General features: G+C 65.3%; 53 protein-coding genes (1 of these 53 running past the window's edge). 34 read left to right on the top strand and 19 right to left on the bottom strand.

Going from position 1 to position 57671, the window contains the following annotated elements:
- Window positions 1-164 precede the first annotated feature (164 nt).
- Window positions 165-1229, bottom strand: a complete 1065-nt coding sequence (locus IEY43_RS13535) for a hypothetical protein (RefSeq protein ID WP_188949108.1) — start codon at window positions 1227-1229, stop codon at window positions 165-167.
- Window positions 1230-1404: 175 nt separating this feature from the next.
- Between IEY43_RS13535 and rimP the strand changes: the two genes are divergently transcribed.
- The 5 genes from rimP to rbfA all read left to right on the top strand — a co-directional run bounded on the left by rimP (window position 1405) and on the right by rbfA (window position 7100).
- Entirely contained in the window at window positions 1405-1971 is a 567-nt protein-coding gene (gene rimP / locus IEY43_RS13540; protein ID WP_188949109.1) for a ribosome maturation factor RimP, read from the top strand.
- Between the two features lie 2 nt (window positions 1972-1973).
- Window positions 1974-2957 (top strand): transcription termination factor NusA, encoded by a 984-nt coding sequence (nusA, locus tag IEY43_RS13545; protein WP_188949110.1) that lies wholly within the window; start codon window positions 1974-1976, stop codon window positions 2955-2957.
- Between the two features lie 138 nt (window positions 2958-3095).
- Entirely contained in the window at window positions 3096-3416 is a 321-nt protein-coding gene (locus IEY43_RS13550) for a YlxR family protein (protein ID WP_188949111.1), read from the top strand.
- A gap of 167 nt (window positions 3417-3583) precedes the next feature.
- Window positions 3584-6559 (top strand): translation initiation factor IF-2, encoded by a 2976-nt coding sequence (gene infB, locus IEY43_RS13555; RefSeq protein WP_188949112.1) that lies wholly within the window; start codon window positions 3584-3586, stop codon window positions 6557-6559.
- Window positions 6560-6659: 100 nt separating this feature from the next.
- Entirely contained in the window at window positions 6660-7100 is a 441-nt protein-coding gene (gene rbfA, locus IEY43_RS13560; RefSeq protein ID WP_188949113.1) for a 30S ribosome-binding factor RbfA, read from the top strand.
- Window positions 7101-7238: 138 nt separating this feature from the next.
- Here rbfA and IEY43_RS13565 read toward each other — a convergent pair whose 3' ends face one another.
- The 7 genes from IEY43_RS13565 to IEY43_RS13590 all read right to left on the bottom strand — a co-directional run bounded on the left by IEY43_RS13565 (window position 7239) and on the right by IEY43_RS13590 (window position 15523).
- Window positions 7239-8795: a molybdopterin-dependent oxidoreductase gene (locus tag IEY43_RS13565; protein ID WP_229777409.1), complete on the bottom strand. Its 1557-nt coding sequence runs from the start codon at window positions 8793-8795 to the stop codon at window positions 7239-7241.
- Between the two features lie 107 nt (window positions 8796-8902).
- Window positions 8903-9697: an anti-sigma factor gene (locus tag IEY43_RS13570; protein ID WP_188949114.1), complete on the bottom strand. Its 795-nt coding sequence runs from the start codon at window positions 9695-9697 to the stop codon at window positions 8903-8905.
- On the bottom strand, window positions 9697-10266 hold the full coding sequence (gene sigK, locus IEY43_RS13575; protein ID WP_188949115.1) for an ECF RNA polymerase sigma factor SigK: 570 nt from the start codon (window positions 10264-10266) through the stop codon (window positions 9697-9699). Before sigK ends, IEY43_RS13570 begins: the two co-directional genes overlap by 1 nt.
- Before the next feature lie 188 nt (window positions 10267-10454).
- Window positions 10455-11138: a fasciclin domain-containing protein gene (locus IEY43_RS13580; protein WP_188949116.1), complete on the bottom strand. Its 684-nt coding sequence runs from the start codon at window positions 11136-11138 to the stop codon at window positions 10455-10457.
- Between the two features lie 209 nt (window positions 11139-11347).
- A complete protein-coding gene (locus IEY43_RS18225) occupies window positions 11348-11473 on the bottom strand; it encodes a putative transporter small subunit (RefSeq protein ID WP_209550390.1) in 126 nt (41 codons plus the stop codon).
- Window positions 11474-13174 (bottom strand): sodium:solute symporter family protein, encoded by a 1701-nt coding sequence (locus IEY43_RS13585; protein WP_229777410.1) that lies wholly within the window; start codon window positions 13172-13174, stop codon window positions 11474-11476.
- 1227 nt (window positions 13175-14401) lie between these two features.
- Window positions 14402-15523 carry a ScyD/ScyE family protein gene (locus IEY43_RS13590; RefSeq protein WP_188949118.1) on the bottom strand — a complete coding sequence of 374 codons (1122 nt, stop codon included), beginning with the start codon at window positions 15521-15523 and terminating at the stop codon, window positions 14402-14404.
- 582 nt (window positions 15524-16105) lie between these two features.
- On the opposite strand from IEY43_RS13590, the gene truB reads away from it, so the two are divergent.
- The 6 genes from truB to rpsO all read left to right on the top strand — a co-directional run bounded on the left by truB (window position 16106) and on the right by rpsO (window position 20094).
- On the top strand, window positions 16106-17029 hold the full coding sequence (truB, locus tag IEY43_RS13595) for a tRNA pseudouridine(55) synthase TruB (protein ID WP_188949119.1): 924 nt from the start codon (window positions 16106-16108) through the stop codon (window positions 17027-17029).
- Between the two features lie 47 nt (window positions 17030-17076).
- Window positions 17077-17430, top strand: a complete 354-nt coding sequence (locus IEY43_RS13600; protein ID WP_229777422.1) for a hypothetical protein — start codon at window positions 17077-17079, stop codon at window positions 17428-17430.
- 10 nt (window positions 17431-17440) lie between these two features.
- Window positions 17441-17908: a hypothetical protein gene (locus tag IEY43_RS13605; protein ID WP_188949120.1), complete on the top strand. Its 468-nt coding sequence runs from the start codon at window positions 17441-17443 to the stop codon at window positions 17906-17908.
- Window positions 17909-17974: 66 nt separating this feature from the next.
- Window positions 17975-18928 carry a bifunctional riboflavin kinase/FAD synthetase gene (locus IEY43_RS13610; RefSeq protein ID WP_188949121.1) on the top strand — a complete coding sequence of 318 codons (954 nt, stop codon included), beginning with the start codon at window positions 17975-17977 and terminating at the stop codon, window positions 18926-18928.
- A gap of 5 nt (window positions 18929-18933) precedes the next feature.
- Complete coding sequence (locus IEY43_RS13615) at window positions 18934-19719, top strand: class I SAM-dependent methyltransferase (protein ID WP_188949122.1); 786 nt, start codon at window positions 18934-18936, stop codon at window positions 19717-19719.
- Between the two features lie 105 nt (window positions 19720-19824).
- Complete coding sequence (rpsO, locus tag IEY43_RS13620; protein ID WP_188949123.1) at window positions 19825-20094, top strand: 30S ribosomal protein S15; 270 nt, start codon at window positions 19825-19827, stop codon at window positions 20092-20094.
- Window positions 20095-20167: 73 nt separating this feature from the next.
- On the opposite strand, the gene IEY43_RS13625 is transcribed toward rpsO, so the two are convergent.
- Window positions 20168-20908 (bottom strand): type 1 glutamine amidotransferase domain-containing protein, encoded by a 741-nt coding sequence (locus IEY43_RS13625; protein ID WP_188949124.1) that lies wholly within the window; start codon window positions 20906-20908, stop codon window positions 20168-20170.
- Window positions 20909-21003: 95 nt separating this feature from the next.
- Here IEY43_RS13625 and IEY43_RS13630 point away from each other — a divergent pair, with 95 nt between their 5' ends.
- The 3 genes from IEY43_RS13630 (at window position 21004) to IEY43_RS13640 (ending at window position 23000) form a co-directional block, all read left to right on the top strand.
- Window positions 21004-21234 (top strand): hypothetical protein, encoded by a 231-nt coding sequence (locus tag IEY43_RS13630; RefSeq protein WP_188949125.1) that lies wholly within the window; start codon window positions 21004-21006, stop codon window positions 21232-21234.
- Between the two features lie 16 nt (window positions 21235-21250).
- Window positions 21251-21796, top strand: coding sequence for a DUF2127 domain-containing protein (locus IEY43_RS13635; RefSeq protein WP_188949126.1), 546 nt, complete (start codon window positions 21251-21253; stop codon window positions 21794-21796).
- Between the two features lie 106 nt (window positions 21797-21902).
- Window positions 21903-23000, top strand: coding sequence for a pyridoxal-phosphate-dependent aminotransferase family protein (locus tag IEY43_RS13640; protein WP_188949127.1), 1098 nt, complete (start codon window positions 21903-21905; stop codon window positions 22998-23000).
- 106 nt (window positions 23001-23106) lie between these two features.
- Here the strand turns inward: IEY43_RS13640 and IEY43_RS13645 are convergent, their stop codons facing one another.
- Window positions 23107-24126 (bottom strand): S66 family peptidase, encoded by a 1020-nt coding sequence (locus tag IEY43_RS13645; RefSeq protein WP_188949128.1) that lies wholly within the window; start codon window positions 24124-24126, stop codon window positions 23107-23109.
- Between the two features lie 282 nt (window positions 24127-24408).
- Here IEY43_RS13645 and IEY43_RS13650 point away from each other — a divergent pair, with 282 nt between their 5' ends.
- From IEY43_RS13650 to IEY43_RS13675, 6 genes are all read left to right on the top strand, one after another.
- On the top strand, window positions 24409-24849 hold the full coding sequence (locus IEY43_RS13650; RefSeq protein WP_188949129.1) for a DUF4282 domain-containing protein: 441 nt from the start codon (window positions 24409-24411) through the stop codon (window positions 24847-24849).
- 214 nt (window positions 24850-25063) lie between these two features.
- Window positions 25064-25807 carry an IclR family transcriptional regulator gene (locus IEY43_RS13655; protein ID WP_209550391.1) on the top strand — a complete coding sequence of 248 codons (744 nt, stop codon included), beginning with the start codon at window positions 25064-25066 and terminating at the stop codon, window positions 25805-25807.
- Between the two features lie 88 nt (window positions 25808-25895).
- Window positions 25896-26876, top strand: a complete 981-nt coding sequence (locus IEY43_RS13660; protein ID WP_188949131.1) for a thiamine pyrophosphate-dependent dehydrogenase E1 component subunit alpha — start codon at window positions 25896-25898, stop codon at window positions 26874-26876.
- Between the two features lie 12 nt (window positions 26877-26888).
- A complete protein-coding gene (locus IEY43_RS13665) occupies window positions 26889-27914 on the top strand; it encodes an alpha-ketoacid dehydrogenase subunit beta (protein WP_188949132.1) in 1026 nt (341 codons plus the stop codon).
- Window positions 27911-28144 (top strand): biotin/lipoyl-containing protein, encoded by a 234-nt coding sequence (locus IEY43_RS13670; protein WP_188949133.1) that lies wholly within the window; start codon window positions 27911-27913, stop codon window positions 28142-28144. The genes IEY43_RS13665 and IEY43_RS13670 overlap by 4 nt, the downstream gene beginning before the upstream one ends.
- Window positions 28145-28260: 116 nt before the next feature.
- A complete protein-coding gene (locus tag IEY43_RS13675) occupies window positions 28261-28755 on the top strand; it encodes a hypothetical protein (RefSeq protein WP_188949134.1) in 495 nt (164 codons plus the stop codon).
- Window positions 28756-28813: 58 nt separating this feature from the next.
- On the opposite strand, the gene IEY43_RS13680 is transcribed toward IEY43_RS13675, so the two are convergent.
- The 7 genes from IEY43_RS13680 to IEY43_RS13710 form a co-directional block, all read right to left on the bottom strand.
- On the bottom strand, window positions 28814-30049 hold the full coding sequence (locus IEY43_RS13680; RefSeq protein WP_188949135.1) for an acyl-CoA dehydrogenase family protein: 1236 nt from the start codon (window positions 30047-30049) through the stop codon (window positions 28814-28816).
- A 492-nt stretch (window positions 30050-30541) separates the two neighbouring features.
- On the bottom strand, window positions 30542-31663 hold the full coding sequence (locus tag IEY43_RS13685) for an IS110 family RNA-guided transposase (protein ID WP_188949136.1): 1122 nt from the start codon (window positions 31661-31663) through the stop codon (window positions 30542-30544).
- A 116-nt stretch (window positions 31664-31779) separates the two neighbouring features.
- Window positions 31780-32754 (bottom strand): AraC-like ligand-binding domain-containing protein, encoded by a 975-nt coding sequence (locus tag IEY43_RS13690; RefSeq protein ID WP_281065292.1) that lies wholly within the window; start codon window positions 32752-32754, stop codon window positions 31780-31782.
- Between the two features lie 184 nt (window positions 32755-32938).
- Window positions 32939-33358 carry a DUF6069 family protein gene (locus IEY43_RS13695; protein ID WP_188949138.1) on the bottom strand — a complete coding sequence of 140 codons (420 nt, stop codon included), beginning with the start codon at window positions 33356-33358 and terminating at the stop codon, window positions 32939-32941.
- Window positions 33359-33588: 230 nt separating this feature from the next.
- The gene (locus IEY43_RS13700) at window positions 33589-34617 is read right to left on the bottom strand and encodes an NAD-dependent epimerase/dehydratase family protein (RefSeq protein ID WP_268240075.1); all 1029 of its coding nucleotides are present in this window, start codon (window positions 34615-34617) and stop codon (window positions 33589-33591) included.
- Window positions 34614-37199 (bottom strand): alpha/beta fold hydrolase, encoded by a 2586-nt coding sequence (locus IEY43_RS13705; RefSeq protein ID WP_245353783.1) that lies wholly within the window; start codon window positions 37197-37199, stop codon window positions 34614-34616. The genes IEY43_RS13700 and IEY43_RS13705 overlap by 4 nt, the downstream gene beginning before the upstream one ends.
- Window positions 37193-38218 (bottom strand): 3-oxoacyl-ACP synthase III, encoded by a 1026-nt coding sequence (locus IEY43_RS13710; RefSeq protein WP_188949140.1) that lies wholly within the window; start codon window positions 38216-38218, stop codon window positions 37193-37195. Before IEY43_RS13710 ends, IEY43_RS13705 begins: the two co-directional genes overlap by 7 nt.
- 353 nt (window positions 38219-38571) lie before the next feature.
- Here IEY43_RS13710 and IEY43_RS13715 point away from each other — a divergent pair, with 353 nt between their 5' ends.
- The 6 genes from IEY43_RS13715 (at window position 38572) to IEY43_RS13740 (ending at window position 47269) form a co-directional block, all read left to right on the top strand.
- Complete coding sequence (locus IEY43_RS13715) at window positions 38572-39948, top strand: plasmid pRiA4b ORF-3 family protein (protein WP_188949141.1); 1377 nt, start codon at window positions 38572-38574, stop codon at window positions 39946-39948.
- A gap of 124 nt (window positions 39949-40072) precedes the next feature.
- On the top strand, window positions 40073-41071 hold the full coding sequence (locus tag IEY43_RS13720; RefSeq protein WP_188949142.1) for an ADP-ribosylglycohydrolase family protein: 999 nt from the start codon (window positions 40073-40075) through the stop codon (window positions 41069-41071).
- A gap of 218 nt (window positions 41072-41289) precedes the next feature.
- Window positions 41290-42576 (top strand): MFS transporter, encoded by a 1287-nt coding sequence (locus tag IEY43_RS13725; RefSeq protein ID WP_229777412.1) that lies wholly within the window; start codon window positions 41290-41292, stop codon window positions 42574-42576.
- A gap of 14 nt (window positions 42577-42590) precedes the next feature.
- On the top strand, window positions 42591-43271 hold the full coding sequence (locus IEY43_RS13730) for a FadR/GntR family transcriptional regulator (protein ID WP_188949143.1): 681 nt from the start codon (window positions 42591-42593) through the stop codon (window positions 43269-43271).
- Between the two features lie 91 nt (window positions 43272-43362).
- A complete protein-coding gene (locus IEY43_RS13735; RefSeq protein WP_188949144.1) occupies window positions 43363-44781 on the top strand; it encodes an exodeoxyribonuclease VII large subunit in 1419 nt (472 codons plus the stop codon).
- Between the two features lie 259 nt (window positions 44782-45040).
- The gene (locus tag IEY43_RS13740) at window positions 45041-47269 is read left to right on the top strand and encodes a polyribonucleotide nucleotidyltransferase (protein ID WP_188949145.1); all 2229 of its coding nucleotides are present in this window, start codon (window positions 45041-45043) and stop codon (window positions 47267-47269) included.
- Between the two features lie 143 nt (window positions 47270-47412).
- Here IEY43_RS13740 and IEY43_RS13745 read toward each other — a convergent pair whose 3' ends face one another.
- A complete protein-coding gene (locus IEY43_RS13745) occupies window positions 47413-48756 on the bottom strand; it encodes an MFS transporter (protein WP_188949146.1) in 1344 nt (447 codons plus the stop codon).
- Between IEY43_RS13745 and IEY43_RS13750 the strand changes: the two genes are divergently transcribed.
- The gene (locus tag IEY43_RS13750; protein WP_229777413.1) at window positions 48755-49336 is read left to right on the top strand and encodes an acyl-CoA thioesterase; all 582 of its coding nucleotides are present in this window, start codon (window positions 48755-48757) and stop codon (window positions 49334-49336) included. The two genes, IEY43_RS13745 and IEY43_RS13750, sit on opposite strands and share 2 nt — an antisense overlap.
- Window positions 49337-49347: 11 nt before the next feature.
- Here IEY43_RS13750 and IEY43_RS13755 read toward each other — a convergent pair whose 3' ends face one another.
- Window positions 49348-50364, bottom strand: coding sequence for an AraC family transcriptional regulator (locus IEY43_RS13755; RefSeq protein WP_188949147.1), 1017 nt, complete (start codon window positions 50362-50364; stop codon window positions 49348-49350).
- Window positions 50365-50505: 141 nt separating this feature from the next.
- Here IEY43_RS13755 and IEY43_RS13760 point away from each other — a divergent pair, with 141 nt between their 5' ends.
- The 7 genes from IEY43_RS13760 to IEY43_RS13790 all read left to right on the top strand — a co-directional run.
- Window positions 50506-51294 carry an SDR family oxidoreductase gene (locus tag IEY43_RS13760; protein ID WP_188949148.1) on the top strand — a complete coding sequence of 263 codons (789 nt, stop codon included), beginning with the start codon at window positions 50506-50508 and terminating at the stop codon, window positions 51292-51294.
- A gap of 52 nt (window positions 51295-51346) precedes the next feature.
- Window positions 51347-52582, top strand: coding sequence for a styrene monooxygenase/indole monooxygenase family protein (locus IEY43_RS13765; RefSeq protein WP_188949149.1), 1236 nt, complete (start codon window positions 51347-51349; stop codon window positions 52580-52582).
- Window positions 52583-52602: 20 nt separating this feature from the next.
- The gene (locus IEY43_RS13770) at window positions 52603-54330 is read left to right on the top strand and encodes a flavin reductase (protein ID WP_188949150.1); all 1728 of its coding nucleotides are present in this window, start codon (window positions 52603-52605) and stop codon (window positions 54328-54330) included.
- A gap of 67 nt (window positions 54331-54397) precedes the next feature.
- Window positions 54398-56005 (top strand): phytoene desaturase family protein, encoded by a 1608-nt coding sequence (locus IEY43_RS13775; RefSeq protein ID WP_188949151.1) that lies wholly within the window; start codon window positions 54398-54400, stop codon window positions 56003-56005.
- 123 nt (window positions 56006-56128) lie between these two features.
- A complete protein-coding gene (locus IEY43_RS13780) occupies window positions 56129-56896 on the top strand; it encodes a cyclase family protein (RefSeq protein ID WP_188949152.1) in 768 nt (255 codons plus the stop codon).
- A gap of 133 nt (window positions 56897-57029) precedes the next feature.
- Window positions 57030-57488, top strand: coding sequence for a flavin reductase family protein (locus IEY43_RS13785; RefSeq protein WP_188949153.1), 459 nt, complete (start codon window positions 57030-57032; stop codon window positions 57486-57488).
- Window positions 57489-57520: 32 nt separating this feature from the next.
- Window positions 57521-57671: the beginning of an LLM class flavin-dependent oxidoreductase gene (locus IEY43_RS13790; protein ID WP_188949154.1), read on the top strand. Its footprint extends 953 nt past the window's final position; 151 of the gene's 1104 nt are visible here — the first part of the coding sequence; its start codon is at window positions 57521-57523; its stop codon lies beyond the right edge, outside the window.

Below are 57671 nucleotides of genomic sequence, written 5' to 3' on the forward strand. Positions count from 1 at the left end.
CTTTAATCGTGGAAGTGTCACCGATGTCCTGATACAGAACTGTCACCGATGTCCCGATAGAAAACAATTTTTGTTTTCTGCTGAGGTGGCAAGAAAATCAGAAATGATTTGAGAATTCGGTACTGCCAGAGCGGCCGTGTGGTGAATGGCCTCGGGCGGGCAGGCTACTTGGCTCCCGAGCGCAGGATGCGCTCGGCCCCGGCCTTGGACTGTTGAGCGCTCAACGCATCGTTGGCAACACCGGCTACCGTCGATTGCTGGTCGCCGGCGATATTCCCCGCCGCCGTGAGGAGCGCATCCGAGTAGTCGGATTGTGCGGAAGCAGCGACTTCCTTCAGTCGGTTCAGCCCGCTCTTCGGGAGTTCGTATGCGGGCAGCCGGAGGTCGGCGCAGTCAGCGGGCAGGGCCGAACGCAAGGTACGCAACTGCGCATTGAGCGCCGCCCGCTCGCTCTCTGCCGCCTGCGCCGCCGTGCTGCTTCCCCTAGCCGCCTTGAGCTGCAGGGTGTAGTCCAAGGCATATCCGCGATCAAGGGCGCGGGCCAGCACGACGGGTTCAACAAGCTCCGGGTCGGAGGGTGAGGAGGGGCCACCTATCAAACTGTGGTCAGCCAGGCAGGCTACTGTTTGCGCAGCCTCCGGTGAGTCGGCGTCGGTGATTGCCTGGGGCAACTTCGCCGCCAGCTCCTTGTCCACCAGCTTCATGGCGTCGCGGGCGTCGAAATTGATTTGAAATGCAATTCGTGCCAAGGTCTCGCCGCGCTGGAGATCGGGTTCGGAGAAATCGGGAATGCTGGAGCTCAGGGCCGCGACCGATGACGCCAAGGCTTCCAGCTTTTCGGGGGAGTAGCTCCCCGGCTGGGCGGCCGGGGGCTGGTCGTCGAAACGCAGTTCCCCTGCCAGAGCCGCACCCTGCGAGAGCGAAGCGCCCAGATCGGCCAGGGCGGCGGCGACCTTCGCGTTTTCTGCCAGCTCGGCCAGTGCTGTGGCCTGGCTCCCCAAGTCCGCCAGCTGAGCACCGTACTGCCACTGTGCCTGCTGGTCGGTCGAAGCTGCGCTGACCGCCTCCGGGAGGCCTCGGTCGACCAACGCGCCGTGGAACACCGTGACCCCGATTCCCCAGGTAGCGGCTCCGGCAATCGATGCGAGCAGCACCGGTGCGATCCAGCCGGGGGCTCGCTTGGCCGGCGGCTGATGCGGTTCTGCGGGGCGAGGGGATGGATCAGTCATAGCGAAATGATCATCCCATGAAGTCGGGCCAGCAGCGAGGCCTTTGGCCCTTGTGCCGCGGCGTGGTGCAAACGTCTGGCGTGAGTTCCTTCACCTGAGACGGTGAACGAGTTCTCAAGCGGGGTTCGGGGAGATAGGCTTAACGGACAACATCGAATAGCGTGGGAGGATATCCATGACCGGTATGCCGGCCGATACCGAACAGGAAGCGCAGCGTCTGAGTGCTGTGTTGAAACCGGAAGTAGAATCCCACGGATTAATTCTGGAAGAAGTCTCTCTTCGCCCGTCGGGCAAACAGATGATTATCCAGATCATCGTCGACGAGGCCGACGGCCGCGAGTCGGTGAATCTCGATGCGCTCGGTGAAGTCACCACCACCATTTCCAACGCCCTGGACAAAGACGTCGTCTATGCCTCGGCCTCCCCCTATGAACTTGAAGTCAGCTCGCCGGGCCTGTCTCGCCCGCTGACCGCGCCGCGCCACTGGGTGCGTGCACTGAACCGCATGGTCAAGCTCACGCTGGCCGACGGCACCAAGCTTCGCGGACGTATCAACGAGGTTTCCGACGACGAGGTCGTTATTGCCGAGCACCGCGAGCCTGCCAAAAAGGGCATGAAGACCAAGATCCTTGATCCGGTCAGCTACTCCTTTGAAAACATCCGCAAGGCCGTCGTTGATCCGGAGCTGAACATCGACGACGAGCTGTTTGACACCATTGACACTGAAGATTGGGAGGGCTAGGCGTGGATATTGATCTCGACGCACTACGCATTCTGGAAAAAGACCGCGACATTCCGATGGAAGTCCTGATCCCGACCATCGAGTCCGCGCTGCTGCTTGCCTACAACAAGACCGAAGGCGCGATGCCCGGCGCCCGTGCCCACATCGAACGCAGCAACGGCCACGTCTCGATCCTCGTTGAGGACCGTGACGCAGCCGGCGTGGTGCTGGGAGAATTCGACGACACCCCGCACGGTTTTGGCCGTATTGCCGCTTCGACTGCACGCCAGGTCATCATGCAGCGCCTGCGTGAAGCAGAGGACGCCCAGGTCGTCGGCGAGTACGCCGCCCGCGTAGGCACCTTGATTTCCGGCGTCATCCAGCAGGGCTACTCCTCGCACATGGTGCAGGTCAACATCGGCGCCGTCGAAGCGCTGCTGCCTCCTGTGGAGCAGGTGCCGGGGGAGAAGTACCAGCACGGCAACCGCCTGCGCGCCTACGTGGTCTCCGCCGAGCGCGGCAACAAGGGCCCGGCCGTGACGCTTTCTCGCTCGCACCCGAACCTGGTTCGCCTGCTGTTCGAAATGGAAGTTCCGGAGATCGCCGACGGCACCGTCGTGGTCGAAGCGCTGGCCCGCGAAGCCGGCCACCGCACCAAGATCGCCGTGCGTGCCACCAAGCCTGGCGTCAACGCCAAGGGCGCTTGCATCGGTGAAATGGGCACTCGCGTGCGCGCCGTGATGAATGAGCTGAGCGACGAGAAGATCGACATCGTCGACTACAACGAGGACCCGGCCAAGTTCATCGCCGCCGCCCTCTCGCCGTCGAAGGTCGTCTCCGTGGAGATCCTGGATGAAGCCGAACGCCGCGCCCGCGTAGTGGTTCCGGATTCCCAGCTCTCGCTGGCCATCGGCAAGGAAGGGCAGAACGCCCGCCTGGCCGCCAAGCTCACCGGCTGGCGCATCGATATCCTGGCTGCTTCGGGCGGCAAGGAGCCCCAGCTCTAGAACAGTCGGGACATGGTTCACGGTCTGCAGCAGTTGCGCCGGGGTGCGTGTGATACCAAACTCACGCGCACACCGGGGCGCAAACGCGCTAGACTGGTAGTTGGTTCATTTCAACAGGAAGGTGGCGACGGCGCTCGCATGAAGCTGCATCAGCAACGCACGTGCATTGGCTGTCGGACCTCAACCTCCAGAAATGATCTGATTCGTTGGGTTCTCACCGAGCAGGCACCGCTTCCCGCGGTGCTTCTTGATGTGGGCGCTTCCGCCTCGGGGCGGGGCGCCTGGACCCACGGGATTGAAAAGTGTGTGCGGCAGGCAGTTCAGCGTCGGGCGTTCTCCAGGGCTTTCAAGTCCGCGGTCAACGCCGATACGGTGCTCGAGCAATTCACCGCATACGAAGATCGACCGGTCTCAGGCCGGCCATCTGGCAAACATGATGAAAGCGGGTCAGAAATCTGATGGCAACCCGATGAGTCCGCAATGTTGAGCGCACACCGATGAACAATCAGTTCTGCGTGATCCACCGTGCGGCGGAAGAATTTCACGAATTACACAGCTGATCTGCCAGAACACCTAAGTCCCAACGGACTCGGGGTTTATGCAGATCACATCAAAACAGGAGAGATGTGGCTAAACCCCGCGTTCACGAGCTCGCTAAAGAGCTCGGAATTACTTCGAAAGAAGCACTAACCAAACTGCAGGACATGGGCGAGTTCGTTCGCTCTGCGTCCTCAACCGTTGAGCCTCCGGTCGCCCGCAAGCTGCGCGACGCATTCCCGGGTGCCAACGGCGGCGGCGCAGCCAAGCCTGCTGCCGCTCGTCCGGCAGCAACCCCGGGCGCAGGCCGCCCGGCTGCTCCGAAGCCAGCTGGCACCAAGCCGGCTGCCGCCCCGAGCCCGCGCCCGGCAGCAAATCCTGCCGCCGCCGCGCCGAAGGCCGCTCCGGCTGCCCCCGCGGCACCGGCAGCCCCAGCCGCACCAGCGGCTCCGGCGACTCCGAAGGCCCAGGCCACCCCGGGAGCACCTGTTCCAGGTGCACCGAAGCCAGGCGCACGTCCGGCTCCGAAGCCGGGTACCCCGCGTCCTGGCAACAACCCGTTCAGCTCCCAGCAGGGAATGCGCGCCGGTGACTCCACCGAACGCCGCGGCGGAGGCCGCGACGGATCGCGTGCTCCTCGTCCGGGTGCTCCACGCCCAGGCGGCCCACGCCCGGGCAACAACCCATTCAGCTCGCAGCAGGGCATGCGGACCGAAGGCGGTTCCGCTGGTCCGCGTCCACCACGCGACGGCCAGCGCGGCCCGCGCCCAGGCGGCGCCGGTGCAGCTCAGGGCGGCCCGCGCCCACCACGCGACGGCCAGCGCGGCCCGCGCCCAGCCGGTGCAGGCGGTCCACGTCCAGCCGGTGCAGGCGGCCCGCGTCCAGCCGGCCAGGGCGGTCCACGTCCAGCCGGTGCAGGCGGCCCGCGTCCAGCAGGCGCAGGTGCACCGCGTCCGGGCGGCACCACTGCCACCCCGCGCATGATGCCTAACCGCACCGATCGTCCGGCTCCTGCCGGCGGCGGTCGTCCGGGTGCAGGCGCCGGCGGCCGTGGTCGTCCAGGCGGCGGCACCGGTGGCGGCGGCGGTACCGGTGGCGGTTTCCGCCCAGGTGCACCACGCGGCCGTGGCGGCGTGGGCGGTGCCTTCGGCAAGGGAGGCGCCGGTCGCGGCAAGCAGCGCAAGTCGAAGCGTGCCAAGCGCCAGGAATTGGAGCAGATGAGCGCTCCGTCGTTGGGCGGCGTGAATGTTCCGCGCGGCACCGGCGACACCGAGATCCGTCTGCGCCGCGGCGCATCGATCACCGACTTCGCAGACAAGATCGGCGCAAACCCGGCAGCACTGGTGACCGTACTGTTCCACCTCGGTGAAATGGCTACCGCCACCCAGTCGCTGGACGAGGCCACCTTCGAGGTGCTGGGCCAGGAACTGGGCTACAAGGTTTCGGTCGTCTCCCCTGAGGACGAGGACCGCGAACTGCTCGAAGGCTTCGGCCTGGACCTGGATGCCGAGCTTGAGGCTGAGGGCGAGGACGAGCTCGAGGAGCGCGCCCCGGTCATCACCATCATGGGCCACGTCGACCACGGTAAGACCCGACTGCTGGATGCCATCCGCAAGTCCAACGTTATCGAGGGCGAGCACGGCGGCATCACCCAGCACATCGGTGCCTACCAGATCACCCATGAGCATGAGGGCCGCGACCGCTCCATGACCTTCATCGATACCCCGGGCCACGAGGCGTTCACCGCCATGCGTGCCCGTGGCGCCGAGGTCACCGACGTGGCCGTGCTGGTTGTCGCAGCGGACGACGGCGTCATGCCGCAGACCATTGAGGCGCTGAACCACGCACAGGCCGCAGGCGTGCCGATCATTGTCGCAGTGAACAAGATCGACAAGCCGGAAGCCAACCCCGACAAGGTCATGGGCCAGCTCACCGAGTACGGTCTGGTGCCCGAGGAATACGGTGGCGACACCATGTTCGTGAAGGTCTCCGCCCTGCAGAAGCTGGGCATCGAGGAACTGCTCGACGCCGTGCTGCTGACCTCCGACGTCATGGAGCTCCAGGCCAACCCGGACAAGTCCGCCCGCGGCGTGGCCATTGAAGCCAACCTGGACAAGGGCCGCGGTTCCGTGGTCACCGTCCTGGTGCAGTCCGGTACCCTCGCGGTCGGCGACACCATGGTGGTGGGCACCGCCCACGGCCGTGTTCGCGCCATGTTCAACGAGAACGGCGAAAACCTGGACATCGCCCTGCCATCGCGTCCGGTACAGGTCCTCGGCCTGTCCTCGGTGCCGCGTGCAGGCGACAGCTTCCTGGTCACCGACGACGAGCGCACCGCCCGCCAGATCGCCGACAAGCGTGAAACCGCCGAGCGCAACGCCATGCTGGCCAAGCGCCGCAAGCGCATCACGCTGGAGGACTTCGACAAGGCCGTGGCCGACGGCAAGATCGACACCCTGAACCTGATCCTCAAGGGCGACGCCTCCGGTGCTGTTGAAGCACTGGAAGACTCGCTGATGAAGATCGACGTGGGAGAGGACGTGCAGCTGCGCGTCATCCACCGCGGCGTCGGTGCGATCACCCAGAACGACGTCAACCTGGCGACCGTGGACAACGCGATCATCATTGGCTTCAACGTGCGTCCTGCCGAGCGCGTTGCCGAAATGGCCGACAAGGAAGGCGTCGACATGCGCTTCTACTCGGTCATCTACGGCGCCATCGATGACATCGAGGCCGCGCTCAAGGGCATGCTCAAGCCGGAGTTCGAAGAAGTTGCGCTCGGCACCGCCGAGATCCGCATGGTCTTCCGCTCCTCGAAGTTCGGCAACATCGCCGGCTCGATCATCCGCTCGGGCACCATCAAGCGCAACACCAAGGCCCGCCTGGTGCGCGACGGCAACGTGGTCGCCGACAACCTGTCGATCGACTCGCTGCGCCGCGAGAAGGACGATGTCACCGAGGTCCGCGAGGGCTTCGAATGCGGTATCGGCCTGGGGTCGTTCAACGACATCAAGGAAGGCGACATCATCGAGACCTTCGAGATGCGCGAGAAGCCACGCGTCTAGCAGCATCCCGCTGGTAGCTTCGTGACTTACCGATTCGTGGGCGCTTGACCGCTGCCAAGCGGCCAGGCGCCCACGAATTTTGAACCATAAGGAGAAAACCATGGCTGATTCAGCCCGTGCCGCACGTCTTGCCAAGCGCGTGCAGGTCCTCATGGCCCAGTCCCTGCGCACCGTCATCAAGGACGAGCGCATCGACAACGTGACGGTGACCGATGCCCGCGTCACCAACGACCTGCAGCACGCCACCGTGTACTACACCGTGTTCGGCGACGACGAGTTGAAGACCGACGTCGCCGCCATGCTCGAAAAGCGCGGGGGAGCCCTGCGCAAGGAGCTGGGACGCAACCTGACCATCCGGCTGACCCCGACGCTGACCTTCGTGGCCGACGAGATCCCCGAGGGTGCTTCGCACCTTGAGGAACTGCTGGCCAAGGCCCGCGAGAAGGACGCCGAGGTCGCGGCCCTGCGCGAAGGCAAGCACTTTGCCGGCGACGAGGACCCGTACAAGAAGGACGAGGACCAGGACGCAGAACAGGCCTAGGCCTGCCTGCGCTTCCAGATCCGCTGGCCGGAGCGCCAAGCTGGGAAATCCCCGGCGCCCGCACGATGAACATCGTGCGGGCGCCGGGGATTTCGCTTGTCCGGAGCAGGGGAGCGCCGCCGGGCGCGGCGTCGCGGATCATTCCACGGTGAACTGCACCCGGTGCCAGCCAGAGGAGCCGTCGGGCACCGGGTCGGCACGCTCCTCGGTCTGCAGCTTTCCGCTGAGGTCATAGGCGCGCACTGCCACCGCATGCAGGCCGGGCGCCGCTTGCTCCCAGCGGTAGCTCCACTGGCGCCAGGTATCGAGCCCGGCTGCGTCGGCCAGCTCGGCATCGCGCCACTGCCCGCCGTCGATGCTGACCTGGACCCGGGAAATGCCTCGGGTCTGCGCCCAGGCGCTGCCGCCGATATCCACCCGGCCGGCGGGCACCGTGGCAAAGGACTGCGGGGTATCCACCCGGGAGGACATCTTCACCGGGCCGCGCTCGGACCAGCCGCGGGTGGTCCAGTAGGCGGCCTTGTCCGCAAAGCGGGTCACCTCCAGGTCCACCACCCACTTGGTGGCCGACACGTATCCGTAGAGCCCGGGGACCACCATGCGCACCGGAAAACCGTGCTCCATGGGCAGCGGCTCCCCGTTCATGCCCACGGCCAGCAGCGCCATGCGCCCATCGGTCAGCGCTTCCAGCGGAGTGGAGGCGCTGAACCCGTCAATCGAGGTGGACAGCACCATGTCCGCCCCCGCGGTCGGCTTGGCGCGGGCCAGCACCTCCCGCAGCGGATATCCCAGCCACTTCGCATTGCCCACCAGGTCCCCGCCCACAGGGTTCGAAACACAGGTCAGCGTCAGGTAGTGCTCCACCAGTTCCTGGTCGAGCAGCTCCTGGAAGCTCATCGTGAACTCGTGTTCCACCAGCCCATGGACGCGCAGCGACCACTGCGCCGGGTCGACGCCGGGCACCGTCAGCGCGGTGTCGATGCGGTAGAAATCCTGGTTCGGGGTGATGAACCGGGGCATCCCGGCGAGCTGCAGCTGGGCGCCCGGGGGCACCGCCGGGGCCGGGGTCCGGGCGGCCGGAAGCCGCAGGGCCTTGCGCGCCAGATCGGCGGCATTGCGGGTCGCGGACAGCGACCTGGACAGGAAGACCGCACCCGCCGCGAGCACCACGGACCCGGCGGCGCCGAACATGAAATTGCGCCGGGCCACCCCGTCGGAGGGATCATCGCAGTGCGCCGGATCCAGCCGTGCAGCCAGCGAACACAGCCACCGCAAGGTGAACAGCGCCGCCACGGTGCCCAGGACCGTCGGAACCAGGTCCAGCGGGCCGGTGGCGGAACGCGAGATCACTGCGGCGCCCAGGATTCCAGCCAGCACCAGCACCGCCGTCGACGCGGCAGCGGTGCTGCGCCGGCCCAGCATGCCGATCAGCGCGGCAAGCACGATAGCCACGGCTCCCATCGAAACGAACAGGGCCAGCTTGTCGTTGGTGCCGAACAGCGAAATCGCCAGGTCCTTCAGCCACGGAGGGGTGAAATCGATAACCGCGGATCCCAACGCCACCATGGGCGCGGAAGAAGCCGCGAAAAAGGCCGACGCCAGCTGGGCGACGCCGAACAGCACCCCGGCCGAGCACAGTCCCGCGAGCGCATACGCTCCGCGCGCTCCCAGGCTGCGCGTCGTTGTTTCCTTCACGGCATGTCACCTCCGGTGAAATTGGCCGCCGTCCCGTGGTTCCGGGGCGGCTGGTCCTTGAGCAGGTGGTTCGGAGCCGTGCTGGCGGCGGATTGGCCCGGACGGGCTCAGAGTTCCTGGACCATCAGCGGTTCGGTAGTCGGCGCGGGCGAACCCGCAGCCGGTTCAACGGTGATGCCGAAATGCGAGATCCCGTCCATGGCCCCGGAGACCAGCTTCAAGCCGTCGGCGTCGGCTCCCGGAAGCATGCCGGCCGGCTGGGCGCCGTCCGCGGAGATCAGCCAGAGCTCGTAGCCCATGTCCCGGGGCAGCTCGGGCATCCCGGCGGTGGTGACGGCCATCAGGCCGCGCTCCACCGAGTAGGACAGGGTCACGCTCGCCCCGTCGGCCATGGCCTGGGTTTTGGTTTTCACGTCCGGCGCTCCCAGCAGCGCGGTGAGCTCGCTCTGGCGTGCGCCGAGATCGGTGAGCTGCGCCTGCAGCTCGCGCTGTTCCGCCTGCTGCAGGTAAACCACGGTTCCCAGCCCTGCCGAGCCCAGCAGCAGGATGGCGGCGGCCAGCGCGAAGAACTTCGCTGCACCGCGGCGGGCTGGCCGGGTTGGCCGCCCGGGGACGGGGTCCGCGGCGGGTGCCGGCCCGGCCTGCGGGTCTTGACCCGCGGGACCGTCGGCGGGCAGCTGCGGCCGCCGGGCGATCTCTTCCATGAGACGGGATTTCACCCCGGCCGGCGGCGGCACCGGTGCGCTGCCCAGCGCCAGCATGGCGGCGGTCTCATCCATGGAATCCATGTCGGCCTTCAGCTCGGGGGAGCCTGCGGCCAGTGCCAGCAGCCTGGCGCGTTCCTCCTCGCCCAGCGCATGCAGGGCGTAGCTGCCGGTCAGCTCGTTCTCGTTCCGTTCCACTACGCCACCCCCATCAGGTCTCGAAGCTTAATCATGCCATCGCGGATGCGCGTCTTGGCGGTGCCCACCGGGATTCTCAGGAGGTCGGCCACCTCGTGGTGCGTGTAGCCGCCGAAGTAGGCCAGCTCGATGGCGGCACGCTGGGTCTCGCTCAGGCGCTTCAGCGCCTGGACGATGCGCCGGCTCTCGTCATGGAGGATGGCGTTCTCTTCGACGTCGTTGTACTCGGTGCCGATGTCCTGCAGCCCCATGCGCAGGTCGCGGTCCCGGCTCGCCTGGCTGGAGCGGATGCGGTCCACCGTGCGGCGGTGCGCGAGGGTCAGGAGCCAGGCCGCGGCGCTGCCGCGGGCCCGGTCGAACCGCTTGGCCTGCTGCCAGGCCTCCACGAAGATTTCCTGCAGCACTTCCTCGCTTTGCGCCTCGTCCTTGAGCAGGCGCCGGACCAGTCCAAAGACCCGTGGAGCGAGGCAGTCGTAGAACTGCTCGAAGGCGCGCTCGTCGCCGTCGGCAATACGGCGCATGAGTTCTTCGGGTGAAACCATCACCCGCTCTGGAACTGCGTCGCTCATCTCCGAAGTCATAGACCCAAGAATCTCATGCACGACTGGATCTTTCCCATGGTTCTCATCCACCGTTCAGTTTCAAGGGCGTTCGCCGGTGCCTGCCGCGACGCGCGGCGCACGGCGGCGTCCGGATCCTCCGCCGGAACCGGACGCCGCCGTGCCTTGGTTGGTCGGACAGGGTGCTTGCGCCGCGGCTACTTGTCGGCCGGCGGCATCAGGACGGTGTCGACCAGGTAGACCACCGCGTTGGCGGTCTGGACTCCGCCGCAGACAACCTTGGCGTCATTGACCATCAGGTTGTCGCCGCTTCCGGTCACCTTCAGGTCCTGGCCTTCAACGGTGGTGTGAGTTCCTGTAATGTCTGCGGGCTGGATTTCCCCGGGAACCACGTGATAGGTGAGCACCTTGGTCAGCATGTCCGAATCCTTGACGACCGCGTTCAGGTCTTTTTCCGGAATGGCCGCGAAGGCCTCGTCAACCGGTGCGAAGACCGTGAATTCTGCGCCGTTCAAGGTGTCGACCAAGTCGACGTCCGGGTTCAGCTTTCCGGAGACCGCTTTGGTCAAGGTCTTCAGCAACGGGTTGTTGGATGCCGCGACAGCGACCGGGTCCTTGGCCATTCCGGCGACCGAACCGTCGCCGCTCGGAACGGCTTCGGCATAGGCCGAACATCCCGAGCCGACCAGGCTTCCGGCCGGATCCATGCCGCTGTCGGCGGCCGGGCTGCTTTCGGTAGCCATGTCCGAGCTGGAAGCCGCGGGTGCGGATGAGCTCGATGATTCCGGGGTTCCGCTGTCCATTGAGCAGGCACTGAGCCCCAGCGCGGCAACCGCGATCAATCCCAGGGCTCCGGCGAACGTTTTCTGAGTGTGCTTCATGTCGTTCTCCCTCTGCGGCGACGGCGAGAACCGTCGCGGTGTCCCGTCCCGGAAGGGGCGGGCTTTCACAGGGTATTCGGGGCGCACCGCGTTGCGGATTGGAATGAATTGAAAATAATTTGAAAATGCTCCAAATGGCGCAGGTGCCGGTTCCTTTCTGCAAAGGGAGGAACCGGCACCTGCGCGGTATTGCGGAGGGGAAGGAATACCTAGATCAGGTCCTCACCGCGGCGCTTTGCCTCGCGGACCTCGGACATGAATCCCTTGCAAATGACGACGGCGACCACGGCCACGATCACCGGCCAGATAAGAACATAGAGGCTGAGGGCTAGCATTTATTCACGCTCCTGAACGGTGGTGGTGGTGTTCCTGCTGTCGGCAGAAGGCAGGGCGACCGGCTGTTCTCCGGTGTCGAAGTCCCCAGCCCGCTCGGCGATGACCGAGAAGTCGAAGTTCTGCGTTGACTTGAAAGACATGAGATAGCAGATGATGGTACTGACCGAATAGGCGACGAGCGAGGCCGACAGTGTCGTGTAGTCGCGCAGGAATCCGAAGCAGAACGGTGCCGCGACCACGGTGGCGCCGATGCCGAGGACCAGCGCCGGACGCAGGCCGAAGAAGCCGAAGGCCATCAGGCCCAGGACGATGCCGATGCCCAGGACGGCCAGCAGCTCGATCAGCACGGCGGTGACGCCGGTCATCGGGATCATGTCGAAGCGCACCGGAATGAACACCGCCAGCGCGGCGATGACGGAAACGGTAAAGGCCTTGTTGGTGACCTTCTTCCAGTAGAAGCTGGCGAGCACCGGGAAAACCAGCGCGCCCCACAGTGCGCCGACGAAGACCAGCAGATCGAGGATGTTCATCTGCATGCTGGCCAATGCGACGGCCAGCGCGGTCGCGGCGACCATGGTCAGCCGTCCGATCAGCAGCATGGTTTTCGGGTTGGCCTTCTTCTTGCCTGCAATGTTCTGGCCGTAGATGTCGGCCATCATGATGGAAGACAGTGCGGACAGGTCGGAGTCGGCAGTCGAGGACAGCGCGCCGATGATCATGATGAAGAACAGCGCCAGCAGGATGCCCGGAAGGTAGCTTGCAGCCATTTCAGGGATGATGTTGTTCAGGTCCCCGCCGGTCGGCTCGAAGCCCAGGTACAGGGCCAGTACGCCGAGCATGCCGACGCCGATGACCATGGCGCCGTAGCCGATGGTTGCGGTGATGAATGTCGGCTTGATCAGGTCCTCGCGCACTGCGAACAGGCGCTGGGCGATGGTCTGGTTGCCGATGGCGTAGGCCAGGACCGCTGCGATGTACGGGGCGCCCTGGTTCAGGAAGGCCTCGGAGGAGAAGAAGTTCGACTGCTGCGCGGTGAGGTTCGACGCCCCTGTCTCGAAGGCTGCGGGGAATCCCGCCGCGAAGAAGATGAACGGCACGATGATTGCCACTGCGCCGAGCATTGCGATGACCTGCATGAAGTCGGTAAGCACCGAGGCACGGAAGCCCGACCACAGGGTGTACAACAGCACGCCGCCGGCCACGGCGAACACGCCCTGGATGAAGTTGAAGGGGGAGAGCATGGAAATCAGCACGCCGCCAGCGATGAAGTTGGACATCAGCGAGATCACCGAGCCGACCACGTTGGAACCTGCCAGCATCAGCTGGCTGGAGCGGCCGTGACGGACATACATGACCTCTGCCAGCGTATGCGCCTTGGGAGCCACCTTGCGGATGCGTTTGCCGAAGGGGTAGATGAACAGGATCATCAGGGCGCCCCATAAGCCGTAGTGGATGGGGCCGCTGATTCCGTAGGTGTAGCCGGACGAGGCCGAGGCGTACATGGAAGAGGCCCAGATCCAGGTAGCGGTCATACTTGCCGCTGATATGCCGAAGCCGATTTTGTTGCCGGCGGTCATGTACCCGTCGGCGTTTTCATTCTTCTTACCAATACGGGTGGAAACGTAGAAAGTTCCGCCGTAAAACAAAACCAATAGAAGTACAACGGTCAGAGCGCTGAAACCGACTGTTTCCGGGTTCACACTCCACCTCCTTAGGATCGACGAGTTCGAGAATCGACACCTAGGCGGGACAGAGCCCGCCAAGGCGCATGGTTCTGCACGTCTCATCCCGCGCACTGCGATGGCGGGGTTCGATTAGCCGACGCACACAAGCCCTGTGGCCATTAATCACTCTCCGTCCTTTGCTCGGTTCATATCTTGCCTAAACCAGCCTATTTTTAAGCGCGCTGAGTCAGCTCGCAGTCGTGCTCTCGCTTGCCTTGCGAAGGCATAATGCTCGTTGAATGATCGATAATTCGATCTTGAATGAATCGAACGCGCCGAACAAACAGTTCGGCGGCAAAATCACCATTCACCCTTGGTTCTGCCCCATTTGACGGCGAAATTCAAGCCAGTCAAAGAGCCAGTCGATGATCCGCATCGTCGGGCAGGAGGCCGCTCTGCGTCTGCAGTTCACCGGAAAATAGGTGTTGTTGAGCCTGCCGTATCCGACTTGCGTCGTAGACCTGGCGGGATCATCGACTGCTTGAGCGTAGCATGAATCAGAGAACCCTGCTCAAATCGTTCCAGATTAAGATCTCTGATCAAGGATCGTTTTAGATCGTTTCGACATCAAATCCAATAACTCAAAAATGATGACTAATCGTTTTATTGCGATGAAATTTCATGAAATGCAATATTCATTTATGTCTGTATTTGTTGTTTAGTTGCCTGGTTTTTGATGTCGTATCATCGGCGGAGAATTCGTCTCGGGCCGGCGTGGAAAACGGGTTTGTGACGACGTGCACTGCAATGCATGGCACGACCGCCGAGCGTCGTATTCCAGCGCCAGGCCTTGACCGGTCGACTTGGAGGAAACACGGCTGGGCGTGGCCCTACTGCACCAAACGGCCCGTGTTTCCCAAATTTGATCGAGGAGGGCAAGCCACAGCTGCGCAGTTCTGCAGCTATGCCGCCCTGCTCAAGGTATTGATAGTAAGCGCCGCATCCGGGGGAACGCCGCCGCGGTAAAGAACACCATCACTTTGCCCATGCCGCATGCCGGTGGGTGGACGCCGTCAAGGATTTGCCGCCCTGGCAAGGAGCAGTGCCTCCAACAAGTTCCGGCGTTCACCAGTGCCAGGTTTGCGGCGTGGGATTTCCCCATCGAGCGATCGGTGCGCTGCCAACAGGGATTCTTCGCCGGACAAGAGAAATCCGTGCAGGTCTCCCCAGAGCCCTGCACGGATTCAATTCCCGTGGTTCAGATTAGTGATGACCGTGGTGGCTGCGTCCCAACGTTGCAGTGACAATCGATCCGGATGGCGCCAGCGCATTCGTGCTGACAGCGATCCGGTGCCCGCTGATTGCCACGTCGGAGGCCATCTGCGCAGGCAACACGTTGACCGCCTTGCCCTTGACGATCTTGGACACGCCTCCGCCGAACAGCTCGGTAACGAAGACGGTTCCGCGTTCATCCACTGCGACGCCGGTAGGCGCGCTCAGGTTGCTGGCCACGACGTAGCTCCTCTTGCTATGGAGATTCATCTTGTAGACCTTGCCCTTGGACATGGATTCACCCGGAGATCCCGGCAGCACGGTGTAGTACAGCCAGTCACCCCTCAGCGTGATGTCGGTGGGAACGGGCTGGGCCCAGTAGGTGCGTCCCATCATGCATTCCGGAACGGTCAGGCCGGCCTCCGCAGCTGCGGCGACGACTGCGTCATCGATCACCACGGGCTCGGCGGGGAGCAGCTTGAGCACGCTGGCCTTGCCGCGAGCATCCACCTTCCACAGCGCGTTGCCGCCCGCGTCGCCCACGTAGACATTGCCGCGCGACACCGCGGTGGAATACGGATGGGAATAGACCTCGCCGGTGGACTGCAGCCACGGTGCCTGGTCCAGGCAGGTTTGCGGGGCATCGCGGACACCGTAGACGGTCTTTCCGTCCGGGTTGAGCTTGACTTCCCACTTGGTCATGTCGGTGATGGTCCGGGTCTTGCCGTGGTGGCTGATGGATTTGAGCAATGCCGGGCCGACGACTTCGGGATTTTCATCGGTGCCCGCCACGTTTTCAAAGTAGTACGTGGTGCCGTGCGAGTACGACACTGCACCGATTTCCTTGCCCGGCGCGGAAGCCAGAACCTTCTTGGTTCCGTCCGGTGCCACCGATGAAAGCATGCCTGCGAAGGACTCTGTGACCAAGATGCTGCCTCGAGGTCCATGCGCCACCTTCAACGGTCCGCCGAGGCCCTCGATCAGGGTTTCGACATTCTTCACCGTTGTCCGGGAGTCATGGTGGGATCCGCCTCCGGCTTGTGCCGGGGCGATATTCAACGTTGTTGCCAGAAGCGCCCCCGCAGCGACCGCTGCGAATGCACGGAATTTCATGGGGTGTTCCTTGCCTTGCTGGTGACTCGCGGTCCGATATGGGACCGCGCGAAGTGGATCTTCACCCGCAAGATCGATGGAAGTCATCACACGGCAATGCACCCCTGATGGCGTACGGCCATGGGGAACAGGTTTTGATAGCCCCAAGAATTTTGCGAGTGAATGGAAGCCGTGCGAGGCGGCTCGCGGCGAAGCGCCCCAGTCACCTCGTCCCCAACAACACCGGCGTGAAAAGCCACGCAAGTGTTTAGATTCTAGGAGCGTAGCCGCCACTGGTCAATCGTTTCCCACCGGTAACCTGCGGCTCCGTCCAAACAGGGACCAGGAGGCAGCGACGGGTCACCGGAAGATCTGTCGTGAACAAATTTTTTGTTCACTTCGCACGCCGCGGACTGCTGCTTGGCGATTTCCGGCGGGGTGGAAGTCGCGCTGCAGCCGGCAGCGTGCCGGAGCGCTATCCGGCAGCCGAAATCCGCGCCGGAAAACCGCGGTCCGAGGGGCCAAGCGCGCACCGGTGATGGGATCGACCACATCTGCGCCCCAAAAAGGTCATTGACCGGGGCAGCGCCTATACTGGAACGCGTGAGTAAAGCCGGGCAGAACACTGAAGAGCAGGCCTCTGGCCTCGTACTAGTCGATAAAGAACAGGGCATGACCTCCCACGATGTGGTCGGCCGCATCCGCCGACTGGCGGGCACCCGCAAGGTGGGCCATGCCGGAACGCTGGATCCGATGGCCACGGGCGTCCTGGTCATCGGCATCAACAAGGCGACCCGTTTGCTCACCTACATCGTCGGGCACGACAAGACCTATACGGCCACCATCCGCTTGGGCCAGAGCACCGTCACCGATGACGCCGAGGGAGACATCGTCTCCGAGCGCATCGCCGCCGCCGTGACCGATGAGGACATCGAACGCGAAGTGGCCAAGCTGCGCGGCGAGATCCAGCAAGTCCCCAGCCAGGTCTCCGCGATCAAGGTCGACGGCAAGCGCTCCTACGCCCGGGTTCGCGCCGGCGAGCAGGTGGAACTGAAGTCCCGCCCGGTCACGATCAAGCGCTTCGACATCCACGAGATCCGCCGCGAAAACGGCGGCAAGATCCTCGACGTTGACGTCACCGTCTCCTGCACCTCCGGAACCTACATCCGGGCGCTGGCCCGCGACCTGGGCGAAGCGCTGAACGTCGGCGGCCACCTGACCGCGCTGCGCCGCACCGAGGTCGGCCCGTACAAGATCAAGCTGACCCGCACCCTGGAGCAGCTGGCACAGGAGTTCGAGATCCTGCCCCTGGAAAAGGCCGCCGCCGCGATCTTCCCGAACCGCACCGTGAGCGTCGACGAAGCCGTGGAGCTGTCCTTCGGGCGTCCCATCGCCGCGTCAGCCAAGACCATGGACGTTCCCGCAGGCGAGCCCGTCGCGGCTTTCGCGCCCAACGGCGTACTGGTGGCACTGTTGGAAGACAAGGGCGACAAGGCCCGCACCACGCTGGTATTCACCGCCAAGTAAGCTGCGGCCCAGCTCGTAATCCAGGGAGGATTGCCCTTTTGATTGTCATGAACGGCTTTTTCATTGCCGGCGCGATTGTCTGCGCGGTGGCGCTGCTTGTCGCGGTTATCGCCACGGCCATCCGCAGGCATCCCGACGACTGGGCCCTGGTCGGCGCGATCGCCACCGAGGTGTTCCTGATCGTCTACGGCATTGCCGCGGCCATCCGCCAGGCCGGGGGAAAGGCGGTGGCCGGAGACCCGATCGAATTCTGGGGCTATTTCATCACCGCGCTGATCATGCCGCCGATCGCGTTCTTCTGGGCGGTCAGCGAGAAAAGCCGCTGGTCAAACGCCGTGCTCGCGGCCTCGTCCCTGGTCACGTTCGTAATGTTGTTCCGCATGGAACAGATCTGGCAGTAGGAGCCATCACATGAGTCAGAAGCCACGCAATTCGCGCATCCTGCAGGCGGCCGAAGCCAAGAAATCCGCAGCCGGGCCCAAACCCAGCCGTACCACGGGTCTGGGCCGGGTCATCATCGCCGTCTACGGCATTCTCGCGCTGGCCGCGACGGTGCGTGCGGTCTACCAGATCGTGAGCAAGTTCGATGAAGCCCCGGAAGCCTACGTCCTTTCGCTGATCTCCGGCCTGATCTACTTCGTTGCGACCTTCTCGCTGTCCTCGGCCAAGCCGCATGCCTGGCTGGTGTCGCTGTGGGCGGTGAGCATCGAATTGGCCGGTGTGCTGGTGGTCGGCACGCTGTCGCTGACCCACCCGGAGATTTTCGCGCACCCGTCGGTATGGAGCGGTTTCGGCGAGGGCTATGGATACATCCCGCTGGTGCTCCCGATCGTCGGCCTGTGGTGGCTGTACCGTAATCGTAGTGAGCGTCACAGCTAAACCCGTGTAAGAATTGCTACGGCGGGTTTTTTGATCGGCCGAAGAAAGTACCCATAAAGGAGCAAAGTGCACTATTGGAAGGGCCTGGACGCAGTCCCCACAGACGTGGCTCCCACCGTTGTGACCATTGGCAACTTCGACGGGGTCCATCTGGGGCACTGCGAAGTCCTGGACGCCGTCGTTTCACTGGCGAAGCAGCGTGCGGCCAAATCGGTGGCCATCACCTTTGAACCCCACCCGGCACTGGTGCACCGCCCGGACAGCGCGCCGGAACTGATCATGGGTCTTGCCGACCGCGTGGACACCCTGGCCAGCGTGGGCCTGGATGCGGTCCTGATGATCCACTACACCCTGGAATTCGCAGACCAGAGCGCCGAAGAGTTCGTGAAGTCCATCATCGTGGACACGCTGCACGCCACTGCCGTCGTGGTGGGCCATGACGTGCGCTTCGGCCGCAACAACTCCGGCGACTTCGAATACATGCAGGAACTGGGCCGGACGTACGGTTTCGACGTCATCGGCGTGGACGACGTGGGCGACAAGCGCCGCCTGTCCTCCACCTGGGTGCGCGAAGAGCTGGCCGCCGGCAATGTCGAAGCCGCCGCTTCGATCCTCGGCCGCCCGCACCGCATGCGCGGCGAAGTGGTCCACGGGGCCGCCCGGGGACGGGAACTCGGCTTCCCCACCGCGAACCTGTCCGCGGATGCTTCGGGCATCATTCCGGCCGACGGCGTCTATGCCGGCTGGCTGGTCGACGAGGCCGACGTGCGCTGGCCCGCCGCCATTTCGGTGGGTTCCAACCCGACCTTCGACGGCATCTCCCGCGTCGTGGAGGCCCATGTCATGGACCGTCCGGACGAGGGAGTCGAGGACTTCGACCTCTACGGCCAGCAGGTCGTCATCGAGTTCGTCTCCCACCTTCGTCCGATGGTCGCCTACCGCGGCATCGAGGCCTTGATCGACCAGATGGCCGAAGACGTCGAGCAGGCCCGCTCGGTTTTGGCCCTGGAGCAGCACTAGGCTCGATGGCTGAAATTCCTTCCCTGCCGCAGCGCGCCTTCACCGTCGATGCTGCGCGGCGCACCGAGCTGGCCTCCGCCTTCCAGAGCGGGGCGGACAGCTACGACAAGATCCGCCCGTCCTATCCGCCGCAGGCGCTGGACTTCGCGCTGCAGGCGCGGCCGCGAACCGCGGTGGACATCGGCTGCGGCTCCGGCATCTTCACCGAGCAGCTCGCGTCCCGCGGACTGGAAGTCAGCGCGGTCGACCCCTCGGCCGACATGCTCCGGGTGCTGGCCGAGCGCCTGCCGCAGGTGGCGCGCACCTGCGCGGCGGGAGAGGACACCGGGTTGCCGGAGAACGCTTTCGACCTGGTCAGCTATGCGCAGGCCTGGCACTGGGTGGACCATGCCAAGGCCAGCGCGGAAGCCGCGCGGCTGCTGCGCAACGACGGCTGGCTGACGCTGCTGTGGAACCAGCTGGACGTCACCATTCCCTGGGTGCATCGGCTGGCGCGGATCATGCATGCCGGCGACGTCCACCGCCCAGAGCTGGAGCCGCCCCTCGGCACCCAGTTCGAAAAGCCCGAACACGGCATCTGGCATTGGTCCATGGAGCTCGACTTCGCAGAGATCATCGAACTGACCAAATCCCGCAGCTACTATCGCCGATCAAGCGAGAACACTCGAACCAAGGTGGAGGGAAACCTCGCCTGGTACTGGCTGGATCATCTGGGCCACGCGGCCGGGGACAAGGTCCAGGTGCCCTATCTCACGCATGCCTGGAGGGCGCGCCGGCGCACCCGTCGATGATATGATTGTTGACGGCCTTCGCTGCAGTCCGCGGTTGCGAGATGCCACCGCGAGCGTTTGACGCTCGCGTCTGAATGAAACGCGGTCCAACTCTAGGAGTTTGTTATGGCACTGGATGCCGCAATCAAGAACGAGATCATCAAGGCTTACGCCACCCACGAGGGTGACACCGGTTCGCCTGAGGTTCAGATCGCCGTCATGTCCCGTCGTATTTCGGACCTGACCGAGCACCTGAAGATGCACAAGCATGACCACCACACCCGCCGTGGCCTGATGGCCCTGGTTGGTCGTCGTCGTCGTATGCTCGGCTACCTCAAGAACACCGACATCGAGCGCTACCGCGCGCTGATCGAGCGTCTGGGCCTGCGCAAGTAGTCTCCGGCTGTTCAGCCGAAACCCCCGGTTCCTTCTGGAACCGGGGGTTTTCGCATCCCAAGGGAACCTCCGGCTACTCGGCGGGCTGGGCTGCGGTTTCAGCCGCGGCTTGGGCCTGCGCAGCGGCCTTCTCCTGATGGATCGCCTCGGCCAGGAGCTTCTCCATTTCCTTGGCCACGCCGCCGGCGGAGGCAGGGTTCTGCCCCGTCACGAGCCGGTCGGAGACCTGCACATTCTCCTCGAAGTCGTCCGCTGCCAAGTGGGTGGCTCCCTGCTCTTCCAAGCGGTCCGCCAGCAGGAACGGGACGATCTTTTCCTTGCCCACCGCGACTTCTTCGGAATTCGTGAAGGCGGCGACCTGTTTGCCCGTCAATAGCTTCATCCCGTGGTCGAGTTCCACATCAAGCAGCCCGGCCGGGCCGTGGCAGACCGCGCCAACGATGCCGCCCTTGAGGTAGATGCTGGAAATCAGCGACTGCAGGCCTTCGTTGTCCGGGAAGTCCCACATGGTGCCGTGCCCGCCGACGAGGTAAACCGCGTCATACTGTTCCGGGTCGATGACTTCAACCCTGGCGGTGTTGTAGAGGCCCGCCCGGGTCGTCTCATCCTGGGTAAACGCCACCTGGATCGGGTCGGAAGAATCTACGGTGTCCTGTGGCGGCTGGCCTCCCTTGATGGAGGCGAAATCCACGAAATGCCCTGAGTCGCGGAAGACTTTCCACGGATGGGCTGCTTCGGCGACGTTGTAGCCGGTTGGCTCTCCAGTGTCGCCGAGTTCAGAAACGCTGGTAAGGACCATGAGGATTTTCTTCAAGGTGTACTCCTTTCGCTTTCGTGCTTCCAGCCTTGTAGATGGAAACGGAGGGTTCAAGGAAATGGAGGGACTTGCCAGTTAGGGCATTGGGCTTGATGGCCTATGCCCAGGGTTCGTGCCTGAAGCTGATCAAAAAATTTGATCAGGAATTCCGCTCAGGAACTTCGTCCGAAACCAGTGGCGGGAATCTGATCAAAAAAATTGATCAAAAAAACGGTTCACCCGATGATTGGGCCGGGATCCTAGGTCGGGGAAATGCTCCAGCCTCGAAAATGCTCGGATTCGACGGACTCCGGGGGCGGATGTGCAAGAATCCGATTCATTGACGGTGCAGGAAACTGCGTGGGAGATGAGAGGGGCGTGGGAATGGCCGGACGACACCAGCGGCGTCCGCCGCTTCTCGAATGGATCTTTCGGGTCGCCCTGTTGTTCAAGGGACTCGACGGTATCTTGGAGATCGTCGGCGGCGTGCTGTTCCTCTTGTTCAATCCCGGCCAGCTGGATTCACTGGCCAAGATGCTCACGCAGCATGAGCTGTCTAAGGACCCGGGGGATCTGATCGCAAACCTGTTGCTGCATGCCAGCGGTTCGCTCACCGTTTCCGGATCTTGGTTCGCAGCCGCCTATCTTCTGCTCCACGGGGTGGTCAAAGTAGTCCTGGTGTGGGCGGTGCTGCTCGACAAGCTGTGGGCTTATCCGTGGATGCTCGGGTTCCTGGCGATCTTCATCGGTTACCAGGCCTACACCCTTTTTGCCGGCTTCAGCGCATGGATGCTGCTGCTGACGTTGTTCGACGTGTTCATCCTCTGGCTCACGTTACGCGAGTATCGGATCAAGCGCCGTCGAGGCCCGGAGAGCCCGGGACCAAGTGCTGAGCTGGTTCCCTGACACCGGCGCAATTTTGTCATACGGAAGTTAACTTTCGTTTTAGTTTGGGTGTGCCGTTAGGCTTGAGGCACGTTCGAGCTTCACCGTGTCAAGAAAGCGAGCCGTCATGACCCAGCCAGTTCTCCAGCGCCAACTTTTCGGTCCTGGTCCCAGCAACCCGTATCCGGAAGCCACCGCGGCACTGGGCCTGCCGCTACTCGGACATCTTGATCCGGCATTCATTGCCCGCATGGACCGGGTCTGCGATTCGCTGCGCATCCTGTGGGGAACCTCCAATGCCCGCACCCTGCCGCTGAGCGCTACCGGATCCGCCGGCATGGAAGCCGCGTTCGTCAACACCATCAACCCGGGCGATGTAGCAGTGATCGCCGTCAACGGCTTGTTCGGCGAGCGCATGTGCGAGGTGGCCTCGCGCGTGGGCGCCGAGGTAGTCCGCGTGGACCACGACTACGGAACCCCGGTCGACGCGCAGCGCGTGGCGGAGGCCCACCCGAATCCAACCGTCATTGCGGCAGTCCACGCAGAGACCAGTACCGGTGTGCTGTCCGACATTGCCGCGCTGGGTGCGATCAAGGGCGACGCCCTGCTGATCACCGACGCGGTGACCTCCATCGGAGGCATGCCGGTGCAGGCCGACGACTGGGGTATCGACGTGGGCTACGCCGGCACCCAGAAGTGCATCGGCGTGGCTCCGGGTCTGGCGCCTTTCACGATTTCGGACCGCGCCTTCGAGCGACGCGTGCAGAAGCCGCAGTCCTGGTATCTGGACCTCGGCCTGCTGGGCGGGTACACCACCGGTTCCACCGGCGGCGGCCGCACCTACCACCACACGGCCCCGGTGGCCATGGTCGCATCGCTGGAAGCAGGGCTGGACCGCATCCTCAGCGAAGGCCTTGATTCGGTCACCGCGCGCCACCAGTCCGCCGGCACCGCCCTGCAGGACGGCCTGCAGGAAATGGGGCTGGAACTGTTCGCGGCCGAGGGCTACCGCCTGCCGCAGCTGACTACCGTCAAGGTCCCGGAGCACGTGGACTCCGCCAAGGTCCGCGGCTACCTTCTGGAGCGATTCAACATCGAGATCGGCGGCGGCGTGGGACAGTACGCCAACACCGTGTGGCGCATCGGCCTGATGGGCCCCAACGCCAACCCCGCCTCCGTGGCGCTGCTGCTGGCAGCACTGAAGGAAGCGATCGACAAGGCGTAGCTGCAACGCCGCCTTGCCGCGGCAATCACGCACAAGATGCTGACGGGCCGGCGCTCGCCGAAGGAATTCGGTGGGTGCCGGCCCGTTGCGCCTTTCCGGCTGGAAATCAGCCAGCAAGGCCCTCTGGCTCATGCGCGAAGTCCAGCCGGACGCTGCCGCCGGTGGTATCCAGTGCCGCCCAGCCTCCGATGGGCAATGTGAACATCGGGCTGGTATGCCCGAAATCCAGATTGGCGACAACCGGCACGGTGGACAGCATCGGATGCTTGGCGAGGACCTGTTCCAACAGCGAGCGGGTGATCTTGGATTCGAGCTGGAACCTGCCGAGGGCCAGGCCCCGGATCCTGGAAGCCGCCGGCATTTGCAGCAGCGAGGCGAGGTTTCGCGCGAATTCATCGACGTCCGCGGCGCAGTCGTCTTCGAGGAACAGGAACGCGCCAGCCAGCTGGGGCAGCAGCTCGCCGCCCTGCAGCAGCCGCAGGGTCCCGAGATTTCCGCCGACGACCCGGCCGGCCGCCTGCCCGGGATTCAGTACCCATGGGCCGTCGGTGTCATGCACGGTGCGGCGGTCCTGGTCCATGAACCACAGATCGTCGGTGAACTGGGCGGCATGCTCAATGGACCACGAGAGTTCGTGGGTGGCCTGCCGGAACCACCATCCGGTGGGTTCGAAATGGTCCCGCATCCCGAAGGATGACCAATGGGCGCCGACATAGGTGATCAGCCCGGTCTTCGCATAGATGGCGTTGGCCAGGACGGTGAAGTCCGAGTACCCGCAGAAGACCTTTGGGTTGGCGGCGATCAGCTCCCAATCCAGGTAGGGCAGCAGCTCGTTGGCGTTGAATCCGCCGATGACGCTGATGATCCCGTCGACTCCCGGATCCGCGAACGCGGCGTGCAGGTCCGCCAGCCGGGAGGCAATGGGGGAGCTGTCGAAGTCGTCCAGCTCATCCACGTGCTCGCCGAATTGCAGCTGCAGGCCCATGCCGGCAAAGCGTTCGTTGATCCATTGCGTGTTGTCGTGTTCCATCACATAGGCACGCGAGCAGGACGGGGCGATGGCCCGCAGGGTGGCTCCGGGGACAAGCCTGCGGGCGATCTGCGGTGGCGGGGTCGAGGCTGTCATTTTCCCATCCTAGGCCTGCAGCCGGCCGGACTGGGTGCTGCGAAGACCGGGAAGGCAGTTTCCGGCGGGGCGTCATGGGACGGGGAAAGGACCTCGACCGGCTGCCAGCCGCAGGTCCGCCGGGGGAGCCCGGGACAACGCGCTGGAGCTGAACGAGCTCTGCCAGGTCCCGGGGCTTGGTGCAATTGATGGAAAATCCGAGTGAACTCTCTTATCAAGCGACGATTTGTTGGGTAGTCTCGGCATCATCATCCGCAGTGGCATGAGAAAGCAGGCAAAACAGTGAAAGCCCTTTTCGATTTCGACTTCAGGAAATTCATTACCCCGTCGATCATCAAGATCGTCTACATCTTGATTATGGTGTTGCTCGTCATCGGCTACCTCGTGTTCGTGATCGCCAGTTTCAGGGCCAATGGCGCCCTTGGATTCACGGTGCTGATCTTGGTCGGTCCGCTGTTCGTTCTCATCTATCTGGTGCTGGCGCGTGCAGGGCTTGAATCCCTGATCGCACAGATCCGCACCGCAGAAAACACCGCCGAGCTGGTTCGCCTGGCAGGCGGCACTCCACCAAGCGAGCAGGGTTCGTTCCAGATCAATCCGGCCCCGCCATCGGGACCGGCCGCTCCGCGAATGCCGAATCCAGGGCCTTCCGCACCCCGGCCTCCGGCGGGGCCGACTACTGAGGGCGGTCCCTCAGCGCCACCGAACCCGTACAAGCAGTAGACGGCAGGGCCCAACCACCGCCCCGGGCCAGTTGACGGCCCGGGGCGGTGGTGTACGCAGGTGCCTTCGCCAGAGGGCATTGCACTCTCCTGCGGGTCCTGCGCGGCCGATGGAATCGCGTCGGCTGGCGGGCAGACGGCTGGCAGCGTTTGGGTTATGATCTAAGACACTGGGCGCGGCCCCGCGATGCCGTGCGTCTTAGCGAGGAGGCGTGGTGTCACAGCCTACGTTGATCGGCTCGGTACAAAAGGCACTGAGGTTGTTGGAGGCGGTGGCTTCAAGCAGCACGATCGTGCCTGCCAAGAAATTGGCCCGGCTCACCGATCTGCCGCTTCCCACGACCTACCACCTCCTGCGTACCCTGGAATTCGAAGGCTACCTGTGCAAGGTGGACGGAGGATACCTGCTTGGCACGGCGGCAGTCGCCAGAACCCGGCCAGCGCGGCAGGAGCTCCTTGCGCGCGTCCGGCCCGTCCTGCGCTCCTTGAGCGAAGAATTGGGCGGCGCCACCTATCTGGCGGCATTCGAGGAGGGGGAGATCCGCCTGGTCGCGATTGCCGAGGAATCAGAGGCCCAGCGTGTAGACCTGTGGGTGGGGGTTCACGAGTCCGCCCATGCGACGGCGTTCGGCAAGGCAATCCTGGCCGGCATGGATCCAGCGCAACGCGATGACTACCTCAGCAGGCATGACCTGTACGATCTCACCCCGCACACGATCACGAGCAAGGCAGACCTCGCCCGCAGCCTGGCCAGCGGCGTCACGGTCTGGAGCGATGCAGAGGAATATCTGCTGGGTGTATCCTGCCTGGCGGTCCCGATTCCCAGCGAGGATTTGCTCGGGGCGGTTGCCGTGTCCCTGCCCTCGCGCCGAGCGGTTGCGGAGTCCGACGTGCAGAGCCTGCAACGGGCTGCACGCCGTCTGGGGGCATCGATGAGCAACGGGCTTATCACTATCTGAAATCCCCGCCCTTGAAGCGCCGAAGCGACTGGGCCCATCATGAACTCCTAGGCAACGGGAGGAACGCTCCTAGGCAACGGGAGGAACGATGGAACAAACGGTGCAACGCGACCTGTACCAGCAGATGGTGCTGATTCGCGCCTACGAAGAAGCGATCCTGCGCGAATACCATGCGGACAAGAAGCCCGTCTTTGACATCGGGGCCGGGCTGATCCCCGGTGAGATGCACCTTTCAGCCGGCCAGGAGCCCGTAGCCGCGGGGGTCTGCGCCCATTCGATTCCCGGCGACTCCGTCACCGCGACGCACCGCCCGCACCACTTCGCGTTGGCCCACGGCGTGGACATGAAGGCCATGACCGCGGAGATCTTCGGACGCGTGGACGGCCTGGGCCGCGGACGCGGCGGGCACATGCACCTGTTCGACCCCATGACGAAGTTCTCCTGTTCGGGAATCGTCGGCGAAGGACTGCCGGTGGCCGTGGGGCAGGCGCTGGCCTTCAGCCGGCGCGGCACGGGGAATGTCGCCATCGCGGTGGCCGGAGAGGGCGCGGCCAACCAGGGGGCCTTCCATGAAGCCCTGAACCTCGCCGCTGTCTGGAAGCTTCCGGTGCTGTTCGTCATCGAGGACAATGACTGGGGCATTTCGGTTCCCCGCTCCGCCGCCACCTCCGTTCCCTCCAACGCCACACGGGCGCAGGCCTACGGGATCCCCGGGGTGCGGGTCGAGGACAATGCCGTCGAGGCGGTCTACGCAGCGGCCGGTTCCGCTGTCGAACGGGCACGTAACGGCGGTGGACCGACATTGCTAGAGGTCCATACCTTGCGCCTCTGGGGGCATTTCGAAGGCGACGCCCAGGGGTACCGCGACGATCTGGAACAGGTTCCCGGCCGCGACCCCATCCCGGGATACGAGCAGCATCTGCGCTCCGCCGGAGTGCTGGATGACGCGGCGGTAGCGCGGATCCGCGGTGCGGCGGTCGAACTGGTCGAACAGGCCATCGACTTCGCCAAGAGCAGCCCCGAGCCGGACCCTTCCACCGTCGGAAACTACGTTTTCGCCCAGGCCTAGAGGAGCAGGAACATGAGCAGCAACGCAGCGCCAACCCGCCGGCTGAACACGGCCAAGGCCATGGTGGAGGCCATCGCCAGGGAAATGGAACGCGACGAGGACGTGTGCGTCATGGGAGAAGACGTCGGCGCCTACGGCGGCATCTTCTCCTCGACCACCGGGCTGCTGGAGCGCTTCGGCCCCCAGCGGGTCATGGATACGCCGATATCCGAAACCGGTTTCATCGGGGCGGCCATCGGCGCGGCCACCGAGGGCATGAGGCCCATCGTGGAGCTCATGTTCGTCGACTTCTTCGGGGTCTGCATGGACCAGATCTACAACCACATGGCGAAGATCCACTACGAATCCGGCGGCAACGTGAAGGTGCCGCTGGTCTTGACCACCGCGGTCGGCGGCGGGTACTCGGACGGCGCCCAGCATTCGCAGTGCCTGTGGGGGACCTTCGCCCACCTGCCGGGCCTGAAGGTCGTGGTGCCCAGCAACCCGGCGGACGCGGCGGGGCTGATGACCGCAGCCATCCGTGACGACAACCCGGTGGTCTTCATGTTCCACAAGGGGGTGCAGGGACTGCCGTGGATGGCCAAGAACCGCCGCTCCATCGGTCCGGTGCCCGAAGGGGAACACGTGGTGCCGATCGGCAAGGCCGCCGTGGCGCGCGAGGGCAGGGACGTGAGCATCGTGACGCTGTCGCTGTCGGTGCACCATGCGCTGGATGTGGCCGAGGAGCTGGCCGCCGAGGGAGTCGACGTGGAAGTGCTGGACCTGCGCAGCCTGGTCCCGCTGGACACCGAGGCGATACTCGCCACCGTGGCCAAAACCGGACGCCTGGTCATCGTGGACGAGGACTACCAGTCCTTCGGGCTCTCCGGGGAGATCGCGGCCCGGATCGTCGAGCACGACCCGGGCCTGCTGACCGTGCCAATCCAGAGGGTTGCCAACCCGGACGTGCCGATACCCTATGCCCGTGCGCTGGAATACGCGGCGCTGCCCACGCCGGCGCGCATCAAGGCCGCGGTGCTCAAGGCGGTGGCACGATGACCGAGATCCTGTTTCCGATCCTGTCCGAGAAGAACCCCGAAGCCGAAGGGACCGTCGCCACCTGGTTCGCCCCCGACGGCGCCGCAGTGGCCCGGGGCGAGCTGATTGCGGAGGTCGCCGTGGACAAGGTGGACATGGAGATCACCGCCCCCGAAGCCGGGACCCTGACCCACCTGGTGGAGGAGGGAGCCATCGTCAAACAGCAAACGGTTATCGCGACCATCGGCTGACTCCCAGCGCCGATGCCCAGTTCATCGGCGGCCGCCGGACCGGCCCCCAACGGTTCCGCGGCCGCCGGTGCGCGCCCGGCGCCGAACCGTCGGTGCCGCCTCCTAGGCTGGGTCCCATGATTGATACTTCACAAGCCGTGGGCCTGCTGGATCTGCACCACCTGCGCGAGTGGTATTCCGCGGAGGAGCTGAACCTCCTGCTGGAGGATCCTGAGCCGGTTGAAGAGATGTTCTGGACAACCAGCGAAACGCCCGTGTGGGAAGAGCTCGAATCGATCCCGCAGATTGCCGAGGTGCTGCACTCGCTGACGGAGCCGGGACAAACCTTCACTTTCCAGGGGGAGGAACCGATCAACAAATATGCGCAGGGCGCACGCCTGGACGACGGCAATTTCATGCTGGAACTGGCAGTGGTCGACGGCCGGGCCTACAACATGCGCATCACCTATGGTCCGGATGCGGACCAGATGTCCAGCCATCCGGATGACGACGTGGAGCGCTACGGACCGCAGTCGCTGACACTGGCCCAGGTCTACGAGGTCCTGGCCGGGTGGGTTTCCGGGCGCGGACTTCCCGCCGGGTACGGTGGAAGCATCCATATCTACGGGTAGCCAGTGCCGGTGACGGCCCGGCAACAGGGACATGCGGAAGTTGCAGTCCTCGGATCGGCTAAGCCAGGCCCGACGCGGCCAGCGGTTCGTAGGCCGGGTCGCTCATCATCGCCTGGAGCTGGCGGCGGCGTACGCCGACGTTGCCGCCTTCGATGATCGGGTAGGCCAGGACGTCCATCAGGTGGCGGAGCATGGGGAAATTGCCGTCGTAGGCGGTGACTCCGACGGCCTTGATAAGCGCGTTGATCACCTCGACCCCGGTTTCGGAGCCGAAGATCTTCGCGTGCAGCGCCAGTTCGGGGGCGCCGGGCCGCCCGGAGAACACCGCATCCAGCGCCGACCACGACAGCAGGCGCACCGCTTCGATTTTTCCCTTGGCGTCGGCGAGGATATCGGCGACTGCCTGGTGCTCGATGACGGGGACCAGGCCGCCGCGCTTCTCGCCGTGGGCGAAACGCAGGGCGATGTCGAAGGCCTGGCGCATGGCCGCCACCGAAAAGGTCCCGATGGAGGCCCCGCTGGCCTGGAACGCATTGCGCGTCAGCCGGACTCCGTCTCCTTCGTCCCCCAGCAGGTGGTCCTTGGGGACCCGCACATCCCGCAGCGTGACCCGCGTGGTGAGGCAGCCGCGCAGGCCGGGAAGATCGTAGTACTCGTCCACGTCGATATGCCCGCGAAGCTGTTCGCGTTCGGCAACGATGAGCGATACGCCCTTGTCCGTCCGGCAGACGATGGTCATCAGGTCAGGCCCCTCGCCGTCCCAGCCGCCCAGATGCGAGGCCCAGGCCTTGGATCCGTTGATCACCCATTCATCGCCGTCCAGGACCGCGCGCGTCCGCACGCCCTCGGCCGGCGCCTCGGCATCGAAGTTCGCGCTGCCGCCGGGTTCGCTGTAGGCCATGGCCGCTACGGGTGCCCCGTGATCGGTTAGGAACGGCGCGACGAAGCGGGCAATCTGCTCGGGGGTTCCCACTTCGTAAACCGGCGCCAGGGCGATCAGCGGTCCGGCCATCGAGATCACGAAGTCCGGGCTTTCGGAAGCCAGTTCCTCAATGAAGATCGCTGCGTCCACGCCGCTGCTGGCCAGGCCGCCGAAGGGGACCGGGATCAGGGACTTCAGGAAGCCGGCCTGCACTGCCTGCTCCATCACCGGGCGCAGCAGCAGCGCACGCTGCAGCGGGTCCGCACTTTGGCCGACGGCGGTCATGAGCGGCCGCAGCTGCTCGCGGGCGAAGCTGCGGGCCTGCCGCTTCAGCTGTTCCTGGTCTGCGGTGAGCGAAAATGAAACGGTCATGATGATCTCTCTCAAATTTCCTGGGCGCTGGTGGCCCGAGCGAACTGGTCTTGAGATCCATATCACTGTTTTTTCCGTGCAATAGCTATGCAGTTCGTGCGGCGGTCCTATGCAGTTTGCGCAGCGCGGGCGCGGCGCAGCTCTGATATGTAGTTGATTTTGTCAAGGTAGGCATGGCAAGGCGACCCCGCATCCGAAAGGGTGCGTGGTCGCCTTACTGGTTCCCGTGGACCTCGATCTGCAGGCCGGGTCGTGACTCGTGCTGTGTTTCAGCGACGACGTGGTCGATTCTGATATCCGCGGGTTGGTTACCGCATGACGACGTTTCGGCGGGAAGTAGAGCCGCTGGTCTAGGAGCGAACGTCGCGGGCTATCAGCGCCTGGGGCAGGCAGCAGAGAGCCGCGGTTCATAGAGCCGACGCGGGTTGCTCCCACGCTGTCACGAACCTCTCCGTCGAGTCAGCGGTTCACGGGAAGTCTGGGGGAGAAGATTCAGGACTCCATGACCGTGTCCTCGGTGGTGCGCTGCTGGGGTTCGGCCAGTGCCCAGCACCAGCCGGCCAGTTCACGGGCGATCGCGACGTTCGCCACGCACCGGTTCTTCTTGCGTGCCTCGAACGCTTCCCATCGCTGGTGCAGCCGCTGGTTTGCCCGGTGCGCCTGGGCCCTGGTTTCCGGTGTCGCGGCATCCCATTGCCGGCGTAGGGTGCTGCTGGGCTCGTAGTACGGGCGGGCGTGGTGCCAGGCAGCCTCGACCAGCAACCGGCGTGCATGCTTGTTCCCGGTCTTCGTCACCGGTCCTTGGGAGCGGGTCTGCCCCGAGGAATGCTCACTGGGCACCAGGCCCAGGTAAGCGCCGATGCTGTTCCCGGTAAACCGGGTCCAGTCCCCAATCTCCACGGCCAGGCCAAACGCGGTCAGGGGGCCGACCCCGCGCAGGCACTCCAACGCGGTGACCACCGGCGCATAACTGCTGGTCGTGGCCATCAGCTCGATCTGTGCATCGAGTCGGTCCCTGCGTTCGATGACGGTGTCGACCATCCCGATGGACTCGTGCAGGGTCATCTGCAGGGGCGGGATATCGAAGCTGATCGCCTCCAGCCAGGCCCGGTGGTCCGCGGTCCAGGCTTTGCCGCCGGGATAGAGCACGTCGTGGCGCAGCAGTAGTTTCGAGAGACGGTGCCGGGAACGCATCAAATCCATCCGGGCGTCTTCGCGCAGCCGTACCAGGTCCCGGGCCGCTTCTTCGTCCAGGTCCGGGACCCGCACCTCGGTGACCTGGCCCAAGGAGAGCAGCCTGGCCAGGTGCTCGGCGTCCCGGGCATCGGTCTTGATCCTGTCTCCGGAAGGCCGGATCAACCGGGACGGGGCCGCGACGACGCACTCGATCCCGGCCGCAGTCAATGTGCGGGCCAGGCCGTACCCTGTCGGTCCGGCCTCGTAGGTGGCCCGGAGGGTGGAGATCTCGCCACCATGGGTCAGGATCCAGTGGCGGACACCGGCTGCGTCCATGGCCAAGGCTGCGCGTTGCACTTGGCCGGTTTCCGGGGTGATGGCACAGATTTTCACGCTACGGGCATGCACGTCCATGCCGATGAAAGTACGCTGGTACATAGCTGGAACCTCCTCGTTCATCTGTTGGCACCAACACAACAGTGGCGCCACAGACCCGGGGAAATCCACGGGTTCGTGGTGATTGTGTTGGTGATCCACGCTACGCCGTAGAGCGTTCAATCATTATGAAGCGGAGGTTCCAGCCCTGACCAGACCTGCCGAGCCCTACACCTCATATCGTCTAGGGGGCTCACATCGAAGTGCCGCCGAAACGCCCTGGAGAAGGAACTGGGGTCGTAGAATCCGCAGATTCGGGCCAGCTCGGTCACGGACAGCGAGCAGGAGGGATCCGAGAGCACGTCGAACGCGTGCTGGAGCCGAAGCTGCCTGACCAGCTTCGCGAAGGAGGTGCCGGTGCCCTCGAAAAGAGTGTGCAGGGTGCGCGGGGAAATCGCGAATACGCGGCTGACGAGGTCAACACCCAGGCCCGGATCCCCGTAGTTCCGCTTCACGAATTCCATGACGGCGGCCCGCAGGGGGGTCGTGCCGATGGCGTCGCCGGCCGGGCCGGGAGCCGCCGCCAGGGTTCCGATGACCGCGGACTCGAACGCCTGGACCAAGGCTTCTGCCGAAGCCGGCGGGAGGTCGTCGGGCAGGGAGCTCAAGCTGGTCATCAGGCTGGTGACCGCCGCACCGGCGCCGGTTGAGCCGATCGAAGTGCCCAGCCGGGAGCGGAAAGCCGCCAGCCGATGGGCGAGGCTGGCATGCTGCACGCGGAAGGAGAGCATCCTCCAATCGCCCTTGAACTCGAATTCATAGGGCTCGGTGGTGTCGACAACCATGAAATCCCCCGGAGCAACCACGGAGCAGGTTCCTCCGACACGGGCCAGGCATTGCCCGGCAAGCTGCAGGTTCACGAAGAAATACGCCTGGTCCGAAACCGCGATTTCCCGGGAACTGCGCCGGGTGATCTGCGCCTTGGACATGATGCTGGCGCGGTTGATCGAACCGAGCGCGGAGGTTTCGACCTTCGAAGCGAAGCCCGTGATCTCGCCGGTCTTGACGGCCGACAAGGGCACGAACTCGCGGCAAATGACATCCTGCCAGTAGTCGAATTGTTCACGTGTAGGAACGTCCGTCCCGTCCCACAGTCACATCATGCCTCCCGACGTCCAGAAGCTCTGCCAACGGTGGTGCAAGCCAACGCACTGCGGCGGGTGATCGCCGCCCGATGGATGGCGGGCGTCGTCGTGGGCGCAAGGCCGGCATGCTGGACGGATTAACGCGCAAGCCGCGCCACCCCGAGGGGGCGGCGCGGCGTGGAAACCTCGTGGGCTAGTGCGCGGACTTGCGTCCCACGGCAACGAACCAGGCGATGGCGCTGACGACGTGCATCAGGCCGAGCCAGGTGCCAGCGGCAAAGCTGTCGGTTGCGATGTAGGAGCTGGCGATGGAGCCCAGGGCCACGATGACGCCGATCCAGCGGGCTGCCGGGAGGATGGACGGCTTGAGCCAGCCCAGATACAGCGCGATGGTGCCCATCAGCAGGAGCGGCACGAAACTTGCCACGCCCACCAGGGTGTAGGTGATTTCGTCCATCGGCGCCCCGGTGACATCGAAAGAGGCCCCGGCGGCCATGCCGGTGAAGTACAGCGCGGAGTTCACGGTTGTCGCGCCCACAGCAAGGATCAGCAGTTCGACCATGCTGACTCTGTACTTGGGTCGTGCTTCGGCCCGGGTGATGACGGCACTCATGTTTTTCGCTTCTCCTGGTTGGTGGGATTCTCCACACCACCATACGTGGCGCCTCGAGGGAAAGAGCAGAAACCCGGGGAAGTGAGAGGGACACCACCTTTGGCCCGGCCACAATGAAAAAAGCCTAGTGAAAGTGCCTAAACGCTTTACCAATGGGTAATATTCCCTGGGCGGAACTCAGCGGTTTCACACAACGGGCCCTGCCTCGGGAACGGGGCAGGGCCAGCGAATCAGCGGGCCGGCAGCGGGGCTTTCCCACCGTAGTGCGCCGCCAGCTTTTCCAGTCCGTGATCGATCGTGACCTCGGGCTGCCAATCCAGCACCCGGCGGGTTTCGCGCTGGTCGAACCAGTGCGCGGTGGACAGCTGCTCGGCCAGGAACCGTGTCATCGGCGGCTCGTCATGGACCAGGTTGCGCGCCCCGGCGGCAAGCCAGACGCGTTCGATGACCGCGCCGGCGCCCCGGGCCAGCCAGCCAGGCACGCTGAACTTCGGGGATGGCGCGCCTCCGGCGCGGCAGATGCCGGCGATGAGCTCGCCGACCTGGCGCGGCTCGCCGTTGGTGACGACCAGCGCAAGTCCCTGCGCCTGCTCCATGCGCTCCAGCCCGCGGACAATGGCGGCGGCCGCGTTGTCGATGTAGGTGGTGTCGATCAACGCCGCCCCCTGGTCCAGCAACGGCAGCCGGCCGCTCTTGGCCCGCTCCAGGACCCGCTCGACCAGTTGCGTATCGCCCGGTCCCCACACCACGTGGGGGCGGATCGCGGCGACCCGGAACTCCTGGCTGTTGCGCGAGAGCGCGTCGAGCTCCGCAGCGGCCTTGGACCGGGCATAGCTGCCGCGGGCCTTGGCCGGGTCGGCCGTTCCGGCGTCGGCCCCGGCCAATGGCTCGCCGAAGTGGGCGACGGAGGGGGAGGAGACGAACACGAAGTCCCTGGCTCCGGCGGCCTCGGCGGCATCCAGCAGGTGCTTGGTCCCCTCGATGTTCGTGGCGACGAACTCCTCCCAGCGGCCGGTGAAGGAGACCTTGGCGGCCAGGTGGATGACGGCGTCCATGGAGTCCACCGCCCGGGCGAGCTGCCCCGGGTCGGTCAGCGAACCGAGCACCTCGTCGGTGGCGCCCTGGGAGGCGCGTCGCTGGAAGGTGCGCACGTGGTGGCCCTGTTCGCGCAGCAGCTGCGCGACGGCGCCGCCGAGCATGCCGCTAGCGCCGGTAACCAGCACCCGGCGTGCAGGGGCGGGGCGATTCACTGGATTCACGGCTTGCGGATCCTTCCTCCGGCCAGCGTCGCGGCGGCCCAGCCGGCCAGGTGCGCGCGGTCGATCTTCGAATTGTGGCGGATGTCCGTGGGAAGCTCGGGGACCACCAGCACGGCACAGACCTCGATGCCCGCCGCGGCCACCGCGGCGCGGACCTGCCCGGAGAACTCGGGGTTGGCGGGACCCGGTTTGCGCACCGGCGGCACGGTTTCCATCACGAGCACCGCACGCTGCGCCCCGGCCGGGCCGACCGGCACCAGCGCCGCGCGTCCGGCGCCGGGCACCGACTGCGCCAGGTGCTCGGCTTCCACCGGGGTCAGCGGTCCGCTGGCGGTGCGCAGCACATGGCCCAGGCGTCCTTCGACCCACAGGCGGCCCTGGGCGTCGAGATGCCCCACGTCGCCGGTGCGATGCCACCCCGGGATGGAGGTGCTGTGCTGCTCGGTGATCCACAACCGGTCGTAGCGGTCCTTCACGTGCGGGGCGCGGACCAGGATCTCGCCGGTCAGACCGGGTTCGGTGGACGGTTCGGTGGCGGGCTCGCCCTCGGCGTCCAGCACCGCGACGGCAACGCTGGCCCCGGCCACCGGGGTGCCCACGCAGACGCCGTTGCCGGAACCTGCTGCGCGGATCCCGGCCAGGTCGATGTCGGTGACCGGCAGCGCCTCGGTCATGCCGTAGGGGGTGTGCACCGCGGCGTTCGGGGCCAGCTGCTGGACTTCGGCCAGCAGCGGCTCGGGGATCGGGGCCCCGGCCGAAAGCAGCAGGGACACCTTCTGCAGCGCCCGGCGCTGCGCCCCGGTCAGCTGGTTGCGGGTTTCCAGCACATTGGCCAGAGCCGCCGGGGAAGCGAAGACCACGGTGGCCTCCACCGCGGCGGCCGCATCGGCCAGCGCCGCGGCGGTCAGCGTTTTCGGGGAGGTGACGTCCATGTCCGGGGTCACCGAGGTGGCGCCCAGGGCCGGGCCCAGCAGCGCGAAGGGGGCGAAGCCGGCCACCAGGGCGGAGCCGGGCTCCAGGCCGTAGGTGGCGGCCAGGGTATCGCGCATGGCGGCGAGCTGGCGGTGGGTGTACACCACGCCCTTGGCCGGGCCGGTGGAGCCGGAGGTGAAGAGCACCGCCGCATCCGCGTCGGGATCCGCCGGGGTGAAGTCCGCGGCCGCCGGCGCACCGGCGGCGCCGGCCGCCAGCAGCTCGGGCACCGTGTGCTCGATGCCCAGCACCTTGGCCAGGACCGGCGGCAGCTGGGTGGCGGCGATGCGCGTACCCGGCCAGTTCAGCGCCTTGGCTCCGATGAGCGCACGCTGGATGCCGATCAGGAACTGCGGTCCGGCGCCCTTGATGGCGCGGCCCAGCCCCTTGGTGCCCAGCCCGGCGTCGGCCACCACGATCACCGCGCCCAGGCGCAGGCAGGCGTAGATCAGGGTGGTCAGTTCGATGCCCGGCGGGACCAGCAGGTTCACGCGCGAGCCGGGGCGCACGCCGATCTGCTCCAGGCCCCTGGCCAGGTCGTTCACGCGCTGCCCGAGCTGCGCCCAGGACAGCGAACGCGGCGGGTTGACGTCCACCACGGCGGCGCTGTGGTCCGCGGTGCGCTCATCGAGCTGCGCGAGCATCGGCCGGTAGTCCTGCAGGCTTGCCGCCCGCGCGGCATCGCCGGCACCGGCGGCCAGCCAGTGGAAGATCGGGGTGGCGATGTCGCGGTCCTCGGCCACCAGGTGCCCGGCGCCCTCGAAGCGGTGCACCTTGGCCTGGGGCAGGCGGTCCATCAGATCGCGCAGGTAGCGGTCGGAGAACACCGGGTCCTTCGGACCCCAGAGCAGCAGGGCCGGCACTGTCAGCTCGCGGACGGCCGCGGAGATGGAATCTAGGGCCGGGCGGCTGGGGTGGTCGGCGGCGAAGGGGATGTCGGCCACGAAGTTGCCCACCCCGGTGCGCTGCGCGGCGGTGGTATAAGGGGCCATGTAGGCCTCGCGGATCTCCGGGGCCAGCGCCGGGGTGGCCAGCGAATGGGTGACGCGCAGGAACGCGTCGGTGCTGGTGGTTCCCCAGCCGTGCACCGCCGGGTGGGAGGCCAGCTGCAGGGCGGCGGGCAGCTCGAATCCCGCCGGGTGCACCGCGGTGTTGGTCAGCACCACGCCGGCCAGCTGCTCGCGGTGGGCAGCGGCCCAGCCCAGCGAGATGATCCCGCCCCAGTCATGCCCCACGGTGGTGACCGGGCCGTCCAGGCCCAGCGCGTCGGTCAGGTCGCCCAGGTCGTTGACCCGGTCGGCCAGCCGGCGGAAGACGCCGGTGCGTTCGGAGAAGCCCATGTCCAGCTGGTCGACCGCGATGATGCGCCAGGGCAGGGCGTGCTGGGAGACATGGGAGAACAAGGATCGCCAGAGATAGGACCAGGTGGGGTTGCCGTGCACGCACAGCAGGGTCCCGGCCGGGGTGATGCCGGCGGCCTCAAGTTCGGCGCCGTTGTCCAGCAGGTGCCAGCGGTGGCTGGTGCCCGGAACGTCGACCAGGGAGGTGGACGGGATGGTCAGATGGCGGGAATGCTGTTCGGCGACGCCGGGGAACGGGCCGGTCACCAGGCCAGCTCCATCATCGCGGTGTTCAGCCCGGAGCCCACGCCCATGCACAGCACCCGGTCCCCGGGTTTCAGGGTCTTGGCTTCCTGCCACAGCGTCATCGGCAGCGAGGCCGGCCCCACGTTGCCCCACTTGGGGAAGGTGACCGGAACCCTGTCCCGGACCAGTCCCACGGCCTTGATGATGGCGTTGGTGTAGGACTTGGAGACCTGGTGGGTGACGTAGCGGTCCATGGACGTCCAGTTCCACCCGGCGGCGTGCGCCTCGTCCCAGGCGTCGACCACCAGTTCCAGCCCGTTGTCCAGCAGGCCCTTGCTGTCGGTGTACATGCCGGCCGGCCCGCCCACGCACAACTCGTGGTGCGCGGTGCCGGCGCGGGAGACCCCGCCCAGGATCTTCGGCTTGCCCGGGTGCGCATCGGCAGGGCCGATGACCGCGGCCGCCGCGCCGGAGCCCAAGGTGAGGGTGGCGAACTGGCGCAGGTAGTCTTCGCGGGTGGAGTTCGGGTCGTTCAGCCGCTGGAAGGTGACCTCCTGGGTGGGCTGGGCGTCCTCGCCGGCGACGATCAACGCGTAGCTGATCTGCCCGGAATCGATCATGTTCGCGGCCAGGGTCATGCCGTTGACGAAGCCCAGGCAGGCGTTGGCGATATCGAAGTTCATCGCGGAGGAGGGCAGGCCCAGGCCGTGGTGGATCTTGGACGCCACCGAGGGCTCCAGGTTGCGGCGGGTCACCGAGGTGTTGATCAGCAACCCGATCTGCCCCGGCTCGATGCCGGAGGCCTCCAGCGCCTGCTTGCCGGCCTTCACCGCCGCGTCGTCGAAGGTGGTTCCCTCGGACCACCAGCGGCGTTCGGCGACGCCGGAAACGCGTTCCAGCAGTTTCTTGGACAGGCGCAGCCGCTTCAGACTCGGGGCCAGCCGCTCGTCGAATTCGGCCGAGCTGAGCACCTGATCGGCCAGCACGCTGTTCACCGAGAGGAGGGCTACATTGTTGTGTCTGAAGGTTGCATTGCCGTTCAAAATTAAGCCTTTACAGGGGGATAGGCGTGCCAAACGGGGCCACGGCGCCGGGTGCTCGGTGGGCCCGTCGGGGAGCCAACGAGCGGGTTTCCTCCTCTAACGGTATTCCCTCGGGAGCGGTTCACCCTATTTCCTGCGAAATTTCAGCCAATAGCCCGAAAAAACCCCTGCGTTGCTGTGCAGGTCCTGATAACCAGCCATGAGTATGGGTGGTGATCCGGGCCTCCCGGAGGCCTCGTGGATTCCGCACTCGGCCTGGAACCGGTTTCGGGACCCCCGGAGCGGGATCCGAGCGGCTGGCGGCGGGCACCGATAAACTCGTGGCCATGCAACCCGTGATACCACTGCGTCGAATGCTTACACTGCGCATCGTGCTGGAAGGCTCCGAACCGGCCATCTGGCGCACCCTGGAAATCGATGACGGCATCATGCTCGACGAGGCAGGGCTGGCGCTGCAATGCGCGATGGGATGGGAGCACGCGCACCTGCAGGCCTTCCACAGCGCCCCGCCGTATGAGCGCCGGGGCGCCGCGGACCCCATCACCTGGTACGAAGAGCGCAGCCGGTGGGAGATCGGGATCGGCGAACCGCAGGAGACCACGACGCTGGGCCAGGCGCTGAACGCAGCGGACGGCGAACTGTACTTCGAATACGACTTCGGCGATTGCTGGATGCACAAGATCACCGTCGAGTCGCAGCGGGCCAAGGCCCGGGACGAGGCTCCCTACCGCGTCATGGACGGGCAGCTGCGCGCCCCGCTGGAGGACAGCGGCGGGATCCATGGCTGGCAGGAGAAGCTCTCGATCTTCCACGGCGCCCCGGCCCCGGATTTCCTCGATGCCCAGCACATCGTGGACTGGATGCACTGGCGCGGGGGACGCTGGAATTCGCTGGATCCCGCCGAGTTCCGCAGGGAGGTGGCCAACCTGCGTCTGGACATGCTTGCCGCGCAATTCACCGGCGGCAACGGCCTGGGCCGCTGGTTCGAAACAATGGAACCGGAGCTGCGCAGGGCGCTGTCCGTGCCTGCCGCGCAGATCGGCTTGGGCCTGGACCCGGCAGACGGCGCCGCACCGCCGTGGTTCGTGGAGCTGCTCCGCCCCTTCGCGGTGCTGATCGAGCTGTGCAGCGCGCCGGTGAAGCTCACCGCCGCCGGCTGGCTGCCTCCGAAGGTCGTCGGCGAGCTGCTGGACCGCGCGCAGCTGGCGGGCATCAACTACGAACGCGGGGCCACCCAGCGCGAGAACAACATGCCTGCGGTGATCCGGCTGCGCGAAGCGGCCCAGCAGATGGGACTGCTGCGCAAGGCCAAGGGGGTGCTCGCCGCGACCCAGCGCGGCCGCAAGCTCATGGACGATCCGGCGGCGCTGGCCTGCTACGTGGCCCAACGGCTGGCCCGGCCCAAGGGAGAAGGTCCGAAGGGCCGGGACATCGAGAGCGATTCGACGTTCGCCGGGTGGATGATCCGCGCCGGCGGCTTCATCCCGGACCGGATGCAGAAGTACTCGCGGCACCCTGAGCTGTTCATGGACAAGTCCGAGCTGCTGGAGATGTTCGGCTACTGGGATCCGAACCAGGGTGGACCGGTCAACGACCAGTCCCGCCTGCCCGCCCTGCAGTTCTGGTACCTCATCGAACGCCTGCTGGAATTCCGGATGCGCGCGGCGGGGATGGAAGCGCACGTCCCGCAACGGCTGGCCGAGCTGTCGCGCTACCTGCTCCAGGAATAGCCGGCCGGATGTTCCCCGCAGGGCAGGACCGAGTGGCCGACCAGAGGGACCGAACTGTCGCAGCCGTTCGATAGATTGGCAACAGGCCCACGGGCCGGGGAACGCCTGACGACAAGGGGAATGCATGAAGAATGAAACCGACCGCGACAACCGCGTATGCGGGGTGCTGCTGGGGCTGGCCGCGGGCGACGCGCTGGGCGCCGGCTACGAATTTAAACCGGCCATGGAAGCCGGCGAACCGGTCGGCATGATCGGCGGCGGCCTGGGGGACTTCGCACCCGGCGAATGGACCGATGACACCTCCATGGCGATTGTCATGGCGCAGGCGCTGGCGGCCTCCGGCGGGACGGCGTCGGAGGAAGCCTGCACGCAGATGGTGCGGGGGTGGGCCGACTGGGCCAAGAGCGCACCGGATGTCGGTGTGCAGACCAGCGCGGTGTTGCGGGCGGCGGAATCCCTCGCGCGGCGCGGTGGGCGGGAGCTGCCGGTGGCCGCGGATGCCATCCAGGCTGCGGAGGACGCGCACCAGCGAACGGGCCGCTCGGGCGGCAACGGGAGCCTGATGCGCACCGCACCGGTCGCCTTGGCGTACCTGCATCGCCCGGTCGAGGAAGCCTTCGCGGCCGCCGCAAAGCTCAGCGCGCTGACGCACTTCGACCCGGAGGCCGCAGAGGCCTGCGGGCTGTGGACTGCGGCCATCCGCCATGCGGTGCTCACCGGGCAGCTGGACCTGCGCTGCGGGCTGCACCTGCTGGAACCGGCCCGCGCAGGACTCTGGGAACAGCGCATCAGTGCCGCCGAAGCAGGTGAGCCGAAGGACTTCAGCAACAACGGGTGGGTGGTCGAAGCCTTCCAGGGTGCGTGGAGCGCCATCAGCGCCGCCACCGGCCACGGCACCGGGCAGGCTCCGCTGGACCGGCGGGTGCTGGTCGAAGCGCTGGAAGCCGCGGTGCGCGGCGGGGTGGATACCGACACCGTGGCGGCCATCGCCGGATCGCTGGTCGGGGCCGCCTGCGGCGCCCGCGCGATTCCGGGGGAGTGGCTGGGCATGCTGCACGGCTGGCCGGGGCTCAAAGCTGTGGACCTTGGCGATGCGGCGCTGGAACTGGCTGCAGGCCATTGACCCATAGCCGCGCAGCGGCTGAGCAGATACTCCGTCCGGCCCTCCGCGGCTGGGTCCCTCTCGGATTGGAGCGGCGGTGCTGGTATCCATGGCACGTCGGCGGTGCCCGGATGCCCGCCAGCGGGTGAGGTTGCCAGTCGAGCAGCGAGGGGCTCAGCGCGGCGCCGCAGCTGGCGGCAGCTTGACCGGCAAAACGTAAGACGTCTAACGTTTGAACAATGACCGAACAGGTAGATTCCCTCCCAGCTCCATCTCCCGCAGCAGCGGATCCGGCCCCGCCGGCCGATCACAGCGGATACCGCAGGGCCACCATGGCGCTCGCCCTGGCAATTGTCGTTCTTCTGGGTTTGAATCTCCGCGTCGCCGTGGCCAGCGCTGCGGCGCTGTTTCCTGCCTTGCAGGAACTGCTGGGCTACGGTCCCGTGGTGGCGGCGCTCCTGCCGACGATTCCCGTTCTGTGTTTCGCCTTTGCCGGGTTGGCGACAACCCGGCTGATGCGGTGGTTAGGGCTGGAACGGTCAATGATGCTGGCGCTGGTGCTGCTTACCGCGGGGCTGTCGATCCGCTTGGCGCCCACCACGTCCATGCTGTTGCTGGGAACTATCGTGGCGATGTCGGGGCTGGCTGTGTGCAATGTGGCCATGCCGTCGTTTGTCCGCAAGTATTTCCCGCAGCGCACGGCGGGCATCACCAGCCTGTATTCCATCACCATGTCCGCGGGAGCTGCCCTGGCATCCGGAATCAGCGTTCCCATCGCCCTGCAGCTGGATTCGCCGTTGGCGGCGTTGGGCGTCTGGGCCATTCCCACGCTGGCGACCCTGGTCGTGGTGGCTCCGCTGGCGATCGGCGCGCGCCGTGAAAAGCCGGAGGTTGGCGCTGCGGGCCAAGTGTCGCCCTGGCCGCTGTTGGCGACCCGCCGCGGCCTGCTGATCACCGGGCTCTTCACGCTGCAGGCCCTGCTGGTGTACAGCATCGTGGGCTGGCTGCCCTCGATCCTGGTTGACCGGGGCATGGATCCCACGGCCGCCGGCATGCTGCTCGGCGGGCTTCAGCTGGTCACCATTCCCGCCACGGTGCTGGTCATGGCCCTGGCCGCCCGGGGACTGCTCCGGGCTGCCTTCATGATTGCCAGCTGCGCCGCGTTGGCGGGTTTCGTGTCCCTTGAGCTGCTGCCGGTTCAGCTGGCCCTGCTCCCGACCGTGTTCCTCGGAATTGGCTTCACCATGTTCCCGCTGGTGATGCTCTCCATCAGCCGCAGCGGCGAGAGTGTCGAGGAGTCCTCTGCCATGTCGAGCCTTGCCCAATCGGTGGGCTACATTGTGGCAGCCATCGGGCCGTTCTCGCTGGGGCTGCTCTCCTCGAAGCTGGGCAGCTGGAGCGTGCCGCTGTGGCTCCTCGTGGCAGCGGCGGTGCTGCAGGTGCTCCTGGCCCTGTGGCTCAGTGCGGGGACGCGCACGCGCCGTGCCGGCCGGCTTCAGCAAGTCGACGCGGGCGCAGGAAAGTAGGCGGGATGTCTTCCATGCAGCACTTTTCGCGCCGCGGCCCGCTGTCGCATGAAGTCACCGACTGGTTGCGTGAACGCATCGTGTCCGGCCAATGGAAGCGCGACGAACGCATCCCCTCGGAATTCGAGCTCATGGAGCAGCTGCAGGTGTCCCGTGGCACCCTGCGCGAGGCCATCAAGGCCCTGAGCCATGCGGGCATGCTGGAGGTCCTGCGCGGCGACGGCACCTACGTCCGGGCGGCGAATGAATTCGACGGCGCCGCCCAACAGGTGTACCGGGAGCACAAGGACACCGACGTGCTCCAGCTGCGCTTCGCATTGGACACCCAGGCCGCACGGCTCGCGGCGCTCCGTGCGGATGCCGGTGAGATGGCCACACTGCGCGAACTGCTCGACGATCGACGCCGCGCCTGGCATGCAGGGGACATCCAGGCCTGGATCGACGCGGACTGGAAGTTCCACCTGGTGGTCGCCGAAGCTTCCGGGAACCGGCTGCTGCACGAGGTCTACACGAGTTTCAACGACATCTTCCACGGAACCAAGATGCACCAGCGGCTGCTCGACGGCTTCGACGGATGCCTGGCGGCCGGGCATGAGGAGCTACTCGGGGCCATCGAGGCACGCGACGAGGAGACGGCCGCCGCCAGCGTTCTGGCCAATCTGGAGTACTGCATGAGCTGGGCGCAACGCGGCTGAGCGCTCCGCCGCACCCCGGGTTCCGCGCCGGCCTGTCCGGCAGGATCAAAATGCCGTGAAAATCGTCGGTCGGTGCTCGTAGGCTACGGGCATGGAGACCGATCAATGGTTCGGGGATGACCCAATCGCCTCAATAGATAGGCAGCGACGACTCTTGGCGCAGGCCATCGAGGATGTGGGGCCCTCCAGTTTCACCGGGGAAGTCGTGGGCAAGGTACGCTCGTTCTCCGGGACCAGCTACCTGACCCTCGTGGGGCTGGACAGTGATATCGAACTCAGGACCCCGGATCGCTTCATTCCACCGCGGACCAGGCAAGGCCAGGTGCTGCGTGTTTTTGCACGGCCACGCTACGGGCCCCATGACCGCAACCCGGTGTGGCAGGTGGAGGAACCGGGCCAGCACCACCAGTGCCCTTCGAGCATCGTGCGTGTTGCTTCCATGGGGCCCTTTGCGCGGCAGCGGGAGAATACTGCCCGGGAATTTGCGCTGCCGGCGCAGCCCATTTCAACTCTGGAAGACCTGCGGCTGCCGCCCAAGGTGCGGCGCATCGCCCTGATCTGCGGTCGCCAGTCTCAAGTGCTCCAGGACTTCAAGAATGCTGTCGGCGCCAAGAAAGACCCTGCGCTGAAGGTGGACGCGTACACCGGTGGCATCCAGGGCGCAGACGCGGTCAGGAGCATTTCCCAGACCATTCGCGCGGAGAATGCCAAAGACGCCGCGCACCGCGCGGATCTGATTGTACTCGTGCGTGGCGGGGGATCCTACGCTGATTTCCTGCTCTTTGACGACCGGCTGCTCGTGCAGCATATCCTCGACAGCCAGATTCCCGTGGCCACTGCCCTGGGCCACAGCGAGCATCAGCCGCTCGCAGCCCGGGCCGCGGCCGTCAACTTCGACACCCCCGGGAGGGCCGGCACCGAGATCAGGGACTACAACTGGCGTAACGCGCCGCGCAAGGGACCGAAGTATTGGGAACTGCGCACGCAGGTCGCCGAACTCGGTCAGGAGAAGGAACGGCTCCGGGTGGAACTGGACCAGCTGTGCGGGAAAGCGCAGGCAGATCGGCGCCAAACCGAAATGCTGCATGGCGAGAACCATCGTCTGAGGGAAACGAACGAGTGGTTGCGTGCGCAGGAGGCACGCTCGCTGTCTTGCCGGTTCGATGAGTCCAGGCGGGCCGCCCAGGCGCGGGTGGACCTCAAGTCGCTGGGCAACGGGCTGTGGTGGACGTTATGGGCGGCGCTCACCCTCGCCGCCGCGGTCCTCGGGCATCTGGCAACACCGGCCGTGGTGTTGTGGGGCTTCGCCCCAGCACTATGGGCGCTGCTCACCTTCAGCGGCGGGGCCAGAACGGCGCGATTCCTACGCGCCCACCCCACGCCCCCGCTTCGGGGGTCGGAAGCCGAACGGTTCATCGCGGACCTTGCCGCGGCCCGCAACCCGCGGCAAGTGCGGCAGGCAGTCCGCCGGTTTTCGGACAAGCCGTCCCCCTCGGGGCGCGCCACGTGATACCTGGCCCACTGCAGCTTTGGCGGTTTCCCGGTAGGCTTAGACATGGGTCGGTGCATCGTGCGCCGCGCCCCGAATGAAAACAACTCCCAGGACTGACCGACCGTTGGTCCCGACCGCCAGCTTCGCGGTCCTCGGTAGTGATCTTCGCAGGGCCCCATATGGGTCACGCGCGGGTCTCGATCGAAGACCAGATCTGGGTAGGGCCACACGGTTCGCTCACCGTCGCTTGGGAGCGATCGAAAGGAGCACCCCCTTAATGGAGGGTCCAGAAATCCAGTTCGCCGAGGCCGTTATCGACAACGGCCGATTCGGCTCCCGCACCATCCGCTTCGAGACCGGCCGCCTTGCCAAGCAGGCCGCCGGCTCCGCCTTGGTCTACATCGACGAAGAAACCGCGCTGCTGTCGGCAACCACCGCCGGCAAGCACCCGCGCGAAGGCTTCGACTTCTTCCCGCTGACCGTGGACGTCGAGGAGCGCATGTACGCTGCCGGCCGCATCCCGGGCAGCTTCTTCCGCCGCGAAGGCCGTCCGTCGACCGAGGCCATCCTGGCCTGCCGTCTGATGGACCGCCCGCTGCGCCCGGCATTCGTCAAGGGCCTGCGCAACGAGGTCCAGGTAGTTGTCACCGTCCTGGCCATCGATCCGGACGAGCTGTACGACGTGGTGGCCATCAACGCCTCCTCGATGTCGACCCAGCTGTCGGGCCTGCCATTCTCCGGCCCGATCGGCGGCGTTCGCGTTGCCCTGGTCGACGACGGAAACGGCGCCCAGTGGGTTGCCTTCCCGCGCCACTCCGACCTGAAGAACTCGGTCTTCAACATGGTTGTCGCCGGCCGCATCGCCGGGGATGACGTTGCCATCATGATGGTGGAAGCCGAAGCTACCGACAACGCTTGGGAACTGATCAAGGAACGCGGCGCCCAGGCACCGACCGAAGAGGTTGTCGCGCAGGGCCTTGAGGCCGCCAAGCCGTTCATCAAGGTGCTGTGCGAGGCGCAGGCCGACCTGGCTTCCCGCGCCGCCAAGGAAACCGTCGAGTTCCCTGTCTTCCGCGACTACGAAGAGGATGCCTACGCAGCAGTCGAGGCCGCCGCTTCGACCCGCCTGGCAGAGATCTACACCATCGCCGACAAGCAGGACCGCGACAACGCCGCCAGCGACTACAAGGACGAGATCCTTGCCGAGCTGGCCGGCGAAGGCAAGGCTTTCGAGGAGCGCGCAGGCGAGATCTCCAAGGCCTTCGGCTCGCTGACCAAGCACATCGTGCGCCAGCGCATCCTGACCGAGCAGGTCCGCATCGACGGCCGCGGCCTGGCGGACATCCGCCAGCTGTCCGCCGAGGTCGAGGTCCTGCCTCGCGTGCACGGTTCGGCCATCTTCGAGCGCGGCGAAACCCAGATCATGGGCGTCACCACCTTGAACATGCTGAAGATGGAGCAGCAGATCGACTCGCTGTCCCCAGTGAAGTCCAAGCGCTACATGCACAACTACAACTTCCCGCCATACTCGACCGGTGAGACCGGCCGCGTGGGTTCGCCGAAGCGCCGCGAAATCGGCCACGGCGCACTGGCCGAGCGCGCACTGGTTCCAGTGCTGCCTAGCCGCGAGGAATTCCCGTACGCCATCCGCCAGGTCTCCGAGGCACTGGGCTCCAACGGCTCGACCTCCATGGGCTCGGTCTGCGCCTCGACCCTGTCGCTGCTGAACGCCGGCGTGCCGCTGAAGGCGGCCGTGGCAGGCATCGCCATGGGCTTGGTTTCGGACACCGTTGACGGAGAAACCCGCTACGCCGCCCTGACCGATATCCTGGGCGCCGAAGACGCCATGGGCGACATGGACTTCAAGGTCGCAGGTACCTCCGAGTTCGTGACCGCCATCCAGCTGGACACCAAGCTGGACGGCATCCCTGCCTCGGTGCTGGCAGCTGCGCTGACCCAGGCCCGCGAAGCACGCCTGCACATCCTGAACGTGCTGAACCAGGCCATCGACGCTCCGGACGAGCTGAACGTCAACGCTCCGCGCATCATCTCGGTGAAGATCCCGGTTGACAAGATCGGCGAGGTCATCGGCCCTAAGGGCAAGATGATCAACCAGATCCAGGAAGACACCGGAGCAGACATCTCGATCGAGGATGACGGCACCGTGCTGATCGGCGCAACCAACGGCGAATCCGCCGAGGCTGCCCGTTCGGCCATCAACGCCATCGCCAACCCTCAGGTTCCTGAGGTCGGCGAGCGTTACCTGGGCACCGTCGTGAAGCTGACCACCTTCGGTGCGTTCGTTTCGCTGACCCCGGGCAAGGACGGCCTGCTGCACATCTCCGAGCTGCGCAAGATCAACGACGGCAAGCGTGTCGAGGACGTCGAAGACGTTGTCGGCGTGGGCCAGAAGATCCAGGTCGAGATCACCAAGATCGATGACCGCGGCAAGCTGTCGCTGGCACCGGTCGTCGATGACGAAGCCGAGGCCGTAGCCGCCGAGTAATCTCGCTGGCTGACGTCTGATGGGCCCCGTTCCACCCACGAGGTGGAGCGGGGCCTTTCCCGTACCCGGATGGCGGCAAACGCAAAACGGTGCCCCGCTGGACAAAGCCGGCGGGGCACCGTTGCAGGGACGTCGCACTGGAGCTAGTCTGCGACGAGCTCCTCGTCCGTACGGGCCACGCGAGGCTGGGCCTCGGTGATGCGCGGCGGGATCAATGCGACGGCACCAGCCGCAATCACGCCGACGACGGCGAAGAAGATGAAGTTGAACTCGAAGCTGACCCCGGTGGCGGCGATCCAGCCGCCGATGATCGGCCCGGAGATCGCGCCGATGCGGGCGAAGGACAGCGCCCAACCGGTTGCAGTGCCGCGCTGTGCCGCCGGGTAGTAGTCGGCGATGTAGCCGGTCAGCACCAGCGACGTGGAGATCGACCCGATGCCGGCGAAAGCCACGAGGCACAGGTTCACGAACATGGAATTCGGGAACATCAGCAGCAGGATGCCGCCGGCGCCGAGCAGGTAGAACACCACCAGGATGATCTTTTGGCCGTACTTGTCGGCGAGATAGCCGAGGATCAGTCCGCCAACTGCGGAAGCCAGCGAGAAGACCAGCAGGAAGGTTAACGACGAGCCCAGGTCGTAGCCGGCCTTGCGCATGATCTGCGGGAGCCAGGTGTTCAGGCCGTAGACCAGGACCATGCCGCAGAACAGCGAGATCCAGAAGAACACGGTTGAACGCAGGTACTTGCCGGAGAACATCGCACCCATGACTTCGCGCCAAGGCACCTTCTTGCCAGGGGCCTTGGGTGCCTGCGGCTGGTAGTCGCGGACGTTGAGTTTTGCTGCCAAGGATTTCGCTTCGGCAATCCGCCCCTTGGACACCAGGTATTCGAGGGATTCGGGTAGCATCCAGGCGATGACCGGCAGGATGAGCACTGGCAGGGAACCGACGGCGATGACCCAGCGCCAGCCGAGCACCGGCAGCAGCGCCATGGCGACAAGGGCCGCGGCCACGATGCCCAGCGAATAGCCCGAGTACATGATGCCGTAGTTCAGCGAGCGCTTCTTCGGCGCCGAGTATTCAATGGTCAGAGCCGCGGCGACCGGGATGATGCCACCCATGCCCAGGCCGCCCAGTAGGCGGAAGAGCCCGAAAAGCTCCGGAGTCGGAGCGAGCGCCGCGCCGGCTTGGGTGATGGTGAAGATGACCATCGAGGCGAGCAGCATCTTCTTGCGCCCGATGACGTCGCTGAGCGTTCCGATGAACAGCGCGCCGATGAGCATGCCGACCAGCGCGTACGCACCCAGACCGCCAAGCTCAAGCGGGGTCAGCGACCATTCCTTGTATTCGGCCAGTGCCGGGAGCACCGCACCGAGCACGCCCACGTCGTAGCCTTCGGCCAGAATGGCCATCCAACAGGCGAACAGCACCAGGCCCGTGGTTCGTTTGGGAATGTTCCATTCCTCGACGTTCTTGACTGTCGCCATGTTGCTCCTCAATTACATGATGCGAAGGAAAACTGATTCCAAACATTATTGCGTTAACGTGACGAGCGTTACAATAGTTCGAGAGAAGATATTTTTGGAACCAGGGGAGTACGAAATGAGCGAAGCGGGACAGGCGCGGCGAATTGAAGACGTGATCGAAGACTGCCTTTCGGGGGCAGTGGCCGGTACGGCCAGCGAACGCATCATCGAGTGGGTGGACACCGATGCTGCAGGCCACCAGCACAACTCGGTCATCATGAGGTTCGTCGAAGCCGCGGAATCAAAGCTGTTCCGTGAACTTGAACTTCCTGAATACTTTCCCATCGCGCCACGCGTGCGCCAGGAAGTCGACTACAAGGCCAAGCTCTTTTTCGGGCAGCATGTCACGACTGTGCTGCGCATCGATCGACTGGGGGAGAAATCCCTGAGCTTTTCGTTCAAGGTTTTCGGCCATGAGCACGAAGGGCGGCCAATCGTTGAAGCCGCTTCGGGCAAGTTCGTCACCGCATGCGTCCCGCTGGGCGCGTTGTCTTCGGCTTCGTGGCCGGACAATGTCCGCCGCGCAATTATGGGTGGCTAATAAGGCCGGCGCTAATTGCCTTTTCCACGCAGCGTTGCCGAAGGCGAAACGCCGAACTGGTGCTTGTAGCTCTGCGCGAAGCGCCCCAAATGGGCGAACCCGCAGTCCTGGGCAATCTGCGAAACATTCGCCGACTGCGGGTCGGCCGCAATTAGCAGATCACGCGCCCGTTCCAGCCGCACCTTGCGCAGCTGGGCGGACGGCGTCGAATTCAGCTCCCGCGCCACGGCTACCTGCAAAGTCCTCGCCGCGACGCCCAGCGCCTCCGCCATATCCGAAACCGTGAGATCCTCCGCTGAATGGGCCCGCAACAGGGTGAGGAACTCCTGGACCAAACGCGAAGAATAACCGTTGGCAGTCGGGGCATTCCATTGCTCCATGCTCTGCGCGAGATTCGAGCGATTGGCCATAAGCCAGCGAGCCAGGACCAGCTCGTGCTGCAGCCTTCGCGCGTAATCGCTGTGCCTGCCGTTTTTCTCATTGTGCATGTCGTGCAGTTCAAAGATTGAACGCATGAATGCCTGCCCCTCGGCGCTGGAAAGATCCATGGACGGTGCCAGTCGCAGCGAGCCGTCGATCTGCGCCCCATAGAGGCTCTGCGCCGCGGATTCCAGCGCCGCGCGTGGCGCGGTCAGAATCACCTGCGGGGTATTTTTCTCCCAATTCATGGAGAACTCGGCATCAATCGGCGGCACCGAGGCGATCTGCGGCGTGGAAACCACCTGCTGGCGACCGATTTGGAGGTCCGCGCGCCCTGAGAGCGGAATCTGCACCATGTAGAAAGTCTTCAGAGCCTCGGGGCTGATTTTCACGGACGCGCCGTAATCCAGCAGGTGCAGGCCGATGCCGGCGCCAGTTGAACGCAGATTCATCTTCAGTGTGCCCTGGGAAGCGCCCTTCTGCAGCTTGTGCGGGCAGAAGAGTGTGCCAATTTTCTCCCGCGCCTCGTGCAGGTCCGCGGTGGCAAGGGTCGGCAGCTGATCCAGAACGCGAGTTGAAGCTGGGCTCGCAAGAGGCTGGCTGAGCATGACGGGCGCTCCTTCGGGTGTCCATGCGTACTTTGGATATCTGCTGCGTGCAGCGGATAGTACGCACCCCTGAGGCGAAGTAAGTTCTATCCAGAACACCAATTATGACATGCGTCACAGCATGGGAAAGTCGAGGGTGCAATGGAAGTACTGCAGGATCGCGTTGTTCTGGTGACCGGAGGTGCCACCAAGGTAGGCGTGGGAATTGTCCAGTGCCTGGCACGCTCCGGAGCGCACGTCATCGTTGTGGACATCGACGCCGAGGGCGGCGCCCAACTGACCGAGCAGATTCCGCAGGTCGAATTCCACACCCTGGACATCACCGACGACAGTGCCATCGGCTCGCTGATGGACTCCATCTCGCAGCGCTTTGGCAAGCTCGACGGACTGGTCAACCTGGCCTGCAGCTACCTCGACGAAGGCGCAAACTCGCCGCGCGCCGACTGGCTGACCGCATTGAACATCAACGTGGTCTCCGCCGTGGTGCTGGCCAACTCGGCACGGCCGCTGCTGGCAGCATCCGGCCATGGCGCCATCGTCAACTTCACCTCGATCTCCAGCTCCGTGGCGCAGACCGGCCGCTGGCTGTACCCGGCCAGCAAGGCGTCGCTGGTGCAGATCACCCGCTCCATGGCGGCTGACCTCGCCGCCGACGGCATTCGTGTGAACTCGGTCAGCCCGGGCTGGACCTGGTCCAAGATCATGGACACGCTCAGCGGCGGCAACCTTGAGAAGACCGACTCAGTGGCGGCCCCATTCCACATCCTGGGTCGAGTCGGTCGCCCCGAGGAAGTCGGCGAGGTCGTCGCATTCCTGCTCTCGGACAAGGCCTCTTTCGTGACCGGTGCCGACTGGGCCGCCGACGGCGGATACTCCGCCCTGGGCCCGGAACGCAATGAACCCGCCATCCCGCTGCTCGCCGCTGAATAGCCAGCCTGCCAAGCAACACCCGCACACCGCAAAACCCGAAGGATTGACGAACATGGATTCACGACACATCACCATCGTCGGCGCCGGACAGTCCGGCCTGCAGCTGGGCATCGGCCTGCTTGATGCCGGCTACCAGGTCACCCTGATTTCCAACCGCACCCCGGAACAGATCCGCGACGGCTCCATCGCCTCCAGCCAGTGCATGTTCGACCAGGCGCTGGGACACGAACGCGCCCTGGGCCTGGACCTCTGGCCGGATGCACCGGTTGTGGAAGGTATTTCCTTCACCATTGCCCCCACCGAAGCACCGGGTGTGAAGGCCATCAGCTGGGACCACCGGCTGGACGCCACGGCGCAGTCCATCGACCAGCGAGTCAAGTTCCCGGCCTTCATGGCCGAATTCGAGAAGCGCGGCGGCACCTTGGTCTTCGAGGACGCCGGTATCGCGGAACTGGAACGCTACGCGGAAAACAGCGACATGGTCCTGGTTGCCGCCGGCAAGGGCGAAATTGCCCAGCTGTTCACCCGCGACGACCAGCGCAGCCACTACGCGGCCCCGCAGCGCGCGCTGGCCTTAACTTACGTGAACGGCATGACCCCGCGCGAGGAATTCTCCGCCGTGAACTTCAACGTCATCCCGGGCGTCGGCGAATACTTCGTCTTCCCGGCGCTGACCACCACCGGGCCCTGCGAGATCATGGTCTTCGAAGGATTGCCCGGATCCGACATGGATTCCTGGAAGGGGCTGACCCCGGCGGAGCACCTGGAAAACTCGCTGCGCATCCTGCGCACCCACCTGCCATGGGAATACGAGCGCAGCGCCAACGTCGAACTCACCGATGCCAACGGCGTGCTGCAGGGACGCTTCCCGCCAACAGTCCGCCACCCGCTGGCCACCCTGCCCTCGGGCAAGACCGTGGTCGGCATGGCCGATGTAGTGGTGCTCAACGACCCGATCACCGGCCAGGGCTCGAACAACGCCTCCAAGTGCGCCGCCAGCTACCTGGCCTCGATCATCGGCCACGGGGACGCCGCATACGACGACTCCTTCAAGACCTCGATGTTCGAAGAGTACTGGAAGTACGCGCAGCACGTGGCCCGCTGGACCAACACCATGCTGGCCCCGCCGGCCGAGCACGCACTGAGCCTGTTCGCCGCAGCGCAGCAGAACCCCTCCATCGCCCAGCGCTTCGCCAACGGCTTCGACTACCCGCCGGACTTCGGCTCGTGGTTCCTGGACGCCCAGGGCGCCGCAGACTACCAGGCCTCGTTCAACACCGTGGCCTAGATCAGCCAAGGAGCAACATCATGCGAAAAATTGCAATCGTCGGAGCCGGCGAATCCGGCGCCCAGCTGGCCCTGGAACTGCAGCGGCTGGAACACGAAGTCACCCTGTTCTCCGACCGCTCCGCGGCCGAAATCCGCAGCGGAACGATCACCTCCAGCCAGTGCGTCTTCTCCTCCGCGCTGCGGGTCCAGCTGCCGCTGGAGATCCCCGGCGCAGACAGCACGTCGATAGGCATCACCGGGATGACCTTCAACATCAAGCCAGAAGAAGGCGAAGCCATCTCCTGGCATGGATCGCTGGAAAACCCGGCGATGTCCGTGGACCAGCGCGTGAAGTGCGCGCTCTGGATTGAGCAGTTCATCACCCGCGGAGGCGACTTCCGCATCGAGAAGCTCAACGTCAAGCGCCTGGATGAACTGGCCGCGCTCTACGACCTGGTGGTCGTCTGCACCGGCAAGGGCGAACTCGGGCAGATCTTCTCCACCGACAAGTCGCGCAGCCCCTACGACCGTCCGCAGCGCGCCGTCGCGGTGACCTACGTGAAGCCGGCCCAGAACAGCGGGCCGGAGAACACGAACGAAATCCGCATGAACATGCTCCCGGGCATCGGCGAATTCTTCACCTTCCCGGGGTTGAGCACCGAAGGCGCCTGCCAGATGATGGTCTTCGAGGGCATCCCGGGCGGGCCGATGGATTGCTGGGACACCGTCTCGGATGCCGACGGGCACTGGGAGACCTCCCTGTCCATCCTGCGCGAGCACTTCCAGGCTGAATACGAGCTGTTCAAGGACAGCAAGCTCAACGATCCCGGAGCCTGCCTGCGCGGGCGCATCACCCCGGTGGTGCGCCATGCGGTGGGCAGCCTGCCCGGCGGGCGCTCCGTGCTGGGCCTGGGCGACGCCATCATGCTCAATGACCCGGTGACCGGCCAGGGATCCAACAACGCGACCCTCGCGGCCGACCACTACGCCCGGGCGATCCACATCCACGGCGACGCGCCCTTCGACGAGGCATGGATGACGCGGACCTTCGACGAATACTGGCGCGGCTGGGGCCAGTTCTCCACGGTGTGGACCAACTCGATGCTGCGCAGCAAGGACGGATGGCAGCTGGAGGTGCTGGCCAAGGCCAGCGAGCACCAGGCGCTCGCCGACTCCTTCGCCAACGGCTTCGACGACCCGCGGACGCTGTTCCCCTGGTGGTTCGACCGCCAGGAAGCCTCGGGCTTCGTCGAGCGGATCGTCGCCGAGGAAGGCGCGGCCTTCGACCTGCGCGACTTCCGCACCACCCTGGGCCAGTTCGCCACCGGAGTGACAGTGGTGACCACCCGCACCCCGCAGGGCGCGAAGGTCGGCATGACCGCCAACTCCTTCACCTCGGTGTCGATGGATCCGCCGCTGGTGCTGTGGTGCCCGAGCAAATTCGCCCCGTCGCTGCCTGACTTCGAGGCGGCAACGCACTTCGCCATCAATGTGCTTGAATCCTCGCAGCACGTGCTCTCGCGCCAGTTCGCCACCCCCGCCGATGACAAGTTTGCCGGAGTGAGCATTTCCGAGGGCGTCGCCGGGCTGCCGTTGCTCGACGGTTCGGTGGCAACGTTCGAATGCCGGACAGTGGCTCGCCACGAGGCAGGGGATCACGTAATTTACGTGGGTGAGGTGGAGAAGTACTCTCGGGCCGACGGGGATCCGCTGGTATTCCACGCCGGGGCCTACCACAGCACCGAGCTTCATCCGGATTTCAAGTAGACCAAAGCGCCTGCGCCTTTTCGGCGCAGGCGCCTGGGCAACCAGAATTGCAACAGTAGGGGAGAAGATGCACAGCGACTACGTCATCATCGGTTCGGGAATCAATTCCCTGGTGGCCGCCGCGGAACTGGCAGGCGCCGGGGCCTCGGTCACGCTGCTGGAGCAGCACGAGAAGATCGGCGGATTCATCGATTCCGGGGAATTGACGTTGCCCGGATTCATCCACGATACGTATTCCTCCTGGCATCCGCTGTTCGTCTCAGGATCGGGTTATGCGGCCCTGGGCGAAGACCTCCACCGCCATGGCCTGCGCTACCGCAACACCGAGGACGTCGGCACACAGTGGGTGACCGCCAGTATCGGAACCGACGCCGAAGGCAGGCGGCTCACGTCGATGGCCACCCGCGACCCGAAGGCTACCGCGGACCTGTTCGAAAATGACGGCGACCGGCTGGCCTACCTGCAGATGATGGAGGAGTTCGGCGCCCAAGCGCCTGTGGTCTTCGGAGCCTTGAGCAGCGAGATGACCTGGCCGGCCCTGGCCAAGCTCGGATTCAAGGCGCTGCGCATGGGGGTGGGCAATGCGCAGAACCTGGTGAGGCAGGCGCTGATGAGCGGGCGCAACTACACCCGGAGCCGTTACGCAGGAACTGAAGCAGACCAGCTGTGGGCCCCGTGGCTGCTGCACGCCGGGTTGGGCCCGGAACAGGCCAGCGGCGGCATCATGCTCCCCGTGATGGCCGCCAGCATGCACCAGTTCGGGCTTCCGGTGGTTGAAGGCGGCGCCGGGAACTTCCTGAAGGCCTTCGAAGCGCTGCTGATCGAACGCGGAGTCGATATCCGCACCGGAACGAAGGCACAGCGCATCGGCGCTTTGAACGCCGGCGCCCGGAGCGTGTCCACCGACCAGGGCGAATTCGCCGCCGACATCGCGGTGCTGGCCTCCGTCTCGGTACCGGGGCTCTACGACGGGCTGCTCGAAGGCGAGGACACCTCAAAATCCTTCCCGCGCGAGACGAAATCCTATCTTCCCGGACGCGCCGCGATGCAGGTGCACCTGGCACTGGACGCGCCGGTTCCCTGGGTCGACCAGAGGCTTGCCACCACACCGCTGGTCCATCTGACCACCGGTTCGGATTCCACGGCCATTGCCTGCGCCCAAGCTGAAGCCGGGCTGCTACCAGCGGAGCCCACGGTTGTGGTGGGCCAACAATGCGTGCTGGACCCGAGTCGCGCGCCGGAGGGCAAGGCGACGCTGTGGATCCAACTGCAGGAACTCCCGTTCGCCCCACGCGGCGATGCCTCCGGCGAGCTGGAGACTTCCAACGGCTGGGACGAGGACCTGGTTGAGAAGTACATGGATCGAGTGCTGGATCGCATCGAGCAGTTCGCACCGGGATTCCGGGACCTCGTGCTGGCCCGCACGGCGATCAGCCCTGCGGCGCTCGCCGAAGCCAACCCCAACGCGGTGGCCGGGGATCCCTATGGGGGCTCGGCCGAGTTGTTCCAGAACCTGCTGTGGAGGCCGGTGCCCAGCGCCGGTCGGGGCCGGCAGCCGGCCAAGGGTGTCTGGCATATTGGCGCTGCAAGCCACCCCGGCCCGGGCCTGGGCGGCGGCTCCGGCCATCTGGCGGCGCAGCAGCTGATCCGCGCGGCCAAACGTGGCAGGAAATAGTTGGACTTTCAACCGCGAGTACTTCCCAGCGCGAATTTCCGCTGATAGATTATATTCATGCAAATGTTGTGACGCTCGTCACGATTATTCTATATGCAGTTCTTTCCCGTTCTTGGAGGCGTAATGACTCAGGTAAACCAGGTATTGGCATCATTGGCTACCGGCGCGGTAACCGTCCATGACCTCACCGCTCCACTGTCCAAAGACACCCCGACGTTGGTTCTGCCCGAGCCCTTCTCGAATCTGATCGACTTCAGCCTCGATGAGGTATCGGCCTACAACGAGCCCGGCCCGTTCTGGAAGCATCACAACATCCATACCGGCGAGCACATCGGGACCCACATCGATGCCCCGGTGCACTGGATCTCGGGGCGCGAGGGCAAGGACGTCTCCCAGATCGACCCGCAGCGCCTGGTCGGCCCGGCGGTGGTGCTGGACTTCAGTGCCGAGGCCGCGGCGGATCCGGACTACCTGATCAGCGTCGAGGACCTGAAGTCGTGGCAGAAGACCCATGGGGAGTTCCCGGCTAATGCCTGGCTGCTCTTCCGTACCGGCTGGGACCAGTATGGCGAGGACCGTGCGGCCTTCCTGAACCTGGATGAAAACGGTTCGCACACCCCGGGGTTCACAGCCGAGTGCGCCAAATACATCGCCGAGGAACTCGACGTCTCCGGAGTCGGCGTGGAGACCGTGGGCATTGATGCGGGCAACGCGGCACTGCTCGACCCGCCGTTCCCTATGCACTATTTCCTGCTGGGCAACGACAAGTACGGCATCACGTCGCTGAAGAACCTGGACAAGCTGCCGGCGTTCGGAGCGATGATCGTTGTCGCGCCGCTGCCGATCGTGGGCGGCACCGGTGCGCCGACGCGCGTGCTGGCACTGATGTAGTCACGCGCTCCGGAGGTCATCGCAAAGCGGATAGCGGATAGCGCCGAACGGATAGCTGGTGACGTACGTCACTTGCCATTATTGATCCAACAACGCAGAAGCGTTGGGACATCGATACTGCGAGGTAGCCATCATGACAACGTCGACAGCCCTGAAGGAACCCGACACCCAGGTTTCCGGGCAGGAACTCCGCGAGGCAATGCGCGTCTGGACCACCGGCACCACGATCGTGACCGCCCGCGAGCCGGGCGGTCAGCGGATCGGGCTGGTATCCAACTCGTTCACCTCGGTCTCGCTGAATCCGCCGCTGGTCTCCTGGTGCGTGGACAAGGGATCTTCGGCGATCGACGCATGGATGGCCGCCGAGGCGTTCTCGGTCCACATCCTGGCTGACGGCCAGGAACACTGGATCCGGAAGTTCGCCACCCGCGGAGCCGACAAATTCCAGGGTGTGGAAACAACCTCCAGCCTGCTCGGCACCCCGGTGCTGGAGATTCCGGGAACCCGGATGGACTGCCAGGTAGTCCAGCTCCACGAGGCGGGGGACCACTACATCCTGTTGGGCCAGGTCCACCGGATCGAAGCACGATGACCAGCAACCACAATTTCGGACAGGACAACACCATGACTCGACAGATTCTCGACCGCAAGGATTTCAAGCTCGGACTGTTCTCCTCGAACTGCTCCGGCGGTCTGGCAGTGACCAAGATCGACGAACGCTGGGGAGCCACCTGGGAAGAGAATCTGGCGATGGCCAAGGCCGCGGACCGGTTGG

This window comes from Glutamicibacter protophormiae (assembly GCF_014647495.1).
Lineage (GTDB): Bacteria > Actinomycetota > Actinomycetes > Actinomycetales > Micrococcaceae > Glutamicibacter > Glutamicibacter protophormiae.

Excerpts from the sequence above, each read along its gene's own strand:
- IEY43_RS13725 (WP_229777412.1), top strand. The coding sequence starts at position 41,290 with ATGACCGAACAGGTAGATTCCCTCCCAGCTCCATCTCCCGCAGCAGCG.
- IEY43_RS13745 (WP_188949146.1), bottom strand. The coding sequence starts at position 48,756 with ATGGCGACAGTCAAGAACGTCGAGGAATGGAACATTCCCAAACGAACC.
- sigK (WP_188949115.1), bottom strand. The coding sequence starts at position 10,266 with ATGAGCGACGCAGTTCCAGAGCGGGTGATGGTTTCACCCGAAGAACTC.
- IEY43_RS13750 (WP_229777413.1), top strand. The coding sequence starts at position 48,755 with ATGTTGCTCCTCAATTACATGATGCGAAGGAAAACTGATTCCAAACAT.
- IEY43_RS13550 (WP_188949111.1), top strand. The coding sequence starts at position 3,096 with ATGAAGCTGCATCAGCAACGCACGTGCATTGGCTGTCGGACCTCAACC.
- IEY43_RS13640 (WP_188949127.1), top strand. The coding sequence starts at position 21,903 with ATGACCCAGCCAGTTCTCCAGCGCCAACTTTTCGGTCCTGGTCCCAGC.
- IEY43_RS13615 (WP_188949122.1), top strand. The coding sequence starts at position 18,934 with ATGGCTGAAATTCCTTCCCTGCCGCAGCGCGCCTTCACCGTCGATGCT.
- IEY43_RS13645 (WP_188949128.1), bottom strand. The coding sequence starts at position 24,126 with ATGACAGCCTCGACCCCGCCACCGCAGATCGCCCGCAGGCTTGTCCCC.
- IEY43_RS13605 (WP_188949120.1), top strand. The coding sequence starts at position 17,441 with ATGAGTCAGAAGCCACGCAATTCGCGCATCCTGCAGGCGGCCGAAGCC.
- IEY43_RS13720 (WP_188949142.1), top strand. The coding sequence starts at position 40,073 with ATGAAGAATGAAACCGACCGCGACAACCGCGTATGCGGGGTGCTGCTG.
- IEY43_RS13695 (WP_188949138.1), bottom strand. The coding sequence starts at position 33,358 with ATGAGTGCCGTCATCACCCGGGCCGAAGCACGACCCAAGTACAGAGTC.
- IEY43_RS13630 (WP_188949125.1), top strand. The coding sequence starts at position 21,004 with ATGGCCTATGCCCAGGGTTCGTGCCTGAAGCTGATCAAAAAATTTGAT.
- rbfA (WP_188949113.1), top strand. The coding sequence starts at position 6,660 with ATGGCTGATTCAGCCCGTGCCGCACGTCTTGCCAAGCGCGTGCAGGTC.
- IEY43_RS13730 (WP_188949143.1), top strand. The coding sequence starts at position 42,591 with ATGCAGCACTTTTCGCGCCGCGGCCCGCTGTCGCATGAAGTCACCGAC.
- IEY43_RS13755 (WP_188949147.1), bottom strand. The coding sequence starts at position 50,364 with ATGCTCAGCCAGCCTCTTGCGAGCCCAGCTTCAACTCGCGTTCTGGAT.
- IEY43_RS13760 (WP_188949148.1), top strand. The coding sequence starts at position 50,506 with ATGGAAGTACTGCAGGATCGCGTTGTTCTGGTGACCGGAGGTGCCACC.
- IEY43_RS13740 (WP_188949145.1), top strand. The coding sequence starts at position 45,041 with ATGGAGGGTCCAGAAATCCAGTTCGCCGAGGCCGTTATCGACAACGGC.
- IEY43_RS13675 (WP_188949134.1), top strand. The coding sequence starts at position 28,261 with ATGATTGATACTTCACAAGCCGTGGGCCTGCTGGATCTGCACCACCTG.
- IEY43_RS13735 (WP_188949144.1), top strand. The coding sequence starts at position 43,363 with ATGGAGACCGATCAATGGTTCGGGGATGACCCAATCGCCTCAATAGAT.
- rpsO (WP_188949123.1), top strand. The coding sequence starts at position 19,825 with ATGGCACTGGATGCCGCAATCAAGAACGAGATCATCAAGGCTTACGCC.
- IEY43_RS13590 (WP_188949118.1), bottom strand. The coding sequence starts at position 15,523 with ATGAAATTCCGTGCATTCGCAGCGGTCGCTGCGGGGGCGCTTCTGGCA.
- IEY43_RS13665 (WP_188949132.1), top strand. The coding sequence starts at position 26,889 with ATGAGCAGCAACGCAGCGCCAACCCGCCGGCTGAACACGGCCAAGGCC.
- rimP (WP_188949109.1), top strand. The coding sequence starts at position 1,405 with ATGACCGGTATGCCGGCCGATACCGAACAGGAAGCGCAGCGTCTGAGT.
- IEY43_RS13670 (WP_188949133.1), top strand. The coding sequence starts at position 27,911 with ATGACCGAGATCCTGTTTCCGATCCTGTCCGAGAAGAACCCCGAAGCC.
- IEY43_RS13580 (WP_188949116.1), bottom strand. The coding sequence starts at position 11,138 with ATGAAGCACACTCAGAAAACGTTCGCCGGAGCCCTGGGATTGATCGCG.
- IEY43_RS13535 (WP_188949108.1), bottom strand. The coding sequence starts at position 1,229 with ATGACTGATCCATCCCCTCGCCCCGCAGAACCGCATCAGCCGCCGGCC.
- IEY43_RS18225 (WP_209550390.1), bottom strand. The coding sequence starts at position 11,473 with ATGCTAGCCCTCAGCCTCTATGTTCTTATCTGGCCGGTGATCGTGGCC.
- IEY43_RS13770 (WP_188949150.1), top strand. The coding sequence starts at position 52,603 with ATGCGAAAAATTGCAATCGTCGGAGCCGGCGAATCCGGCGCCCAGCTG.
- IEY43_RS13685 (WP_188949136.1), bottom strand. The coding sequence starts at position 31,663 with ATGTACCAGCGTACTTTCATCGGCATGGACGTGCATGCCCGTAGCGTG.
- IEY43_RS13775 (WP_188949151.1), top strand. The coding sequence starts at position 54,398 with ATGCACAGCGACTACGTCATCATCGGTTCGGGAATCAATTCCCTGGTG.
- IEY43_RS13600 (WP_229777422.1), top strand. The coding sequence starts at position 17,077 with ATGAACGGCTTTTTCATTGCCGGCGCGATTGTCTGCGCGGTGGCGCTG.
- IEY43_RS13785 (WP_188949153.1), top strand. The coding sequence starts at position 57,030 with ATGACAACGTCGACAGCCCTGAAGGAACCCGACACCCAGGTTTCCGGG.
- IEY43_RS13780 (WP_188949152.1), top strand. The coding sequence starts at position 56,129 with ATGACTCAGGTAAACCAGGTATTGGCATCATTGGCTACCGGCGCGGTA.
- IEY43_RS13680 (WP_188949135.1), bottom strand. The coding sequence starts at position 30,049 with ATGACCGTTTCATTTTCGCTCACCGCAGACCAGGAACAGCTGAAGCGG.
- IEY43_RS13715 (WP_188949141.1), top strand. The coding sequence starts at position 38,572 with ATGCTTACACTGCGCATCGTGCTGGAAGGCTCCGAACCGGCCATCTGG.
- IEY43_RS13660 (WP_188949131.1), top strand. The coding sequence starts at position 25,896 with ATGGAACAAACGGTGCAACGCGACCTGTACCAGCAGATGGTGCTGATT.
- IEY43_RS13765 (WP_188949149.1), top strand. The coding sequence starts at position 51,347 with ATGGATTCACGACACATCACCATCGTCGGCGCCGGACAGTCCGGCCTG.